The organism is Streptomyces sp. NPDC020742 (genome assembly GCF_040641675.1).
Taxonomy (GTDB): Bacteria; Actinomycetota; Actinomycetes; order Streptomycetales; family Streptomycetaceae; genus Streptomyces.
The window spans coordinates 566,359-622,884 of record NZ_JBFAEA010000002.1 but is presented as its reverse complement, the minus strand read 5'-3'; the positions used below and the strand labels follow the sequence as shown (position 1 = coordinate 622,884).

At 71.1% G+C, this 56,526-nt stretch carries 49 protein-coding genes and 4 pseudogenes (2 of these 53 cut by a window edge); 21 read left to right on the top strand and 32 right to left on the bottom strand.

Annotated features, from left to right (window positions below):
• Both AB0G84_RS06840 and AB0G84_RS06835 read left to right on the top strand, forming a co-directional pair.
• Positions 1-693 carry the 3' portion of an aspartate/glutamate racemase family protein gene (locus AB0G84_RS06840; RefSeq protein ID WP_361316873.1) on the top strand. The gene continues 6 nt to the left of window position 1, outside the view, so the window shows 693 of its 699 coding nt (coding positions 7-699); its start codon lies off the left edge, out of view; the stop codon is at positions 691-693.
• Positions 694-777: 84 nt separating this feature from the next.
• Positions 778-1,170 carry a hypothetical protein gene (locus AB0G84_RS06835; RefSeq protein ID WP_361316438.1) on the top strand — a complete coding sequence of 131 codons (393 nt, stop codon included), beginning with the start codon at positions 778-780 and terminating at the stop codon, positions 1,168-1,170.
• Between the two features lie 199 nt (positions 1,171-1,369).
• On the opposite strand, the gene AB0G84_RS06830 is transcribed toward AB0G84_RS06835, so the two are convergent.
• Entirely contained in the window at positions 1,370-1,600 is a 231-nt protein-coding gene (locus tag AB0G84_RS06830; protein WP_361316870.1) for a DUF6296 family protein, read from the bottom strand.
• A 592-nt stretch (positions 1,601-2,192) separates the two neighbouring features.
• On the opposite strand from AB0G84_RS06830, the gene AB0G84_RS06825 reads away from it, so the two are divergent.
• From AB0G84_RS06825 to AB0G84_RS06815, 3 genes are all read left to right on the top strand, one after another.
• On the top strand, positions 2,193-3,506 hold the full coding sequence (locus tag AB0G84_RS06825) for a serine hydrolase domain-containing protein (RefSeq protein ID WP_361316435.1): 1,314 nt from the start codon (positions 2,193-2,195) through the stop codon (positions 3,504-3,506).
• A 1,256-nt stretch (positions 3,507-4,762) separates the two neighbouring features.
• Positions 4,763-5,410, top strand: a complete 648-nt coding sequence (locus tag AB0G84_RS06820; protein ID WP_361316432.1) for a hypothetical protein — start codon at positions 4,763-4,765, stop codon at positions 5,408-5,410.
• A gap of 248 nt (positions 5,411-5,658) precedes the next feature.
• Positions 5,659-6,327: an alpha-ketoglutarate-dependent dioxygenase AlkB gene (locus AB0G84_RS06815; protein ID WP_361316867.1), complete on the top strand. Its 669-nt coding sequence runs from the start codon at positions 5,659-5,661 to the stop codon at positions 6,325-6,327.
• 19 nt (positions 6,328-6,346) lie between these two features.
• On the opposite strand, the gene AB0G84_RS06810 is transcribed toward AB0G84_RS06815, so the two are convergent.
• Entirely contained in the window at positions 6,347-6,943 is a 597-nt protein-coding gene (locus AB0G84_RS06810) for a hypothetical protein (RefSeq protein ID WP_361316430.1), read from the bottom strand.
• Positions 6,944-7,346: 403 nt separating this feature from the next.
• Between AB0G84_RS06810 and AB0G84_RS06805 the strand changes: the two genes are divergently transcribed.
• Positions 7,347-7,598: a DUF2277 domain-containing protein gene (locus AB0G84_RS06805; protein ID WP_361316427.1), complete on the top strand. Its 252-nt coding sequence runs from the start codon at positions 7,347-7,349 to the stop codon at positions 7,596-7,598.
• A 321-nt stretch (positions 7,599-7,919) separates the two neighbouring features.
• Complete coding sequence (locus AB0G84_RS06800; protein ID WP_361316864.1) at positions 7,920-8,390, top strand: GNAT family N-acetyltransferase; 471 nt, start codon at positions 7,920-7,922, stop codon at positions 8,388-8,390.
• Positions 8,391-8,538: 148 nt separating this feature from the next.
• On the opposite strand, the gene AB0G84_RS06795 is transcribed toward AB0G84_RS06800, so the two are convergent.
• From AB0G84_RS06795 to AB0G84_RS06775, 5 genes are all read right to left on the bottom strand, one after another.
• The gene (locus tag AB0G84_RS06795; RefSeq protein ID WP_361316424.1) at positions 8,539-8,928 is read right to left on the bottom strand and encodes a tautomerase family protein; all 390 of its coding nucleotides are present in this window, start codon (positions 8,926-8,928) and stop codon (positions 8,539-8,541) included.
• A gap of 184 nt (positions 8,929-9,112) precedes the next feature.
• Positions 9,113-9,967 (bottom strand): endonuclease/exonuclease/phosphatase family protein, encoded by an 855-nt coding sequence (locus tag AB0G84_RS06790; protein WP_361316421.1) that lies wholly within the window; start codon positions 9,965-9,967, stop codon positions 9,113-9,115.
• A gap of 272 nt (positions 9,968-10,239) precedes the next feature.
• The gene (locus AB0G84_RS06785) at positions 10,240-10,857 is read right to left on the bottom strand and encodes a flavin reductase family protein (protein ID WP_361316418.1); all 618 of its coding nucleotides are present in this window, start codon (positions 10,855-10,857) and stop codon (positions 10,240-10,242) included.
• A 452-nt stretch (positions 10,858-11,309) separates the two neighbouring features.
• A complete protein-coding gene (locus tag AB0G84_RS06780; RefSeq protein ID WP_361316415.1) occupies positions 11,310-12,761 on the bottom strand; it encodes an MFS transporter in 1,452 nt (483 codons plus the stop codon).
• A 270-nt stretch (positions 12,762-13,031) separates the two neighbouring features.
• Positions 13,032-13,430, bottom strand: coding sequence for a MerR family transcriptional regulator (locus AB0G84_RS06775; protein WP_361316412.1), 399 nt, complete (start codon positions 13,428-13,430; stop codon positions 13,032-13,034).
• A gap of 359 nt (positions 13,431-13,789) precedes the next feature.
• Here AB0G84_RS06775 and AB0G84_RS06770 point away from each other — a divergent pair, with 359 nt between their 5' ends.
• The 4 genes and pseudogenes from AB0G84_RS06770 to AB0G84_RS06755 all read left to right on the top strand — a co-directional run bounded on the left by AB0G84_RS06770 (position 13,790) and on the right by AB0G84_RS06755 (position 15,657).
• A complete protein-coding gene (locus AB0G84_RS06770) occupies positions 13,790-14,476 on the top strand; it encodes an HAD-IA family hydrolase (protein ID WP_361316409.1) in 687 nt (228 codons plus the stop codon).
• Between the two features lie 7 nt (positions 14,477-14,483).
• A pseudogene (locus tag AB0G84_RS06765) lies at positions 14,484-14,636 on the top strand (IS5/IS1182 family transposase); the annotation flags it as partial.
• Positions 14,629-14,724 (top strand): annotated as a pseudogene (locus AB0G84_RS06760) (IS5/IS1182 family transposase); the annotation flags it as partial. The pseudogenes AB0G84_RS06765 and AB0G84_RS06760, both read left to right, overlap by 8 nt.
• Before the next feature lie 168 nt (positions 14,725-14,892).
• The gene (locus AB0G84_RS06755) at positions 14,893-15,657 is read left to right on the top strand and encodes a class I SAM-dependent methyltransferase (protein ID WP_361316406.1); all 765 of its coding nucleotides are present in this window, start codon (positions 14,893-14,895) and stop codon (positions 15,655-15,657) included.
• A 341-nt stretch (positions 15,658-15,998) separates the two neighbouring features.
• Here the strand turns inward: AB0G84_RS06755 and AB0G84_RS06750 are convergent, their stop codons facing one another.
• Positions 15,999-17,075: a protein kinase family protein gene (locus AB0G84_RS06750; protein WP_361316861.1), complete on the bottom strand. Its 1,077-nt coding sequence runs from the start codon at positions 17,073-17,075 to the stop codon at positions 15,999-16,001.
• A gap of 277 nt (positions 17,076-17,352) precedes the next feature.
• Here AB0G84_RS06750 and AB0G84_RS06745 point away from each other — a divergent pair.
• Positions 17,353-17,604, top strand: a pseudogene (locus tag AB0G84_RS06745) (IS982 family transposase); the annotation flags it as partial.
• A gap of 150 nt (positions 17,605-17,754) precedes the next feature.
• Here the strand turns inward: AB0G84_RS06745 and AB0G84_RS06740 are convergent.
• Positions 17,755-18,003 carry a hypothetical protein gene (locus tag AB0G84_RS06740; RefSeq protein ID WP_361316404.1) on the bottom strand — a complete coding sequence of 83 codons (249 nt, stop codon included), beginning with the start codon at positions 18,001-18,003 and terminating at the stop codon, positions 17,755-17,757.
• Positions 18,000-18,266 carry a hypothetical protein gene (locus AB0G84_RS06735; protein ID WP_361316858.1) on the bottom strand — a complete coding sequence of 89 codons (267 nt, stop codon included), beginning with the start codon at positions 18,264-18,266 and terminating at the stop codon, positions 18,000-18,002. The genes AB0G84_RS06740 and AB0G84_RS06735 overlap by 4 nt, the downstream gene beginning before the upstream one ends.
• 146 nt (positions 18,267-18,412) lie before the next feature.
• Between AB0G84_RS06735 and AB0G84_RS06730 the strand changes: the two genes are divergently transcribed.
• Both AB0G84_RS06730 and AB0G84_RS06725 read left to right on the top strand, forming a co-directional pair.
• Positions 18,413-18,646 carry a hypothetical protein gene (locus AB0G84_RS06730; RefSeq protein ID WP_361316401.1) on the top strand — a complete coding sequence of 78 codons (234 nt, stop codon included), beginning with the start codon at positions 18,413-18,415 and terminating at the stop codon, positions 18,644-18,646.
• A gap of 944 nt (positions 18,647-19,590) precedes the next feature.
• Positions 19,591-20,394: a hypothetical protein gene (locus AB0G84_RS06725; RefSeq protein ID WP_361316398.1), complete on the top strand. Its 804-nt coding sequence runs from the start codon at positions 19,591-19,593 to the stop codon at positions 20,392-20,394.
• Between the two features lie 402 nt (positions 20,395-20,796).
• Here AB0G84_RS06725 and AB0G84_RS06720 read toward each other — a convergent pair whose 3' ends face one another.
• On the bottom strand, positions 20,797-21,585 hold the full coding sequence (locus AB0G84_RS06720) for an APH(3') family aminoglycoside O-phosphotransferase (protein ID WP_361316856.1): 789 nt from the start codon (positions 21,583-21,585) through the stop codon (positions 20,797-20,799).
• A gap of 90 nt (positions 21,586-21,675) precedes the next feature.
• Positions 21,676-22,182: a hypothetical protein gene (locus AB0G84_RS06715; RefSeq protein WP_361316395.1), complete on the bottom strand. Its 507-nt coding sequence runs from the start codon at positions 22,180-22,182 to the stop codon at positions 21,676-21,678.
• A 198-nt stretch (positions 22,183-22,380) separates the two neighbouring features.
• Between AB0G84_RS06715 and AB0G84_RS06710 the strand changes: the two genes are divergently transcribed.
• The gene (locus tag AB0G84_RS06710) at positions 22,381-23,748 is read left to right on the top strand and encodes an alkaline phosphatase (protein ID WP_361316853.1); all 1,368 of its coding nucleotides are present in this window, start codon (positions 22,381-22,383) and stop codon (positions 23,746-23,748) included.
• A gap of 80 nt (positions 23,749-23,828) precedes the next feature.
• Here AB0G84_RS06710 and AB0G84_RS06705 read toward each other — a convergent pair whose 3' ends face one another.
• Positions 23,829-27,650, bottom strand: a complete 3,822-nt coding sequence (locus AB0G84_RS06705; RefSeq protein WP_361316392.1) for a hypothetical protein — start codon at positions 27,648-27,650, stop codon at positions 23,829-23,831.
• A gap of 51 nt (positions 27,651-27,701) precedes the next feature.
• A complete protein-coding gene (locus tag AB0G84_RS06700) occupies positions 27,702-28,952 on the bottom strand; it encodes an aminotransferase class III-fold pyridoxal phosphate-dependent enzyme (RefSeq protein ID WP_361316390.1) in 1,251 nt (416 codons plus the stop codon).
• 113 nt (positions 28,953-29,065) lie between these two features.
• Between AB0G84_RS06700 and AB0G84_RS06695 the strand changes: the two genes are divergently transcribed.
• Entirely contained in the window at positions 29,066-31,123 is a 2,058-nt protein-coding gene (locus tag AB0G84_RS06695) for a hypothetical protein (RefSeq protein WP_361316387.1), read from the top strand.
• 29 nt (positions 31,124-31,152) lie between these two features.
• On the opposite strand, the gene AB0G84_RS06690 is transcribed toward AB0G84_RS06695, so the two are convergent.
• From AB0G84_RS06690 to aac(3), 13 genes are all read right to left on the bottom strand, one after another.
• On the bottom strand, positions 31,153-31,905 hold the full coding sequence (locus AB0G84_RS06690) for a PIG-L family deacetylase (RefSeq protein WP_361316385.1): 753 nt from the start codon (positions 31,903-31,905) through the stop codon (positions 31,153-31,155).
• Positions 31,906-31,909: 4 nt separating this feature from the next.
• Complete coding sequence (locus AB0G84_RS06685; protein ID WP_361316383.1) at positions 31,910-32,998, bottom strand: hypothetical protein; 1,089 nt, start codon at positions 32,996-32,998, stop codon at positions 31,910-31,912.
• The gene (locus AB0G84_RS06680) at positions 32,991-33,263 is read right to left on the bottom strand and encodes a DUF6137 domain-containing protein (RefSeq protein ID WP_361316380.1); all 273 of its coding nucleotides are present in this window, start codon (positions 33,261-33,263) and stop codon (positions 32,991-32,993) included. Before AB0G84_RS06680 ends, AB0G84_RS06685 begins: the two co-directional genes overlap by 8 nt.
• Positions 33,260-33,955: a histidine phosphatase family protein gene (locus tag AB0G84_RS06675; protein WP_361316377.1), complete on the bottom strand. Its 696-nt coding sequence runs from the start codon at positions 33,953-33,955 to the stop codon at positions 33,260-33,262. Before AB0G84_RS06675 ends, AB0G84_RS06680 begins: the two co-directional genes overlap by 4 nt.
• A complete protein-coding gene (locus AB0G84_RS06670) occupies positions 33,952-34,848 on the bottom strand; it encodes a radical SAM protein (RefSeq protein WP_361316375.1) in 897 nt (298 codons plus the stop codon). Before AB0G84_RS06670 ends, AB0G84_RS06675 begins: the two co-directional genes overlap by 4 nt.
• Before the next feature lie 24 nt (positions 34,849-34,872).
• On the bottom strand, positions 34,873-36,513 hold the full coding sequence (locus tag AB0G84_RS06665; protein ID WP_361316372.1) for a GMC family oxidoreductase: 1,641 nt from the start codon (positions 36,511-36,513) through the stop codon (positions 34,873-34,875).
• 19 nt (positions 36,514-36,532) lie between these two features.
• Positions 36,533-38,443 carry an ABC transporter ATP-binding protein gene (locus AB0G84_RS06660; protein ID WP_361316369.1) on the bottom strand — a complete coding sequence of 637 codons (1,911 nt, stop codon included), beginning with the start codon at positions 38,441-38,443 and terminating at the stop codon, positions 36,533-36,535.
• Positions 38,443-40,257 (bottom strand): ABC transporter ATP-binding protein, encoded by a 1,815-nt coding sequence (locus AB0G84_RS06655; protein ID WP_361316367.1) that lies wholly within the window; start codon positions 40,255-40,257, stop codon positions 38,443-38,445. The genes AB0G84_RS06660 and AB0G84_RS06655 overlap by 1 nt, the downstream gene beginning before the upstream one ends.
• Positions 40,254-41,507: a glycosyltransferase family 4 protein gene (locus AB0G84_RS06650; RefSeq protein WP_361316364.1), complete on the bottom strand. Its 1,254-nt coding sequence runs from the start codon at positions 41,505-41,507 to the stop codon at positions 40,254-40,256. Before AB0G84_RS06650 ends, AB0G84_RS06655 begins: the two co-directional genes overlap by 4 nt.
• Positions 41,508-41,572: 65 nt before the next feature.
• Positions 41,573-42,712 (bottom strand): 2-deoxy-scyllo-inosose synthase, encoded by a 1,140-nt coding sequence (locus AB0G84_RS06645; protein WP_361316361.1) that lies wholly within the window; start codon positions 42,710-42,712, stop codon positions 41,573-41,575.
• Between the two features lie 89 nt (positions 42,713-42,801).
• Positions 42,802-44,076, bottom strand: a complete 1,275-nt coding sequence (locus AB0G84_RS06640) for a DegT/DnrJ/EryC1/StrS family aminotransferase (protein ID WP_361316358.1) — start codon at positions 44,074-44,076, stop codon at positions 42,802-42,804.
• A 48-nt stretch (positions 44,077-44,124) separates the two neighbouring features.
• Positions 44,125-45,132: an alcohol dehydrogenase catalytic domain-containing protein gene (locus AB0G84_RS06635; protein WP_361316355.1), complete on the bottom strand. Its 1,008-nt coding sequence runs from the start codon at positions 45,130-45,132 to the stop codon at positions 44,125-44,127.
• Between the two features lie 482 nt (positions 45,133-45,614).
• Positions 45,615-46,493, bottom strand: a complete 879-nt coding sequence (aac(3), locus tag AB0G84_RS06630; RefSeq protein WP_361316353.1) for an aminoglycoside 3-N-acetyltransferase — start codon at positions 46,491-46,493, stop codon at positions 45,615-45,617.
• A 241-nt stretch (positions 46,494-46,734) separates the two neighbouring features.
• Here aac(3) and AB0G84_RS06625 point away from each other — a divergent pair, with 241 nt between their 5' ends.
• From AB0G84_RS06625 to AB0G84_RS06615, 3 genes are all read left to right on the top strand, one after another.
• A complete protein-coding gene (locus AB0G84_RS06625) occupies positions 46,735-47,127 on the top strand; it encodes a hypothetical protein (RefSeq protein WP_361316350.1) in 393 nt (130 codons plus the stop codon).
• Positions 47,128-47,422: 295 nt separating this feature from the next.
• Positions 47,423-47,779 (top strand): hypothetical protein, encoded by a 357-nt coding sequence (locus AB0G84_RS06620; protein ID WP_361316348.1) that lies wholly within the window; start codon positions 47,423-47,425, stop codon positions 47,777-47,779.
• Positions 47,772-48,980: an MAB_1171c family putative transporter gene (locus tag AB0G84_RS06615; protein ID WP_361316345.1), complete on the top strand. Its 1,209-nt coding sequence runs from the start codon at positions 47,772-47,774 to the stop codon at positions 48,978-48,980. The genes AB0G84_RS06620 and AB0G84_RS06615 overlap by 8 nt, the downstream gene beginning before the upstream one ends.
• 147 nt (positions 48,981-49,127) lie before the next feature.
• Here AB0G84_RS06615 and AB0G84_RS06610 read toward each other — a convergent pair whose 3' ends face one another.
• Positions 49,128-49,472 carry a MarR family transcriptional regulator gene (locus AB0G84_RS06610; protein ID WP_361316343.1) on the bottom strand — a complete coding sequence of 115 codons (345 nt, stop codon included), beginning with the start codon at positions 49,470-49,472 and terminating at the stop codon, positions 49,128-49,130.
• Between the two features lie 153 nt (positions 49,473-49,625).
• Between AB0G84_RS06610 and AB0G84_RS06605 the strand changes: the two genes are divergently transcribed.
• Positions 49,626-49,925, top strand: a complete 300-nt coding sequence (locus tag AB0G84_RS06605) for a hypothetical protein (protein ID WP_361316340.1) — start codon at positions 49,626-49,628, stop codon at positions 49,923-49,925.
• Positions 49,926-49,938: 13 nt separating this feature from the next.
• A pseudogene (locus tag AB0G84_RS06600) lies at positions 49,939-50,477 on the top strand (GNAT family N-acetyltransferase).
• Between the two features lie 372 nt (positions 50,478-50,849).
• Here the strand turns inward: AB0G84_RS06600 and AB0G84_RS06595 are convergent.
• The 4 genes from AB0G84_RS06595 to AB0G84_RS06580 form a co-directional block, all read right to left on the bottom strand.
• Entirely contained in the window at positions 50,850-50,975 is a 126-nt protein-coding gene (locus AB0G84_RS06595; protein ID WP_361316338.1) for a hypothetical protein, read from the bottom strand.
• Positions 50,976-51,033: 58 nt separating this feature from the next.
• The gene (locus tag AB0G84_RS06590; RefSeq protein WP_361316335.1) at positions 51,034-51,525 is read right to left on the bottom strand and encodes an ATP-binding protein; all 492 of its coding nucleotides are present in this window, start codon (positions 51,523-51,525) and stop codon (positions 51,034-51,036) included.
• A 285-nt stretch (positions 51,526-51,810) separates the two neighbouring features.
• Positions 51,811-52,467: a maleylpyruvate isomerase N-terminal domain-containing protein gene (locus AB0G84_RS06585; RefSeq protein ID WP_361316333.1), complete on the bottom strand. Its 657-nt coding sequence runs from the start codon at positions 52,465-52,467 to the stop codon at positions 51,811-51,813.
• A gap of 929 nt (positions 52,468-53,396) precedes the next feature.
• On the bottom strand, positions 53,397-56,526 hold the 3' portion of the coding sequence (locus tag AB0G84_RS06580; protein ID WP_361316331.1) for a pyruvate carboxylase. The gene runs 245 nt beyond the window's last position; 3,130 of the gene's 3,375 nt are visible here — the last part of the coding sequence; the start codon falls outside the window, past its right edge; the stop codon is at positions 53,397-53,399.

The following is a 56,526-nucleotide window of genomic DNA, read 5'->3' as shown; positions in this document are numbered from 1 at the left end:
ACGATCGGGCTGCTCGGCGGCATGAGCTGGGAGTCCACGGCGGAGTACTACCGCCTCCTCAACGAGCTGACGCGTGACCGACTGGGCGGGCTGCACTCAGCGCGGTGCGTGCTGTACTCCGTGGACTTCGCGGAGATCGAACGCCTTCAGGTGGAAGGTCGCTGGGAGGAAGCCGGCAAGGTACTCGCCGAGGCGGCCGGAGCGCTGGAGTCCGCCGGCGCGGACCTGCTGCTGCTCTGCACCAACACCATGCACAAGGTGGCCGACCAGGTCGCCGCCGCGGTGTCCGTCCCTCTTCTCCACCTGGCGGACACGACGGCGGAGGCGGTACGCGCCAAGGGACTGCGCCGCATCGGACTGCTGGGCACCGCGTTCACCATGGAACAGGACTTCTACCGCGGCCGCCTCGCCGGCCATGGGCTGGACGTGTTGGTCCCGGATGCGGCCGGGCGGAGCACCGTCCACCAGGTGATCTACGAGGAGCTGTGCCTCGGCGTCGTCCGTGAGGAGTCCCGCGCCGCGTACCGGGCCGTCATCGACGAGCTGGTGGCGGCCGGCGCCGAGGGCATCGTGTTGGGCTGCACCGAGATCGAGCTGCTCATCGGCCCCGAGCACAGCCCCGTCCCCCTCTTCCCGACCACCCGACTGCACGCCGAAGCCGCGGTCAACCACGCGCTGTCCCCGTCCGGTTGACCACGGAGTGACCGTCAACTTGCCGCTCTCCACGGATTTTTGGGTCATGTGGGGGTTTGAACTGACGGCAGGTACGCTGACGTGGTGTCCCGTAGCGAGTTGGAACGACTGGCCTTGATCCGGATTGCGGTCACCGGAGAAACCCTCGAACGTGCCATGGCCGTGCTCACGGGACATCCGGCCGACCCCGAACCGCAGTCACCCTCGGCAACCGGGCCCGCCCCCGCCCCGGGGTCCGCCCCTTCCGACCAGGCCGCACCCGACGCCCCGGGGACGGCGGGCGTGGCGGACACGGCGGGCGGGCCGGGGGCCGCGGACACCTCAGGGAACGCCGGCCGAAGGACCGCCGACCGTACGGGCGCCGGAGCCGAGAACCGCGACGAGAACGAGTCCACTGCCGCTGGCGACCCCGAACACCGCTCCGCTCCCGACACCAGCGGACGCGGCCGACACCGCCGCCACCTCCGCGGCCTCTGACACCGCTCCCCCGCTCCCGCTCCCTCGGGCCCCCACCTTTACACGCTCACGCCGCACGGCCACCAGGCCTGCCCACCACCCGTTGGCAACCCAGCGCATCCAGACGACCGCACACCGTCAGCGCAGCACGGCAGCCCCCTGCGCCGGACGAGTCCGCAGCGCAGCCGGCACCAGCGGTCGACTCACGGGGTGAGTCGGCTCATGGGGTGAGGGGTCGCGCCAGCATCGGCGTGCGGAGCATCTGGTGTCCTCCACTCGCCAGCATGCGGACCTCACCCCGGTCGCTGATCTCGGCGCGCACGATCCCCGACTCATCCTCGTAGACCGGAAAACCGCCGGCTCCCGCCCGCTCGGTACGTCGGACGATCACCACGTCGTCTTCCACGGCAGGGGCTTGAAATACCAGCTCATAGCATTCCGGGTAATCCATCGAGGCCTCCCGATACGGCTCGGCAGGTGCCACGGGCGACGCTCCCCCGCCGCCGCTGCACCTCGGCTCTTCCATCGTCGCCCACCGCCGCCCACCGCGCCTTGTGAGGCCGCGGCCGGCTCCGCACCTCCCCCTCACGGGCCTGCGCGAGCCGCCCGTCCGGAGTGCCGCACGGACCGGCGCCGCGGACCAGCCGTACGAGCAGCGGCGCGGACCGGCCGTACGGAGCAGCGGCGCGGACCGGCCGTGGGAGGCAGTCGTACGAGGCAGTCGTACGAGGCAGCCGTTCGGACCGCCCGCACCCGAAGGAACCGGGTCCGGATAAACGGGCTCCCGTTCCGCCGCCGGCCCGGTCGCGCCAGAAGCCGCCCGACACCTCCACGTACGACACCACCCGCGCGCCCCGCCGCACTCGCCTCGCCAGGCCGCACCCGGCCACTCCGACACCCCCGCCTCGCCAAACCTGACAAATGTCATGCGGACCCATGATCACAATCGTTCCCAGGTCTGACGGCCGGCCGGCGGGACGCCAGAAGAATCAAAGAAGCACACGTTCCCCACCGGCCGCAGGCCGTGAACTCGCGGAGATCCCATGCCCGTTACCCCGTCCCACCATGGCCGCATACGGCTGGCCGGCACCGCCGCCATGGCCTTACTCGCGCTGACGTCCCCCGCCGCAGCCTGGGCCGCCACCCCGGCGGCACCGTCCGCCTTGCCCCTTGGAGCCACCGCCGCACGCACCGACGAAACGGCGCCGAGCCAGGCAGGGCTCGATCCGGCCGGGCACCGCAGAACCGGCCTCGACCGTGCCGCGCTGGACCGGACACTCAAGGCCTTTCATGACGCGGGCATGTACGGCGCCTACTCCGCCGCCCGGGACGGCGCCGAGGAATGGCGGGGCGCGGCAGGCGTCGCCGATGTCGGCACCCAGCGCCCCACCACACCGCAGATGCAGCACCGCATCGGCAGCATCACCAAGACCTTCACGGCGGTCGCCGTTCTACAAGAGGTCGCCAAGGGCCATATCGCGCTGGACGCCCCCATCGGGCGCTACCTCCCCGACCTCGTCCCCGGAGAGCGCGGCCGGGCCATCACGGTCCGGATGCTGCTCAACCACACCAGTGGCATCGGCGACTACAACCCGGCCATCTTCAGCACGCCCGACAGCCTGGAAACCAACCGCTTCCGCGACTTCGACCCCCGCGAACTGGCCCGTCTGGGGCTGAAGGCCAAGCCGTTGGGCACACCGGGACAGGCGCACCACTACTCCAACACCAACTATGTGATCGCCGGCCTGCTGCTGCACAAGGTCACCGGCACCTCGCCCGACGCGTACATCACCGAGCACGTCATCAGGAAGGCCGGACTGCGGCACACCTACTTCCCGCGGTCGCCGTACATCACCGGGCCGCACGCCAAGATGTACGAGGCCGCGTTCGGCGGGTTCCGTCCCCCGCACGAATTCAGCGTCTACAACATGTCCTATACCTCGACGGCCGGTTCGCTGATATCGACGATGCCCGATCTGAACCGCTTCTACCGGGAGTTGCTGGGCGGCCGACTGCTGGCCCCGACCCAACTGCGCGAGATGAAGACGACCGTGCCGACCGAAGACGGCACGATCCGCTACGGACTGGGCCTGTTCCAGCGGACCTTGCCGTGCGGGGAAACGGTCTGGGGGCACAACGGGATCGTGCTCGGCGCAATGACCTGGTCGCTGTCGTCCGAGGACGGACGGCGCCAGATCTCCCTCGGTTTCAACTTGACGCGCTATCAGACACTGGACGGGAACAACCGGCCCCAGCCCAGCCCGATCGACACCGCAATGGATGCCCACCTCAACCAGGCCATGTGCGGAACGCAGCACGGCCCACGCACGGACTCCGTGAGCGCTCGCGCCCACTGAGGCCTGGTGCCCCGCTCCCGTGCGCTGTCATGGGAGCGGGGCGGATCCGAGTAGCGCCAGCAGCTCGGATGATTACGGGCACCACCGTACGGGCCACCACTGACAACGGCGGGCCGGCGCCCCTGCCCGCCTGCTCTGTTCCACGCCCCCGCCGCCCGGACGGAGGGCGCTCCCGGACCGCCCTTCACCCGATCGAGGGAACCCCTGGGGACTCGCCCAGCACCCCGGATCGATGAGCGGTACGCGGTTACCGAGGCCTTCCCCAAGCGGCACGGCACCGCAGCATGCGCGGAGCGTGTGGGAATGGACACATGCAGGCAGCAGAGGGCGTCCGTAGGGCCGACGGTCCTTGCTGGTCAGCGAGTTGGGGCGGCGCGGGAGCGGCGCTTCGGACGCGGTCCACGAGCTCAGGCCGAGTGGGCGCGGAGAAGCAATGTCAGTGTCTGCCCCTAGCATGGCTCATATGTCCGCGACTCCTTCTCCCCGTCCAGGCGCACACTCTTCCGTCTCCGAAGCCAACGAATCGATTCGCCGATTCGTGGGCGCCCGGCGCGGTTTGGCGTGGACGGCGCAGGACATGGCGGAGTACGCGGCGCTGCTGGAGGTTTGGGTGCTCGCCGTACGCGACGACGTCACAGAGGTCGTCGAGGCAGCCTGAGCCGGAACCACCAACTGGACGCGCGAGTACGGCAGTTCGCCCACCCCCGTGCGCCGCAGCACCCCGGTCCCTCACAGTCGCCCCGGCCCCTCACCGTCGCCCCAGTGACGACCGCAGCGTCGACCGCAGTCCTGCCTGGCCCAGCCGTCGGTGTCCCGGGGGCGGGTAACTCCCCAGCGCCGATGCCGCACCGCACCGCACCGCTGCTTCACGGGAGAAGAGGCATCGGGGGCATCACAGCCAACCTCACGTCTGATTTCCGCCAGACTCCCTGCCTGCGCCGGGGCACACTCGACGCATCGCGAACGCGACGTACCGCAAACACGGCGTACCGCGAGCACGACGTCGGTCAGTACGACGGGGCGCGGTCCGGGCGCATCGCACACAGGGTGCGGCACACCCCACCGCGCCCGGCCCCGGCGGCACACCGACCGACGCCCGTAGACCCAACGTCCGCGACCCGACGCCTGTAGACCCGACGTCCGCAACCCGACGTCCGCGGGCCCGGCGTCCTCCGACCCCACATCGGCAGACCCGACGCGTGCACGGCACGACCCAGCAGCCCCTCCCGCTCCGCACGGAAGCAGCAACGGTCCTCATGAAGTCACTTCCGCCCTCGCCCCTCCTCGCACCCGACCAGTCCTCCGCATACGGCGCCAGCCTCTCCTCCCCCGCCCCGCACACCGAGGCCGAACTCGCCACCCTGCTCGCACTGCTCAACACGCCCCGGTCCCGTATCACCACGGTGATGGTCGGGCACAGCCGCGACACCGTCTCGCGGTCGACCGCGGCGGCCTTCGTGGAGGCCTGGCACGGCACGACAGGGCGGGCCGGGCGAACGGAGCAGGCGGGGCGGACCGACCGGATGATCCTGGCTTGTGTCGACTGGCCGGAGGACGCCGCGTCCTGGCTGCGGGCGGCCCGCCGGTTCACCGCCGGAGCTCCGGACGCCTGGGTGGTGGCCGCGGCTCCGCGCGGTTGGGCCCAGATGAGCCGCCGGCTCAGGCACAGCACCGACTGGGACCCGGCCCGCACCTATGGCTTCGCCTCGCTCGGCGACTCCCGGATTCCGGCCCTGGCGGGCCCGGAGACGCTCCAGGGCATGCGCGGCGCCACGGCCGACGGCCGGATCTGGACGATCGACCGCGGCTGGCTCACCCAGCGGCTTCCGTCCCCGCCCACCGAGGCCTCCGGCGCGCCCGTGGCACGCTGGGAGGAGGCAGCACGACCAGGCAGGAGCAGATGAACACGCCACTTCCCGGCTTCGAGGACTCCGGGGCCCTCGGACCTGCGGGAGCCCCGGGAAGTCCGGGAAGTCCGGGGAACCCGGGAAATCCAGGGAACCGAGGAAACGCGGAGAATCCGGGGAATGCAGCGGACGGCGGCCCGCCCGCCGTCCGGGCGACCGGCCCGGATCGCCCCGCCACCGGGGGCGCCGCCCCTGCCCGTACGGCCGCCGCCGGCTCGTCCTTCACCGCCGACCCAGACCGCACCATCGGCACCGCCGTCACCGCGGACGGGGCGGGCCGCCGGGAGCTTGCCCCCGGGGCCGTGCACGTCCCCGGATGGCTGACCATGGCGCAGCAGCAGGAACTGGTCGCCGCCTGCCGCGGCTGGGCGCGGGGCCCCGCTCCGATCCGGCACACCAAGCTCCCCCGCGGTGGTGTGATGTCCGTCCAGACGGTGTGCATCGGCTGGCACTGGCAACCGTACGCCTACACCCGCACCGCCGACGATGTGAACGGCGCCCGGGTCGCCCCCTTCCCGCACTGGATGGTGGAGTTGGGCCGCCGAGCGCTGGTCGATGCCTACCAGGACGAGACCGCCGGCGACGGCTACACCCCGGACACCGCATTGATCAACTTCTACGACGGCCAGGCGAAGCTCGGGATGCACCAGGACAAGGAGGAGCGCTCCGGCGCGCCGGTGGTGTCCCTCAGCATCGGCGACACCTGCGTCTTCCGGTTCGGCAACCCCGAGACGCGCAGCAAGCCGTACACCGACGTCGAGCTGGTATCGGGCGATCTGTTCGTGTTCGGCGGAGCGTCGCGCTTCGCGTACCACGGGGTGCCGAAGGTGTACCCGGGGACCGGCGATCCGGCAGCCGGCCTGGCCGGCGGCCGCCTCAACATCACCATGCGGGTGACCGGCCTCAACGGCTGAGGAACGGCCGGCTGGACGATCAAGGCGTGGCCGTAGGCCGCCGGGCCTCGAGGACCACCGCCGTGCCGGCCACCGACCGGTCCTCGTGCATGGTGATCACTTGGCCGGGCCGGAGGTGCCACCACGGCGAGGAACCGGAGGAGTCGAACGGAGCGAGCCGCACGGTGGCCCGCCCGCCGGGCGCGAGGAACGGTATGCCCTCCACCCAGAGCCCGGCGATATGGAGGGCGGGCTCGCCGTCCAGGGTGCGCCGTCCGATGTTCCACATCGGCCGCAGAACGCCGGCACCCGGGAGGGGCGTTCGCTGCCGGGATTCGCCGGCCGATCGGAGGGTGAGGTCGGCCCGGACGAGGCCGCGACGGGCCTCGTCACAGCGCCAGCGACACCACGCCGCGCTCTTCTCCAATCGCAACTGCGCGGCGGCCGTCGCCAGGCCCTCCCAGAAGCTGAGCGGTAGTGGCCCGACGTCGCCGATCTCCTCCAGCAGCCCGAGAGCCACCTCCCACTCGTCCTGCGCGAGGTACTCCCAGACCTCCCGGACGGTGAGGTCGTTCTCGGTCGCCATCTCTTCGGGGACCAGCAGCGAAGCTGCTTCCAGCAGCTTGAGGACGTCCATACCGTGATTGTGGACGGCGGGCTCCGGGCCGTGGACTCCGGTATGCGGTCCGAAGTACCCGTGACGACGGTGCCGAGCCACCGCCGCACTCACGCCTGCACCGCGCCCGTGCCCCTGCCCCTGCCCCTGCCCCTGCCCCTGCCCCTGCCGTACGCGGACCCGTTGGCTCGCATCCTTCGGCTCGTACCCTTCGGCTCGCAGCCGTCGACGCTGGCACGCTTGCCACACCGGGCCGTGGGCGGGTCCGACCACCAGCCCAGGCCGGGGCGGTGGCGAGGCACTCGGCACGGGCCCCGCTGCCAGCTTTAGGCACCGCCTCTGCCGGGCCGGGGCCCACCGCCCCGCCACCGGGCCGTCTGCCGACCGGGCAGCCGGTGTCAGACCTCGGAGGCACACTGGACTTATGTGCCGCAGCATCAAGACGCTCCGTCCGCCCACCACCCCCGAGGTGACCGACGAGGACATCCGGGCCGCCGCCCTGCAGTACGTCCGCAAGGTCTCCGGATTCCGCGCGCCCGCCGCGCACAACCGCGAGGTGTTCGACCAGGCCGTGGACACCGTCGCGGCCGCGACCCGGCACCTCCTGGACAACCTCCAGGTCCGCGGCTCCTCCGCGCATCGGACCACCCAGCTCCAGCCTCAGTCCCCACCCTGAACCGGGAGCACACCAGCCCAGCACCCAGCGCCCAGCGCCCAGCACCGCCTGCGTCTCAGCCGGCCCCATTACCCCACACCGCACACCCCTACCCCGCACCCGAGCGACTCCCCGGGCGCGTGCTGCCGCGCCCCTCACCAAGTCCCCAAGGCACCAATACACCAATACACCAACGCACCAACGCACCAAGGCGGAGTCCATGCACGAACAGCCCCTCCCCACCGGGACCGCGGCCCCCTGGTCAATGACAAGGAGAGCCGCTACCCGCTTCCTCTGCGGGCCGCGCACAAGAAGACCGGCGCCTGTCCCGTGAGCGCACCCCTGATCGTCAGACCTGCCCGGGAGCAGGACCTGCCTGGCCTGCTCGACCTGGCGGGCCAAGTCGAGCACTGGTTCGGCCCTATGGTCGAGGACCCCGGCTTCCTGAGCACCGTGGGCAAGCACATCCGGCGGTCCAGTGCGCTCGTCGCCGTCGCCGTCCCGTCCGGATCTGAACTGCTCGGTGGCCTGCTGTTCGGCGCGAAGGCACCGACGTACCGCGTTCACTGGCTGGTCGTCTCGGAGCGGGAACGTGGCAAGGGCGTCGGCCGTGCGCTGATGACGGACGCCGCAGAGCGGTTTGTGCGGGGCCCGGGGACGCTCGAGGTAGTCACCTTCGGAGCCGACCACCCGGGCGCCGCGACCAGCGGCGCACGCGTCTTCTACGAGCGTCTGGGCTTCACCCCGGCCGAGGCCAGCGCACCAGGCCCGGAAGGCGGTTCACGGCAGGTCTATCGCCGCACCATCGCCTGACGCGGCGCCTCACTCGCCCTCCGCACCCTTCCGCCCTCGTACCGACTCCACCCGTCACCCATCGAGGGCGGGAACTCACCCACGGGGCCGACTTCCCTTCTGAATCAACTCCTCCACCGCACAGCGCCATTGGCGGACGCTACGGACGCTACTGCTGACGGCGGTGTTCGAGTTGTGTGATGCCGTTGTAGCCGTAGCTTTCCGGATGCATCTCGTACAGCGCCACACCGGAGACCGACGGCAACAACCCCACTGTTTCCTGCAGGAGTTCATACGTCTGGGCGATGAAGCGAGCCTTTTCCTCGGCACTGTTGGTGCCGAGGGTGATGGTGACTTCCACCTGAGCACCGGTGGCCCCGCCGACTGGCTCCCCTCCGACGTAGTAGCGGTCGGCCGGCACGAGGTTCAGATGGACGCTGGTCCGCTCCAACGGCTTCTTCAGGACGGTGACCGCCAGGTCGGTCAAACCCTTGGCAAGATCCTGCTGGGTGGCGTCGTCGAGCTGAGGGTCACTGATCGTCGCGCGAATGAATGGCATGCCTCAACACTGGTTCAGATGGCCGCGGTGATCCACCGAATTTCGTGCCGCACGGGTCCACCGCCGCGAAATCGCGTGGTGACGGCACAGCCCGGGGTGGCCGCAGGCCCGGCAGCGGAGGACAGCCACAGCCGTCTACCGGCACGGTGAACCTCCCCTGCTCCACCGGAGAAACCCTTGGTCGTCACCACTCCACCCAGGCCTGCACCGGAAGGTGATCGCTGGGGAACTGACCGTGCGCGGAGTAGGTGTTGATCGCCGCGCGCCGCGTACGCACCGTAGGCGAGGTGAGGATCCAGTCGATCCGCTCACCGTCCCGCACGAGGGGCCGATATCCGTGAAAGGTGGCGTACTGCGTACTACGCGCCTCCGCTGTGTCCCAGCTGTCGACCAGCGCCCCGCCGTCCAGCATCGTGTCGTACACCGGGTTCTGGTGAGCTGCGGCATTGAAATCCCCAGTGACGATACGGGGCAGAGCGGCACCCAGTCCGTGCAGCCTTTCCGTGATCAGACCGGCGGAACGCTCCCGCGCGTACTGGTGGGCATGATCGAGGTGCGTATTGAGCGCATAGAACTCACCCGCACCGCGCAGATCCCGGAAACGCACCCAGGTCACCATCCGAACAACGGTGTTTCCCCAGGTCGCCGACCCGATCACATAGGGAGTGTCGGATAGCCAGAAATGGTCGTACTCCACCGGGACGAGTCGCCGCACATCATAGAAAATTGCGGCGAATTCATCTTTGCTGCCACCGCCTCGCCCGGTACCCAGCCAGTCGTAATCCGGTCCGAGATCCTCGGTGATATCGCGGAGCTGCCCGTACAGGCCCTCCTGGGTACCGAGCAACTGCGGTTTCTCGTGGCGCAGCAGGCTGCGCATCACGGGCCGGCGCTCGGCCCAGGAGTGCGGCCGCAGATCCGAGGCGTACCGCAGATTGAAGGTCATCACCCGCAGTACCCGGCCGCCGACCGCGACCTCCGCGGCTTCCGCCGCGTACGCCGACGGCTCCCCCGGCCCGGCCGTCAGCGGCCCGACCACCGTCGAAGCCGCGGCCGCACGTAACGCAGACCTCCGGCTGAACCGCACAGCCCCCGTAGCGCGACCCGTCACAGCGACTCCCGTCCCTCAGCCCAGCGGCCGGCCGTCCTCGCCACCACCTTGGCACCGGCAACACACCACCGACGGCAACGTCAACGGCACTGACACTGACGCCGACGCCGACACCGACACCGACACCGACAGGGTCGCGGATGCCGCTGTGAACCGGAAGAGCCCCTCGAAGGAACCCGTTCGACTGCGGCTTCCTCCTCCTACTGCACGCCGGCCGGCCCCTGCCAGTCCGCATGCCTAATACGGGCGATCTCCTGGACCGGGCCGAGCATGCCCCATTCCTCCTTGCCTAGCCTCGACAGGGGCTTCAGCTCGGAGATCTCGGGGTGCCCATCGACCAGCACGTCCTGCGATACGGCCGCATGCACCACCCGGCCGAACACCACCGTGGAATCCCCGACGCCGAGCGTGGTGTGCACCTCGCACTCCAGCGCCACCGGCGAGGCCGCCACCCGCAGCGGCTTCACCCGAAGGCTCGGCTCGGACTCGATCCCGGCCGCCTCGAATTCGCTCACACCGTGCGGAAAGTCGGTACCGGTGTCATTGATCTGCGCGAAGAGCCGCTCCGGCGCAAAATTCACCACAAACTGCCCGGTCGCCTCGACATTGCGCAGGGTGTCCTTGCGCCCGACGGAGGTGAACTGCACCACCGGCGGCGCCACACTGGCGATCGAGAAGAAGGAGTGCGGGGCGAGATTGTGTGTGCCGTCCGCCGAGACCGTGGACACCCAGGCGATCGGCCGCGGAACCACCGTCGCGGTCAGCAGCCGGTAGAACTCGTTGCGGGACATCACGGCAGGATCAAAGTCAGTGCGCATGCTGATCAGTATCCAGGAGTCGGCCGGGGATCCTCTAGCGGATCCACAGCACCACCAAACCCCTGAGTTCGGCGGAAGTGCCCGGTATCGGTACCACCGATCACCAGGAGCCGACACCGTGCCAGCAGCAGCCCCCACCGTCTGGGAGGACTTCGAGGTCCCCACCCGCCTCCCTCGTGCGGACGCCAGCAGCCTCGGCCCGGCAAGTTCGGGCGCTGGCCGACGACGAGCCCCTGGCACCCGGCCGGCTGATCGGCTATGCCCTCCACGTCCCTCGGGCCACTGGATGAAGTCCGCCGTCGGTGGCGCCTCGCCACCGAAACCGAGCCCGAGGCGAGCCGCGCCGATGGCCAACAGGGCGGCAGTCCGCCGGCCGCCCGTATCGAGGCGGCCCGATCACGCAGCCGTCCTCACTTCGCAGACACCAGTTCAGGTACGTCCGGCCTGCACTGTCACGGCCTCTCCTGGGAAGCTGATGGTGCGGTGTCCACCTTGGGAAACGTGGTGAGCAGAACGGTCAGCCCGCCCAGGAGCCCGATGGCGCCCGCCACCCAATATGCCGCGTGGAAACCTGACAGCTGATCGGCTGGATTGGTGGCACCGCCGCTGACTCCGGTCGAAACGGCAACCAAGATGGCCAACCCGACGCTGTTGCCGATCTGCTGTGCGGTCACATTGACCGCACCAGCGACTCCGTGCTGGTGGAGCGGCAGGCCCTCCAGCGTGGCGGCTGTCATCGCGCCGAAACCCAAACCCTGGCCGGTGCTCATGACCACGATGCCGGGGAGCATGTGCACCCAGTACGAGCCGTCCTCTGGTGTGCCCACCCACAGAGTGACGCCGGTTCCGATGAGAAGCAGGCTGGCAGCCATCAGGGGCTTGTAAGCCGCCGGCGACATCAGACGTCCGGCGATCTGCGAGCTGACGATCACGACTACGCCCACGGGCAGGACGGCCAGTGCAGACTCGAACGGCGAGTAACCGAGTATCCCTTGCGCGTACAGGGGCGAGAAGAACAGCAGCCCACCGGCACCGGTGTAGAAGACCGCACCGGTGAGGGAAGCGGCCCATACCGGGCGGCTGCGGAAGATACGCATCGGAAGCAGCGGCTCCGTGCGCCCCTTCTCCCACACGACGAAGCCCGCCAGCCCGATCACGGCCAACACCAGGGAGATCAGGACCTGTGCGGCCCCCCAGCCGACTTCACTGCCCTGGCTCACGCCGTACACGACCAGGCCTATTCCCAGGGTGACGAGGATCGCGCCCGGGATATCCAGGGGGCGTGGCTGGCGCCGGCCCGCAGGAAGCAGCGCCCGGACCCCTGCCACGATCAGAACTCCGGCGAGGACACTGACGGCGAACACCGAGCGCCAGCCGAGGAAGTCGGTGAGAGCCCCGCCAACAACCAGCCCGGCGCTGAAGCTGGACCCGCCGGTCGCCGCATAGACCGCCAGCGCCCGGTTCCGCTGCGGTCCTTCAGGAAAGATCTGGCTGAGCAGAGCAAGCGACGCCGGGCCGGACAGTGCTGCACCGATCCCCTGCAGTGCACGAGCCGCGATCAGCACCCCAACGGTCGGAGCGAGCGCGGCGCCCAGCGAGGCCGCGGCGAAGAGCGCGACGCCCACTGCGAAGATCTTCCTGCGGCCCAGGACGTCCGCGATCCTGCCCCCGAACAGGAGGAACCCGGCAAAGGCAATGGCATAGGCCGTCATCGTCCACTGCAGCGTGGCACTGTCAACGCCGTACTCATCACCGATGGAGGGTAAGGCGGCATTGATGACCGCAACTCCACTGGTGTCCAGCGCCAGCGCTCCGGCAAGGAGAACGAGCGCCCACCGGCGTCGACCTGCGGGCACGCCGGTATCCGGCGCTCCCGTTCCTGCTTCCGTGTCAAGAAGTGTCACTTCGTACCCCAATGGTTGTGGAGGGCTGTCGGATTCATGGGTGCTCAGGGGTGTGACGCGAACTCGATCGACCCTCATGCCGTGTCGTCGGGCGAGGCGGGCCGGGGAGGGAGCCATCGGGAAGTTGACCCCACGTAGTTGTCCATATGGCCTCGACCTTGAGGGCGAACACGGCGTGACTCGTTGTCACTTGGATGCTCCCGACGGATTCGGGACCGGCCGCTGATCGGCGCGGCACCGTAGTTCCGGCCCGCGTTTCGGTGGCGGCCGTCAGCCCGTGCCCGCCACGGGGCGGCGGGTGACGGTCTCGTCGATGTGCTTCGCGAGCCGGCCGCGCAGCTCCTGGAGCGCGGCGATCCGGTCGTCCAGCGCGGCGAGCCGGTCGGTGGCCCGCCGCAACTCCTCAGCGCAGTAAGGGCTTTCGCACAGCGGCGCGTCCAGGCAACCGTTGACCAGCGCGGGGCGGACTTCATCCAGGGTGAGGCCGGCGTCGAGGGCGTCCTTGATGTTCGCGGCCCGTACGGCGTCCAGCTCGCCGTACACGCGGTAGCCGTTCTCGGCGCGGAGGGGCGCCAGGAGGCCCTGCTGCTCGTAGTACCGCAGGGACCGGGCGCTGACGCCGGTCACGTTCGCCAGCTCTCCGATCCGCATCTCGATCTCCTTCATCATGGTTCGGACAGTAGAACCCTGACACGGGCGTCAAGGTCAAGCGTTCGAGGCGACACCACCGACGTTTGCGTACGCCATGGCCTCGGCACTCCCCTTCGAGTCATTCGATGGCGAATACCCACCGGTTGAGTTCCGGGCGGGGGTCGAGTTCGGCCCACGCTCGGCGGTTGGCTTCGCCGACGCGCCGGCCAGCCCGCCACCGCGTCCCGTCGATCAGCTGCCGACGCGACCACACAGGCGGCCTGCCGGGCTTTCTCCCCCGAGGCAGCGGCGACTCCAGCCGAGCCCAATGACGGCACGTTGCCCCCTAAGGCTTGTCCCGCAAACTGCCTGCTCAGGCCCGATGACATGATCGAGGCATGATCAGTGAACTCGGTCGGCCTGGTGCGATGAGGTATGTCCTGTTTGATGTCGATGGCACGTTGATCGATGCCGTGGACAATCAGCGCCTGGTCTGGCGCACGTGGGCGGGGCGATACGGACTTGACCCTGATGAGGTCTACCGAGTGGCGCTGCGGACGAGACCCATGGAGACGTTCGCGCAGGTTGCCCCGGACCTGGACCCCCGGGAGTGCCTGGCCGCACTGCACGAGCTGGAGGACGAGGACGTCCGTTCCGGTGCTTATACGGCCTTTGATGGCGCCTCGGAACTGCTGAATGCCCTGCAGCCCGGGGCCTGGGCACTGGTGACCTCGAATTACGAGCACCGGGTACGTGGACGTTTCGCACGGACGGGCCTGCCGGTCCCGGACCTTGTGGTGGATGCGGCTGCGGTGGCGGAAGGCAAGCCGTCTCCGGTGCCGTATCAGCAGGCCGCCGCGCGACTTGGTGCCCAACCTGAGGACTGCCTGGTCATCGAGGACGCCCCCTCCGGGGTGCAGTCCGGGCTTCGTGCCGGGATGACGGTGTGGGGCGTCAACACCCCCGCGGCAGTCGATGGCGTGCATCGTCATTTCGGCAGCCTGCGTGAAGCAGTCGGCGACATCCTTGCCTTCGCGTCCGGGTCCCGCTCTCACCGGCTGGAGGGATCAGCCACAGTGGAATGATCTTGCTGTGGCTGGTGTGATTACGGCGTCGGAACCGTCCTGGATAGTTCCGTTCACCAGGCTGAGCCCTCGTCAGTTCACGAAACTGGTGACGATGCTGCGTCACTCGGGGGTCGATGCCGGCCCTCGGGGCAGGCCGTGGAGCCGGCCGCTGGAAGATCCTCCGTGACTGCCGCCTCAAGGGCGACGGGGTCCACCACGCCATGCTTGGCATCGCCCGCCTGCACAACCTCAACCTCGCTGGATGAACGAGCGGGCCCTCAGCAGTCGACCCCGTTTAAGGGCTCGCGCAGATAGGCGTGCCCTCATGGGCAGCGGTTCGGCCGCTACCGTACGTTGTTCCCGTCACCGGCTTGCCAGGGGCCACAACGGAAAACTGTGTGCGTTCGGGTGGGCCGGGGCGTAATGATGTGGGTGTGTCACGTCCTTTTGAAGAGCTTGTCGCCGAAGCTGAGTCGGTTTCCGTGGAGGGTTGGGATTTCTCCTGGCTGGATGGCCGAGCGACCGAGCAACGCCCGTCGTGGGGCTATCAGCAGGCGATGAGTCGGCGGCTGGCGGTGGTGTCGGCGGCGCTAGATATTCAGACCGGTGGTGGTGAGGTCCTGGCCGGGGCGGAGAAACTGCCTCCCGCGATGGCCGCGACGGAGTCCTGGCCGCCGAACGTGGCCAAGGCGACCAGGCTGCTGCACCCGCGCGGGGTGGTGGTCGTCGCCGACCCGGACGAGCCGCCGCTGCCGTTCGCCGATGAGGCATTCGACCTGGTGACCAGCCGGCATCCCGCGACGGTGTGGTGGTCGGAGATCGCGCGAGTGCTGCGACCGGGTGGGACGTACTTCGCCCAGCACATCGGGCCCGCCAGCGTGTGGGAGCTGGTGGAGTACTTCCTGGGGCCGCAGCCCGAGGCGCGCCGGAAGCGGCACCCTGACGACGAGAGCGCGGCGGCGAAGGCCGTCGGCCTGGAGATCATCAACGTGCGCACGGAACGGCTGGGGATGGAGTTCTTCGACGTCGGCGCCGTGATCTACTTCCTCCGCAAGGTGATCTGGACGGTGCCCGGTTTCACCGTCGAGCAGTACCGCAGCCGCCTGCGCGAGCTGCACGAGAAGATCGAGGCCGAGGGCCCGTTCATCGCCCGCTCGTCCAGGACCCTCATCGAGGCGCGCAAGCCTGAGCACGCGTAAGAGCTCGCGGAGACAGGCGTGCCCTCATGGGCGTCGGTTCGGCCGGTTGTCCCAGCGAAGGCGTTCTGCCAGGCATGGGTGCGCTCGACGTGCCACCTCCGGCTCGCCTGGCGTCGACGGCCACGACGCCCTCGCCGCGCTGACCGCCTCGGCGACCGTCTGGCCGGCAAGGTCCTCATCGACTACACCGTCCCCTAGACGAGTAGTTCCGTTGTCCGAGCTGTTGCGCGGGTTTGATGTCGCATGCGCGCGTGGTCAGGCCAGCGTTGTGCCCTGGGGTGCTGCTGGAGGCCGACGTAGGGTGACTGATCCATGTCGAGTGCTGGCCTCCAGGCGTCCGTTCAGCAAATGGAGGAGCTGTACATCTCGCCAAGCTGGCGGATCTCCTCCAGCGGGTAGGGGGTCTGCCTGCTTTGGCGCTGGAACTTGCGGTGGAAGTCGGACATCACTGCGGCGATCGGCGCGTGCCGGGCGAGGATCGCCGCGGCCTCCTCTGGGATTCCTGTGGGGCGCTTGCCCTCTGCGTAGGCGCGCACCAGCGCGTAGCGGCCCTCCCGGTCCTCCCTCTGGTATCCGTACAGAGCGGTGACCAGCCAGTTCACCAGATACGTGGCGGTGTAACAGCGGTCGTAGGTCTGGTGCTGGTCGAAGAAGTCGGCCTCGTCCTGCGACAGCTCGAAGCCGGAGGAAAGGGCGAGGCCGTAGTCCGCGAAGTAGAGGCGCTGGCCGTCGGTCAGGATGTTCTCGAAGTGCGCGTCGAAGTGCAGGAGCCCGCGGCTGTTCATGAAGGAGGTGCCGGCTGCCAGTTCCCTCTCCACCATGGCGCAGGCTCGGTTAGCGGTTTGGTCTTCTGCTTCGACCTGGGTGCCCAGCCACTGGTGCAGGTTCTGCGGGATGTACTCCAGGAACAGCGCGACGCTGGCTGAGGACTGCTGGAGGGCCTGGATCCGGCGGCGCACCTGCGATCCGCCGCCCCAGTAGGCAACGGCCCGTTCGATGTCGGCCAGTTCTTCGGGCAGGGGCGTCGAGTCCGGCAGCACCCGCCAGTGGTACATCAGGGGGAAGCCCTCGTGTTCCGCCGCGAGCACCCAGTTCGTCGTCATGGTGTGCACGGCGAGCTCTCTCCAGGCCCCGAATCCCGGCCCGCCGATGGTGCCGATGCCGTACTGGCAGAAGACGGGCAGATCGAACAGATTCTCCGTGGACCGGACGTGCTCAGGTTGCCTCTCGGGATCGGTGAGGGGCACCCGCTTCACGAAGACCGGGGTGCCAGCGACCTCCATGAGGGCCGACTTCCCGCCGATGCCGGATCCGATCGGCACGGCCGTGTCCACGAGCTCGCGCAGAGCGCGATCACTGCACAAGGCCAGGGATGTGGAGACGGTGCTATGGGCGGTCAGACGCGCACCGTGCGACATGACAGGGCGCTGCACTGCGGCCTCCACCTGGGTGCCGACCTCGATTCTGCAATGGCTACGCAGTCCCGCCGAGCGCAACGACGCGTGGCTCTGCAGTTTGGCCTCCGGAGCGGGCAGAGGGCGTCCAAGATCCGTGTGTGACGAGGGACCTGAGCACCCTCCTGACCGCACTCTACGTGAAGATCGACGACGAAATGGGAGGAACCCGGTGCCTCGGTAGACCGCCGCTGCTCAGTGACTCCGAACTCGTCTGTCTTGCTGGGGCCCAGGCATCGAGCTGCTGCGGCCGTCGCTCAAGCGGGAGAAGAAGCGTTACGGAGAGCCGATGCTCAAGAAGGTCCGCCAGCTGATCGAGTCGGTCAACGACACCCTCAAAGGGCAGCTTGACCTGGAGCGACACGGCGGACGGACCTTCGAGGGCGTGGCCGTCCGAGTGACCCAGCGTGTGCTCGCGATGGCCGTCGGCATCTGGCACAACAATCTGATCGGCGCAGCAGTCCCCCGCTCACCGATCGCCTATGACGACTGATCACATCGGAACTACTCGTCTCGCTCCCCCCGGACCGAGCACCCCTAGCCCACCCCATGGGGCGCCCGGCCCGGCGCCGTTGACGCCGATCACCGACCCGAGGCCCGAACCGTCACGACCGCAACCACTCCTGGAACAGTCGGAGTTGGCTCAATGGCGTACGCAGCGCTCCGTCGCGATCCACCCCCGGACGGTCTTCGCCGGCAGGTGGGAGTCGTGGGCTATGACGAGCGGTGGGACACCTGCGCGGGAGGCGGCGAGCGCGGCATGGCGCAGGGTGTCCACCCTGGCGGCGAGGCCGGCGCGCAGGGCGTCGGCGGAGGCTGCCGTCAGGCCGGGTGCTTCTTCGGCGAGGTGGCGGGCGGCGAGCCGCTCCGGCAGCAGGTCTCGGTCGTTCATGCCACGGCCTCCCGTTCGGCTTCCAGAGGTGCGGCGTCCAGGTGCCAGTGCAGGTCGCGGATCCCAGGTTCCAGGGACAGGCGGGCGATGAGCTGTTCCAGGGCGTGGGCGGGGCTGCCGTTGACGGCGACGACGGTCTGCAGGCCGGTGGTGGCGTCGGCTTCGCTCCGGACCCGCAGGCCGGTGAGGGTGAGGCCGCTGCCCGTGAGGGCCTGGAGGAGGAGGGCGCAGACGTGGGTCTCTTCGCTGCGGTCGCAGACCAGGTGGACGGTGGCGCGTACGCCTTCGTTGTCGGGGTGGCGCTGGGGGACCTTGGCTGACCGGTCCCGCCCGCGGCACGGTCGACCTGCCGCTGCACGTGGCCTCGTCGGGCCGCCTCTCCTACGGACTGGAGCAGCCGCGCTCCCGGATGAGCCTGTACCGCACGGGCCTGGCCGAAGGGCAGCGTCAGGACCTGATCGACTCCCTGCACCGGGATCTGCTCATCGCGCAGTGGCCCGTACTGCGCAGGCGGATCACAGACGAAGCCGAGGTCAGTCAGCCCCTCGGTGTGACACACCGATCGGAAGCGCCCCCTGCGGCCAATCCCTTCGGCGGCGGGAACATTGTCACCTCGCTGCATGGAACCGAAGTGCACTGCTGAGCGTTACTCATTACGCACCATGTGTAACGCCGAGCGGAGGCTGCAGCCCCCTCAACGAATGGTGCAGGTACAACGAGGCTCGGCCTGGACCGGTCGAGAGGTTCAAGGGGGATCTGAAATGGGGCGCCGAAGCCGGAATTTGACCCGTGATACGGCGATCGTCGCCGTGATGATCGCGGCGGTGGGGTGCACTCACGCCGCGCCCAGCGGCACTGGCGAGGCACCCGCCTACAGACAACGGGATACCCCTTCCAGCGCCCTCACCCCCACCGAACCAGGTTTGGCGAAACCCGTCCCGTCAGGCCGTGGATCGGTGGAACCTGCCCCGTCGGGCCGTGGAACAGTAGAGCCGCCGGTCCCCGGTAGCACTGGGCCGGGCGGTCAGGGTGATCCCTCAGGAGGCAGCAGCCCCTCGTACGGAGGCGACCCCATCAATCCGGTTACGCCTCCCCCCGTCGATCACAGCGCGCCCCCAGCAGACGGCGGCGGTCTGGATCCCTCGGGCGGTACCGATGGCGGTAACGGCCATGACCCCGGTGGCTCGGAGCCCGGCAACGATGAAGAGCCGACCGGCGAAACATGCCCTCCCCCTGAAGATTCCCTGTCCCCCTCGCCGGGCCCGGCAGGATCGGCAACGCCATCATCATCCCCTGACACAGGTCCTCCACCGCACGAAACCTGCCCTCACCCCTCCAGTACCTGAGCAACGGACGGACGAAGGACGCAGGGTATTGACCGGTAGCAGGAACCAGAGAGTGCCCAGGACAGGGCGGGTTGGGCCGCAACTGCGAGCCAACGATCCCGCACGGCGGCCTTCGGCAACCCGCGTGGCGCAGACCCGAGGCCGTCGCACAGGCCGCACCGTCCCGCGGCCACGAAGCCGCGTCCGAGTGAGGCCAGCGCAACAGGGCACCGGGGCTCTTACGGCAACCGGGCTGCTCGGCGTGGTGACGGCGCAAGCGACCTTCCTGGTAGCGGTCATGTACTACCTGGGGGCGGTCTATATGACGTCCTACTACCGCTACTTCCGCCTGGATGCATTTAGCTTGGGTTTCAGCTTCGCCGAGCTGTCGATCCAGAGTCTGAGCATCGTGACAGTGCCGGTAGCGACCTTCTTGACGGTGGCTGTGCTGGTCGCACGTCACCTCGCCACCAGAGGAGCGATACCTGTTCAAGGGCGCGCTGCGGTCGTGATGGAGAGGTGGGCCCGAAGTGTGGCCCGAGCGCACTTGTGGTTCGTCTTGGCGGGCTTGGTTCTCCTGCCTTGGTGGTCGCTCATCCAGCCCTATGGATGGGCTGCTCCCTTGCTGTTGGGGTTCGGCATATTCCTGGGCCAGACCCCTTGGTCGGGTGCAGCTCCTGCTTCTGCCGGGTTGTGGAGCAAAGCGGTGCCCGTTTTCTCAGCTGGTCTGCTGGTGATGTGGGCGTTCAGCCTCGCTACCGGCCAAATGGGCGAACAAGAGGCAGGACAGGCGGCCGACAACCTCGTGCGCCGCACCTCCGTGGTGGTCCTGAGCACCGACCGCCTCAGCCTGGCCGGACCGGGGGTGAAGGTGGAGGACCTGGGTGCCAAAGCGCACTATCGGTACCGCTACACCGGGCTCCGCCGGCTCATCGAACGCAATGGGCGCTACTACCTGCTGCCCCTCGGGTGGAGTCATTCGGTCGGAACCACTTACGTCATCCATGAAGGCAACGGCGTTCGAATCGATCTCATGCCCGGAATGCAAGGCACTCGGGGCTGGTGAGCTCAGTGCCCCCGTCCCTCCGGCAAGGCTACGCGCGCCAGGTTGTAGCCGTATCGGTCCGCCGACCGCGACCGGCTCATACCGGGCCTTCGCCGGCACGCACTGCGTGTGGTGGAGCTACGGAGCTGGCGTGAAGTTGACCGTCGCAGAAGTCCGGCTGGAGTACCAGTCAGCCCCTCCCGCCCAGCGGGGGAACCTCACCGACGAGACGGGAGCGGCCCGGGGCGGTGTAGAACCGTCCCGGGCCGCCGCCTCTGCGAACGCGGTCGCATCGGTCCCGCCCGACCTGACGGTGAATGAGGCCGGTTCGCCGGTCCCGCACGGGGACGGCAAGGGGCGTCTTCGCGGGTTACGGACGTCGCGCGCACCTCATGGGCCGTCGGCCGGGCCCACGCTCCGGTATCAGAAGAATTCGTCCAGGAGCTGGTAGAAGGCGGTTTTCGCCGGATCGACCCGCTCCGCGCCGTACCGCTCGACGAAACGCCGTACGCAGTGCGGACCGAACCACGGGTCCTCCTCGCGCGAGAGTTCGCGCATCGCGAGGGCCAGGTCGGCGTGCCGGTCGGCGCGGCCGAGCCGGCCCACGTCGATCACCCCGGTCAGCCTGCGCGTCTCCGGGTCGAGCAGCACGTTGTTGGGGCACAGGTCCCCGTGGCAGACGACCAGGTCCTCCCGGGGCGGGCGGGCGCGTTCGAGTTCGGCGCGAAGTCGCCATTCCGACCAGCCTGCCCGCTCCTCCTCCAGGTCCTCCAGGTCGACCAGGCCCGCCTCCAGGTGGTGCAGCGCCTGCGGGATCATCACGTCCAGGCTCGCGTCGAACGGACAGTCCGCGACGGGCAGTTCGTGCAGCTGCCGGGCGACGTCGGCCATCACCTCGGCCACCTCGGCGCGCTGCGCGGTGGGCCACTCCTCGGCGGCGGAGACGCCCGGTACCGCCTCGGTGACCAGCCAGGAGACGGTGTCACCGGAGCCCAGGCCGACGACGCGCGGGACTGGCAGGCCCTGCGCCGTCAGCCATTCCAGGCGGTCGGCCTCCGCCTTGAGGTCGAGGCCGGTGTCCGGCTGGACGGGGACGAGTTTGGCGTACAGCTCGCCGGGGCCCGTGAGGTGGTGGACGAAGGCGCCGGAGTCGCCTTCGGTGACCGGCGTCCAGGTATGGCGGGGGTAAAGCTTTCGTACTTCTTCGTTCATGTCGCTCATGGGAGATATCCTGGCCGATGCCCTAGCCCCGCCGTACGCGTCATGCAGCACAGGGGCGGGAATGAGCCGTTCCCGCTGCGGTCATGACGAGGTGGCGGACGGTTTTCCCGTGCCGTCACCGCCGCCGTCACCGCCGTCGCCTTCCGAGGGTTCGAGGTTCTGCACCTTGCGTGCCTCCTCGACGATGGTCAGCACCGCGTCCAGGGTGGCCGGTGACAGCCCCTCGGCGCGCAGCGCCAGGTTGCGGACCCGGGAGTCGCGGAGCGCGACGGCCAGCCGGAGCTGGGAGTTGACCCGTTCGGCCACGTCCTCGCTGAGGAAGTACTCGGGCGGCACACCGAAGTACTCGGCGAGCACGTCGAGTTGCTCTAGGGTCACGTTCCGCTTCTTGCCGGTGGCCAGCTCCCAGAGGTACGTACCGGAGATGGCCCCACCCGTGGTCTCGCGGATTTCCTTGGCGAGCCGGGCGTATCCCGGGCGTTTGCGTTCGTCGGGGTACAGAGCGGCGATCAGCTCGTTGAGGCGCCGCCCGAACGCCCGCAGCAGCGGGCGGCCCTCCTGATCGGTTGCCGATGTGTGGTCACTCATGCGCCCATCCCGCCTGCGGTGGATCGGCGGGCGTCGTTGCCCGCAAGGGCGGACGACTCTATCGCGTTCACGTGCACCCTTGTTCGCTGTTGACGCATGGCCGATCAGTTGGCGTACGCTCACTATCCATTCTATCCGCTAAAGCTGATGACGCCATCGGGACCGCTCGCGGTTCCGCGGGTTCGGAGGTCCAGCACGATGAGAGCAACGGCAACGATCCCCCGTCTTTTACGCCGCCGGCCGGCCTGGGCAGCCGGCGCACTGACCGTCGCCGTGGCGGCCGGCGCCGTCGTGTCCACGACGGCCGACGCCGACGCCGGCCACCGCCCCAGGGCGGCGAAGAACGTCATCCTGCTGGTCGGCGACGGCATGGGCGACTCGGAGATCACCCTGGCCCGCGACTACACGGTCGGCGCGGGCGGGCGGCTGCACATGGACGGCTTCCCGCAGACCGGTACGTACACCACCTACTCGGTCGACGAGCACGGACGGCCGAACTACGTCACCGACTCCGCCGCGAGCGCCACCGCCTGGGCCACCGGCCACAAGACCGTCAACTACCGCATATCCAAGACCCCCGACACCGACCGTCCGATGCCCACCATCCTCGAACTGGCCCGCCGGAAGGGCCTGGCCACCGGGTCGGTCAGCACCGCGGAACTCACCGACGCCACCCCCGCCGCGATGGCCGCACACGTCGGCGACCGGGACTGCGGGGGACCGGCCGACATGGAGGCGTGTCCCCACGACACGATCGGGCGGGGCGGCCTCGGGTCGATCGCCGAACAGTCCGTACGGCTGCGGCCGGACGTTCTGCTCGGCGGCGGCCGGCAGCGCTTCGAGCAGAAGATCACCGAGGGTCCGTACGCGGGACTCACCGTGGCCCAGCAGGCGGAGAAGCTGGGGTACCGCATCGTGACCGACGCCCGCGGCCTGCGCGCGGCCAACCCCGGGCGGCCGGTACTCGGCCTGTTCGCGCCGGAGGACGTGCCCGTGGAGTGGACGGGGCGGCCTGCGGCCCGCGGCGGCACCGAGGCGCAGCGCTGCGTCACCGCCAACCCCCGCCGCCCGGCCGGTACCCCCACGCTGGAGGCACAGACCCGCAAGGCCATCGAACTGCTGGAGGCCAAGGCGCGGGCCGGCCGGGACGGCAAGGGCTTCTTCCTCCAGGTCGAGGGCGCCTCGATCGACAAGCAGAACCATGAGGCGGACCCGTGCGGCCAGATCGGTGAGACCGCCGCGTTCGACCGTGCCGTCAAGGTGGCCCGTGACTACGCCGAGCGCCACCCCGACACCCTCGTGATCACCACCGCCGACCACGGGCACAGCAGCCAGATAGTGCCGGTGGACGCGGAACCGATGGGCCTGTCGGCCACGCTCGTCACCGACGAGGGCGGCCGGCTCAAGGTCAGCTACGCGACGACGACCACGCCCGAGGACGGGCAGGAACACACCGGCACCCAGGTCCGTATCGCGGCCCAGGGGCCGTTCGCCGAGCGGGTGTCGGGCGTCACCGACCAGACGCAGCTGTTCACGACTATTACGGGCGCGCTCGGCCTGCGCTGAGCTCCCTTCCGCGGCCACGCTCCGGCACGGGCCGCCCCCGCCTTCCCGGGGAGCGGCCCGTGCCATGCGGGCGTCGCCCATTACGGGGCAGGGACGGCGTGGGCCGGACCGCCGAGGAACACCGGGTGCGTCTCGTCGATCTTCGACCGGACGTCACAGCGCAGCCGTCCGCCCACCGCCGCCACGGCCCGCGACAGCGCCGCCTCCGCGTCGGCGTCGTACCCGTACGGCACCACCTCCAGATCCGCCACCAGCGGACCGAGGAGCCCCGCCGTCTCCAGTGGAGCGGCGTGGCGGTGGGCCAGGTACTGCTTGCGGCGGCGGTACGCCTTGGGGGCGCGCAGCGCCGCCCGGGCGAGGTCCGCCGCGTCGGCCGCGGTGACCACCAGGTGCGGGGCGTGGCGCAGCACCAGCGCGGTCAGCGGACCGTCCGGTCGCTGCTGGCGCAGTGCGGCCCGCAGCGGTTCCCGCAGGTCGGCGCGCGGCAGTGCGGCGGTGGCCAGGATGTTCGCCCAGCCGGCCGTGGGACGGGCGGCGAGCGCGTCGAGGGCCGCCCGGGGGTGGTGCGCGGCCAGGAACAGGGCCGTCTGCTGGATCCGGTGGAACACCGTCGTCCAGGCGGCCGGGGCGCTCTCCTCCCGCAACTCCCCTACCAGCACGTCCAGTTGCTCGACCGCTGCGCCGGGGTCAGCATCGGCCAGGCGCAGCACCGTCTCCCGGGTCCAGGTGTCGGTGCACAGCATGCTTATCGAGAGGGCCAGGGGCAGCGTCTCCAGGGTCTCGTACTGTGCGGAGTCGTCGTACTGCTTGCGGTAGTCCACCAGGGAGGCGAAGACCGCGCCCCAGCGCGGGGAGGCGAAGGCCTCTTCCAGGTGGGCGACTTCCTTGACGGGCACGTACGAGAAGTCGTACGAGCCGTCGAACAGCGTCCGCAGCAGTCCCAGGACGAGCCGCATCCGGGGCAGGTCGAAGCGCTCCGCCCGCCCGGCCGGCCGGGCCTCGATGCGCAGCGTCCACGTTCCGGCCGCCAGCAGGCGCTCGGAGCGCAGGGCGACGTCCGGGAACCAGTCGCCGAACCGGGCGAGCAGCACCTCGAAGGCGGCGAGCCGGCCGGTCTCCTCCTCGGTGACGTCCGGCTGCTCGCTCCACTCGGCCTCGATCCGGCCGGGCGTGAACAGCAGGCTCGCCTTGTGCAGCGACAGCGGGACGTCCAGTTCGAAAGAGTCCCGGGTCAGCCGCAGCAGTTTGTTGCCGCCCCGGCAGAACCGGTCCGCGACCGTGTGGAGCCCGGCCACGCCGCTGGGCGCCCGCTCGGCCGGGTAGCGTCGCGTCGTCGCCAGCAGCCACTGGTGGAGGGCGTTGTGGAGCCGGTGCGGGTTGGCCGGGGGCGGGGGCGGCGTGGCGGCGTCGGCGGCGCCCTCCAGCAGCCGCCGCCACGAGGCGCTCTCCTCGATGGTGTGGTCCTCGGCGGGCGGCCCGGCCTGCCACTGTCCGATCCACTTCCGGAACACCTCGACGGCCCGTGCCTCGCGGTCCGTCAGGCCGAACGCCTCGGCCAGCTCCAGCCAGCCGAGCATGACGCCCAGATAGCCCTGGTGGAGCACCGGTCCCGGGCGGTCCACCAGCTTCAGGAGCAGGTCCTTGAGCGCCGCGTCATAGGTTTCGATCAGATCGCAGCGGACCAGGTCCAGCAGGACCCGGCCGTCGTCCTCCAGCAGCGGGCCGCGGGCGTACGCGCGGTAGGCGGCGGCCAGTTCACGGGCGCGCTGCGGCGCGGCGGCGGGGTCTGCGGCGGACAGCGCCACCCGGCAGCGTTCCAACTCCAGATGGCGTGCGGCGAAGTCCGGGTCCGCCGAGGCGGCTGCCACCAGGCGGGCGGTCTCGCCGGGCGGCAGCGCCGAACGCCGGGCCAGCCGGCACAACTCCCCCGCCGTCACCGGGTCCTCCAGCGGCAGGGCGTCCAGCAGGCGGACGAGGATGGCGTCGCGCTCGCGGTCCGCGTGGACGTCGAGTGCGTCCATGGCGTCGGTCAGGGACTCCACCGCCAGCAGCAGGTCCAGGGCCGCGTCCGCCCCGCCCTCGGAGTCCGCCAGGGCGAGGACCGGCGGCAGCAGGCGGAGTAGGACGGTGTCGGAGATCCCGCCGCGGCCGTCGATCTGGGCCAGGATGACACCGAGCCGTACGTCCGGCCGGCCGATGGCTGCCCCCAGGCGCCCGGAGCCCAGCAGGCGGGCGCAGCGCGGCAGGACGGTAGCGACGTGGCCGGGCGCCCGGGCGGCCACGAGACCGCGTGCGTACCCGGCTGCCTCGTCCGGTACGGCGGACACCACCCGCGCCGGCTCGGCGCCCAGGGCGAGCGCGGCCCCGGCCGCCCGGGCCACGAACGCGGGGGACGCCACCGAGTCGCCGTCGCGCAGGTGGCACCCAGGGTCGGGCAGGAAGCTGCGCGTGACCAGGCGCTCGCGTGCCATGGGGGAAAGGTGGGCCGCCGTCCGCAGCTCCTCGTACCCCGGCATGACCGCCGGTTCCGGCCGCCGTCCGTCCGCCAGTTCCGCCGCCGCTCGCGCGCAGGACCGCTCGTCGAACAGCAGCCGGCAGCCGGACGGTACGGCAGCGACCCGGCGCGGCACGGTACGCGCCCGGGGCGGGCGGCCGGCGCCGAAGTAGCAGCGTTCCGCCCAGGGGTCGGCCAGTACGTAGGACGCCGACTCCGGCACGTCCTCCGCCCGGCAGCGCAGCACGGCCACACCGTACTGGCGGAACATCACGGCGGCGTGCTCGGCCGGGCTGCCGCGCTCGACCAGGACGTGCCCGGTGGCGGCCCGCTGCCGGGCGTCCAGCCGCAGGTACTGCGCCCACGCGTCGTCCAGCCGGGCGGCGGCGAGGAAGGCGGTGGCGGCCACCCGGCGCGGCGGAACCAGCAGGTCCACCGGGCGTCCGGGGTGACTGTCCTCCCAGGTCGCGCGGTCCTCGTCGGTCAGTACCTCCACGGTCGGCGCGGGGTCGAACGCGAGGGCGGGGCGGACCTGGACCAGGTGCGCGGCCCGCACCCGTACGGCCCGCAGCACCTCACCGCGCCACAGCGGCGTCGCGCCGTCGCCGGACAGCCACACGACGCTGTTGTCGGTGCCGTCCAGGCGCTGGGCGGAGGCGAAGCCGAAGCCGAGGGAGAGCTGCCCGACGACACCACCGCCCTCTTCCCCGTGCTCGGTGAGGCTGGTGATGGACACGGTGCCCGCGTCGGTCTCCAGGACCCATTCGCAGTCCAGGCGCCGCATGCCGAAGTGGTCGTGCAGGGCGGCCAGCAGGCCGGCGATGCGGTCCGTCCCCGTGGGGCCCAGCAGCGGGGTCTCCTGCGGGGCGGGCGGCGGCCCGGAGGCGGAGGCGTCGACGAGGGGCTGTACGAAGGCCGGGATCGGCTCGGGACGGAAGTCCGGGTCGGCCAGGCGCTGCTGGGCCACGGCGTGCTCGCCGTAACCGCTGAACACCACGGCCGCGACGATGCCGGGCAGGTCCGCGGGCCCGGCGCACACCAGACTGTCGTAACCGCCCGCGTTGATGTTGTCCTCCTGGTCCTCCGCGCCCGAACTGCGCACGATCCAGGGGGCGGGGCCACAGGTACGGGCGATTTCGTCGGGCAGCCCGGGCCATCGGCGGCGCAGGAATTCCGCGTAGCCGGTGACGAGTTCCGCCGCGGTGTCCGGTGGGGGCGGCCCGTCGGTTTCTCCGCTGGCGCTGCGGACGTTGTCCAGGAATTCCCGGGCGGTCCCGTCCGGCAGCGGGAAAACGGGCAGCGCGATGGAGGTGAACCGGGGGTGGGTGGAAAGTTCCAGGAGCCGGGCGCATTTCGCGCCGTACGCGCTTTCCGGGTCTGCTGACGTATGGTTCGACGGCCTGTCCATGGGAATAGCTCGTGCCCTTTCGTGTCGGGGGGTGCGGGTGGCGCGTGGCGGTCAGTCGTCCAGGAGCCGGTCGACCCACTCCCGGGTCTGCCGCGCATCGCGCTCGGCCTCGCGCAGCCCGTCCATGACGCTCCAGGCGGCCAGGTAGCGGGCCTCCTCACCGACCGGGCCGGCTCCGGCGAACGGCGCGAGCCGGTCGCAGACGCGGGTGAAACGCGCCTGCGCGTCCTCCAGGACGTCCGGCCCGAAGGCCGCCGAGACGGCCTGGTTGTCCCCCCGGTAGAACAGCAGCCCCTCCTCCTCCGCCGCCTTGTAGAGGGCCTTCTTGACCTCGCGGGTGGCGGGGACGAACTGGAAGAAGGTGCCGTCGCCCGCCACCTCCACCGGCAGCGAGGCCGCGGTGAGCGCGGCGCGCGCGTGCTCCACGAAGCGGTCGCCCGTCTCCCGCACGGTGCGCTGCGGCAGGCCGGTGGCCACCCTGGCGAGGGTCCGCTCGGCCGCGGCCAGCACCGTGGGCTCGAAGAAGGAGGTGTACGAGATCTCGCGCAGCGGCTTGAGTAGGGTCCGCGAGCCGCCGACCGCGGCCGTCGGGAAGCCGTTGGCGATGCCCTTGGCGGCCACCCACACGTCCGCATCCAGCAGTTTCGCGGTGGACAGGCCGGGACCGTAGCGCAGTCCCACCTTCACCTCGTCCACGATCAGCGGGACCGCCGCCTCGGCGAGCAGACCGCGCGCCCGTTCGTACCAGCGCGGCGACAGGTGCATGTGGTCGGGGGAGATGATCACGGCGGCCACCCGTTCGCGGTCGCGCAGCAGGTCGGCCAGGGCGTCGAGGTCGAAGAAGAAGTCGACGACGCCGTCCGCGTTGGGCTCGAACGGGGCCTTCGCCGGGTACCACATCGGGTCGTAGCCGTGGTAGCCGGCGCTCAGGACGAGAGCGGCGCCCACCGCCTCCCGTACCGCGAGCACCGCCGCGCGCACGGCCGAGGTGCCGGTGCGGAAGAGGCCGACGACCTCCCCGCCGCACAGCTCCAGCAGCCGGGAGACGACCGTGTCCAGCAGCGGGCTCCAGCCGGTGGCGGTGCCGAGCGACCCGGTGGCCGCGCGGGTGACGGCCTCGGCGATCTTCGGGTCACCATGGCCCAGCAGGACCGACCCACGGGTGTTGTCGAAGTCGATCCAGCGCTTTCCCGCGTCGTCGGTCACATAGGCGCCCGCGGCGGAGACGAATACGCGGGGATTGCCCTCCGCATTCCGCGGACAGGTGGGGATTTCGGCCAGGGTCGCAAAATTTTGAGTCATCGTCAGCCTTTTTCTCGATGAACCGTTGAACGTGGATAGACGACGCGTCCACAGTCATTTCCTGCCGGTCGTTCCAGAGATCGGACGGGAATTCGGACGGCGGGAGGAAATATATGGAAACGGCGAACGTACGGACGGCAGAGGTGATTTCCAGGAAAACGCCGGAAGCACGCGGGGGACGGCCGGACGGTGCGGGAACGCCGCCGACCGCCGGGACGCCGTCCGGGCCTCCCCCGCTGCGCCGCGCCGCCGTGGCGGCGGTCCGGGACGGCGGCGCCGAGGCCCGGTACGCGTGCGCCTGCTCCATCGAGCAGCTTCTCGCCGACACCGCCGCGTGCCCCACCGCGCCCGCGTCCGCGCACGTCCTGCTGGACGAGGTCCGACGGGCGTGTGCGGACCTCGCGCGGGCCCTCGCCGCCGAGCCCGGGAAGCGGCCCGCGGCGCCGGTGCCCGGCCCGGAGTTCCTGGAACGCGCCATGGCGCGGACCGCCGCGTACACCGCCGGACTGTGGCAGGCCGGCGCGGCGCGCGGTGACGCGGCGGCCGAGACGCTGTTGCGGCACGCCACCGACTGGAAGACGCCGGAGTGCTACGCGTACGACCTCGCCGACATCGGCCTGGTCCACGGACAGGCCGCTGCGTGGCTGGCGGCCACCGGGGAACGCGCCCCGGTGTTCGTGGTGGGCGTGCGTACCGGCGGCTCCTACCTCGCGCCGCTGTGGGCGGCGGCCGTGGCGGACGCCGGGCGCACGGCCACCGCCTGGACCACGCTGCGCCCGCTGCGCACGGCGGGCCGGATCACCCTCGCCCCGGCCGAGACCGGCCGGCTGCCCGCCGCCCTGCCGCCGGGCACGGTCGTCGTCGCCGTCGACGACCAGCCGGACACCGGCGACACCGCGCGGGCGGTCCGCGACGCGCTGGCCCGGTGCTACCCCGAGGCGCGCGACGTCGTGTTCGCCTCGCCCGGCCGTACGTACGCCGTGGACGGGACCGGCATACGAGCGCTGACCCGGGCCTCCGCCGTACGTGCCGACGGCGGGCGGCTGTGGCAACTGCCCGCCGACGCGGAGCGGTTGACGGCCCGCGCCCGGGCCGGCGGCGCGGTGCCCGCCGGCGCCACCGTCTACCGGGTGACGCCGTTCCACGGCCCGTTCCACGAGGCGTACGGGCGATGCGCCACGGACACCGAGGCGGACGGGGCCGGTACGCGGACCAGCACCAAGGCGGACGCCGCCGATACGCGGGCGACCACCAAGGCCGACGGAGCCGATGCGCAGGCGGCCACCCCGGGCGCCGTACCCGCCCCCTCGGCGACCGGAGTCGTCCGCATCAGCCCCCGCAACGCTCCCTTCTCCCTGGTCGCGGACGGGCCTGCCGCGCCGGGCACCCGCCCCCGCGCCTACCACTTCCGCTTCATCGGCACCGGCCCGCACGGCGCGCAGGGCGCCGAAGCCGTCGAAGCGCTGGGGGCCTTTCTGCCGCCCGTCCGCCATTACCTCGACGGCTATCTGGTGACCGGGCACGAGGAGGGCCTGCGCCCGCTGGGGCCCGAGCTGCCGCGGATGTCCGCCCCGCACCGTCGCCAGGTTCTCGAAGCCGTGGTCCGCTACTGGCGGGCGCTGGACGGCCTCGGCGGGCTGGGACCGGTGGACCCCGCCGTCACCTACGCGCCGCGCGAACGGCTGGCCGCCGCCCTGGAGCGGCTGCGGGGCCGGCTGGCGTGCCCGCTCCCAGTGGACGGCGGCTGGCTCGACCGCCATCTGCCGCGCCGCGCGCCCCTCGGCGGCACCCGCGCCCGAATCTTCCGTACCTCGCTGCCGTACTCGCACCAGGGCTGGCACTGGCAGGTCGGTGCTCCCCCGGCGCCGGACGGGCCGCCCGTCGTCCGCCGGTTCGGGCTCGACTGGATCTGGGGCGGAGCCGGCGCCCTGGAGGCGGAGCTCTCTTCCTTCGTCGTCGAGAACCGCCTGGACGCAACGGACCTGGCCACGCTGCGGACGGCCGTCGCCGACGACCGTGCCTTCGACGCCGCCCTGGACCTGGCGGGCGACGCCCTGTGGTGGAACGTCAAGAGCTGGCTGCGGCGCTGCCCCGCGCCCACGCCGGACACCGCCCGCAGGATCGCGGGCGACCTCGGCGAACTGGCCCGGTACGTGAGCGGGCTGCGCTGACCGGGCCGTCGCGCGGGGCAGGCGGCGGTTCATCCGGCCGTGGACGGCGACGGCGCCCACACCCGCTCCATGTGGGTGCCGTCCCCGGGGCCGGCCGCCTCGCGGGCGTATCCGGTCACCTCGCGGACGCACTCGTCGTCGGTCTGGCTGCCGTAGACGTACATGCCGCGCACCTTGTCCTGCAGGACGTGCGCGATGTCCGTGCCGGCGTACAAAGACAGACCCTCCTCCCCCAGCGCCTTCTCCGTGGCGGTACGCGGATGGTGCGCGGCATAGGGCAGGTCCTCGTAGTACAGCCGCCGTACGCCGTCGTCGGCCGACCCCCGTACGGCCTCATGCACCAGCCGGTGGTCCACGTGCCCGCCCACAGCCGCCGGGGCGAGCACCAGGGTGGGGCGCAGTTCGGCCACCGCCCGTGCCACGGCCTCGGCGACCCGGTCGCGCAGCGGGTCGGCGGCCGGGTCCGCCGTCAGCTCCGTGTCGTCGTCGTAGCCGCGCAGGCTCGCGTCGTCGAAGCCGAGCGGCACGTAGCGTGCCAGGCTCCGGGCCCGGCAGTAGCGCCGCTCCTCCTCCGCGCGGCGGGCGCTGATCACGCCGGGGCCGGCCGCCCGCAGCCGCTTGGGCAGCGCCCACGCGGAACGGGTGAAGACGGTCAGCAGCAGCCCCGGCGCGGAACCCGCGCACGCGGCCAGCACACCGCCGCAGGAGTAGGCCACGTCGTCGGGGTGGGGCGAGACCCACAGGGTCGTGTTCCGGCGCAGTTCCTCGATCAGGTCGGGCACGGCTCTACACCCCCATCGCCGGTGCGCGGCGCGGTGCGGCGATCAGCGACGCGTACCGGTAGGCGACCTCGCGCCAGCCGGTCCACGGGCGCTGCGCCGGACGGACCGACCCGCCCCGGGCGACGACCGCGTCCATCAGTTCGGCCACCGTTGCCGCCCGGAGCGAGGCAAAGCCGGCCAGGGCCCCGCAGTCGTCGAGCGTGGCGACCGGCAGGCCGAGCTGAAGCGCTTCCGCCGCCGCGAAGTTGAAGGTCTCGTGGAAGACGGAGGGCAGCACGAACAGCCGAGCCCCCGCGTACACCCGCTTCCACTCGGTGCGGATGTCGTAGGAGTCCACCACCTCGACCGCGCCGGACGCCGCGTACGGCGCGACGAGTTCGCGCGCGGCCCGCCCCTCCTTCGACCAGGTCGCGAAGATCACGCGTACCGGCACCCCGGCGCCGGTCAGCCGTTCCAGGCACACCCGCGCCTGGTCCACGGAGGTCTTGCCGAGCTGGAGCACCACCGGGCCGAAGGGGTCGCGCAGGTCCTCCGGCGGCAGGTGGTCGACGGCCCACGGGATGTACGTACGGGAGCCGAAGCAGCGGGTCCAGGGCAGGTCACGCAGGAACACCTCCCGCGTCGGGCCGTCGGGGAACGCGTCGGCCGCCGTGCAGCCCCCGCCGGACGGGACCGTCGCACCGGGCGCGTGCATCGGGCACGGTGCCGGGGTGGACAGGTCGGGCGACAGGCGGCTCAAGTCGTGCCAGATCCGCACCACGCGCCGCCGCAACTCCGGGACGTCCGGCCCCTCCCCTGCCGCTGCGCCCTCTCCCCCGGCGAACAGCGGGCTCTCCACGAGGGGGAAGACGGCGTCCACCCGTTCGCGGACCACCCGTCCGGCCAGCGCGTCGAGGTCGGCGCCCTGCGCGGAGGGGTAGAACTCCGCCTCCACGCCGAGCTTCCGCACTCCCTCGACCAGGTGCCACAGGGCGGTTTCCACCCCGCCCCAGGTGTCGCAGGTGAATCCCTCGTCATAGATTTCGAACAGGGCGCGACGCGGGCCGGGCGGGTCCAGCGGCGCGTCCAGCGGGGTGGCCATCGGCTCAGACATGAAGCGCCTCCGCGGGCAGCCGGCCGAGCCGGTCGCAGAGGTCGTCCACGACCAGCCGCCGGTTGCCGCCCGCCAGCAGGTCCAGCGAGCAGTCGAAGTACGACTCCAGCCGGTTGACGATGTTGGCGTAGTCGCGGTCGCCCACGTTGAGGTAGCCGCGGGCCACGATCGTGTCGGGGTCCTCGCCGGTCTCGTCGCTGAGGCACTTGACCACCAGCAGCCGGACGCGGTCCCCGGCCGCGCCGGCCGACGGCGCGCCCGTCACGCCGTGCGCGCCAGATGGCTCTTCGAATTGGCCACGACCAGGGAACTGCATGGTTCCTCCGTTTCGTCCAGTATTCGGTCCACGATGAAGACGCCGGTGTTGCTGACCTTGAAGCGGGCCGAGCGCAGCACCCCGTCGCCCAGGTTCAGCAGCTCCATCAGCAGCGCCTGGATCGTCTCGGCGTGCGAGACGAGCACGAAGCCCGTCGCCGCGGAGCCGGCCGGGCACTCGCGCAGGAACTCCCGGGCGCGGGCGCGCTGCGCCGCCCAGCTCTCCACACCGGCGAACTCCCGCTCCGGGTGGCGCAGCCGCTCCTCCAGCAAGGCGTCCCACTCCCGTACCGCCAGGGGGCGCGGGAACCTGTGCGGCGCCCGTACCTCCGCCAGCCGGGCGTCACGGACCGCCGTCAGTCCCAACGCCCCGGCCAGCGCCTCGGCCGTGCGCACGGCCCGCCGCAGCGGACTGGTGTAGAGCCGGCAGCCCTGAGGACCGGCCGGGCCCGGCCAGGACGCGCGGTCCCGGGCCAGGTGCCCGGCCAGCGCCCGCGCCTGTTCCCGCCCGAGCGGCGTCAGGTCCGCGTCGGTGTCGTAGCCGTCCATGAGGTCGTCGTCCGCCAGGACGTTGACCTGGGCCTGGGCGTGCCGTACGAGCAGGAACCGCTGGGTTGCGGGCGTGTCCGCGGTGCCGGTCATACGAGGGGCAGCGGGATGCGGCCCTCGGGAACCTGCATCCGGGGCCGGGAGTTGTTGAACTCCTGGTTGGCGATGCAGGTGCCGCACGGCCAGTTGTCGAACTCCCGGATCTCACCGAAGTCGTGGTAGAGGTGCTTGGGCACCGAGTAGCAGTCGCACTTGACCATCTGGATGCGGTCGTCGGAGACCGAGTAGTTGTAGCCGTTGGTGATCTGGTCGCAGACCGCGTCGCGCTTGCCCGTCTCGTGGATGTGGTTCCAGCGCCTGAAGTACTCCGGCGGGGCGAGGAATTCCGCCGGGTGCAGGTCCTCGTAGCGCAGGTTGACCTGTAGCGGTTGTCCCTTGAAGGCGAGCAGCGGCATGAAGTGCAGCAGGCCCTTGTAGTCGCGCGCGGCCAGCAGGTCGATGAACGCGTTGACCTCGTCGATCGTCTGGTCGTGGTACACCGCCTGGAGTTCGGCGTCCAGCTCCACGGCGGTGTCAATGATGCGGTCCACCTGCTCCTGACTCAGGCCCCGCTTCTCGTTCATCCGAGCGGTGTGGCCGTCGACGGAGAAGACCCACATCAGGTTCTCCCGGCCCTCCAGGCAGCGCGGCAACCGGGTGCCGTTGCTCAGCACCTCGATGTGCCAGCCTTCGGCGGCGCGCTTCTGGAGGTGGTCCAGGATCTTCGGGTAGAGGCAGATCTCACCGTTGGACTCCACCCGGAACAGCACGTTGTCCTGCTCGTACTTGGCGAAGATCCGGTCCAGCGAGGCGTTGGTGGCCGGCTGGTCGACCTTGATCGCCTTGACCTCGCAGTAGGTGCAGCGCAGGTTGCAGGCGCCGTCGATGACGATGTTCCGGTAGGCGCGGACACGCTTGGTACGCGGCGGCCATTGCACGGTGGTCATGGTTGGGGTGTCCTCTCGTACGGTTCACACATGGGCGGCGTGCGGGGCCGCCAGCTGGGACGCGACGGCCTTGCTGGTGCGCAGGGCGTGGGCCTGGATGGTCAGGGTGGGGTTGAGGCCGCCGGGGTACGGCATGAAGCTGCCGTCGACGATGTAGACGTTGTCCGCCGAGTGCACCCGGCCCCAGCCGTCCACCACCGAACGGGCCGGATCGTCACCGGCCCGGCAGGTGCCGTGCAGGTGGGAGCTGCCCTGCGCGAATCCGGTGGCCTTGTGGCGGATGCCGTCCGCCCCGGCGGCGCGCAGCAGCCGCGCGCAGCGTCCGGTCATGTAGCGCAGCCGGTCCAGGTCGCGCGGGTCGGTGCGGTAGTCGATGACAAGGGCGGGCAGGCCGTCCTCGTCCACGTAACGGGAGAGTCCGACCCGGTTGTCCAGGCTGGGGTGGTCGGACAGGATCGTCTCGATGCGCAGCTCCAGCGCGTCGCGGACGAGCTTGGGCGCCCGGTCGCGCTTGGACTCGTAGATCAGGCCGCCCACGCCGGTGGGGCAGTCCGCGTCCAGGTAGTGGTCCAGGAACGCCACGGTGGAGAACGGGCCTTTGTGCACGTCCGGGTCCGCCAGGAGTTCCGGCGCGGCCTCCACGACCCCGCTGACGTACTCGCTCAGCTTGACGCACAGGCCCCGCCCCACCATGCCGGAGTGGTTGCCGACGCCGGAGGGCGAATACTGCGTGCGTGAGCGCAGCAGCAGGGCCGCCGTCTGGATCGCGTTGCACGCCAGGACGAAGGCGCGGGCCCGTACCTCGCGCGCCTGTCCGCTGAGGCGGTCCAGGCAGCGCAGCGCGGAGACCTCCCCGGTGCGGTCCTGCTCCAGGCGTACGGCGCGGACGCCGGTGCGCAGCGTGAAGTTGGGGTGGGCGGCCAGCGGAGCCAGGAAGACCGCGACGACGTCGCCCTTGGCGCCGGTGGGGCACGCATGGCTGACGCACAGCGAGACCCGGTCGCATCCGGCGCGGCCCTGGTACGGGTCGCGGTTGATGGCCAGCGGCGTGGGGAAGGGCCGGTAGCCCAGGGACTCTCCCGCCGCGTACAACACCCGTGCGGCGGCGGACGGTTCGTGGGCTGGGCCGCGGCTGTGCCGCGTGCCGCCGGTGCCCTCGGCCGGCGGGCCACCGCACACTCCCAGCCGCCGCTCCAGCACTTCGTAGTACGGCGCCAGCTCCGCGAGGGTGTACGGCCAGCGCACCTCGGTCGTACCGGTGTCGATGAGTTCGCCCGGGTCGAAGTCGAAGGGCTGGTAGCGGAACGAGGCACCGCCGTAGAAGACCGTGCCACCGCCGAGGTTGGACGTGGTCCACGGCCAGCCGCCGTCGGTCCAGCGGCCCTCGTCGTCGCGCGCGACCGCCTGCCGGCACAGGGTCTCGGCCTCGTCGAGGTCCACGTGCTCGGCGAGCCGGAAGCCCTCCTCGACCATCAGGACGTCGAGTCCCTGCCGGACCAGCCGGTCCGCGGCGACGGCGCCGCTCGCCCCGCTTCCGATGACGCAGACGTCCCACACGCGGTCCTCGGCCTCGTCGCCGAAGCCGTCGCGGTGCGCGGGTCCCAGGAGGTGCGGGTGGCGGGCGCCGGGATTCGTCAGTGGCGAGGGTCCCCGTAAGTGCTCCATGGCGTGTTGTGCCTTTCGTTCAGTGGTGCGCGGGGTGGTGGGGGCGCCCGCCGGTGGCGGACAGCCAGCCGCGGTACAGATGCGCGAAGGGGCCGTCGCCCGTGGCCAGTCCGGCGGGCGGACCGTCCTCCACGACCGCGCCGTTCTCCAGGACCACCACCCGGTCGGCGATGGCGGCCGTGGTCAGGCTGTGGGCGATGATCAGCGCGGTGCGGCCGGTGAGCACCCGGTGCAGGGCCACGTGCACGGCCCGCTCGGTGGGGGCGTCCATGCTGGAGGTGGCCTCGTCGAGGATGAGCACGCGGGGCGCGGCCAGCATCACCCGGGCCAGCGCGACGAGTTGGCGCTGCCCGGCCGACAGTCCCGCGCCGCGCTTGCGGACGTCGGTGTCGTACCCCTCGGCGAGGCCGCTGATGAAGTCGTGCGCGCCGACCGCCTCGGCCGCCGCGACGATCTCCGCGCGGGTGGCGTCCGGCCGGCCCAGGGCGATGTTGTCCGCCACGGAACCCGAGAAGAGGAAGGGTTCCTGGGTGACCATGCAGACGCCGGAGCGCAGTTCCGCGTCGGCCACCTCGCGCAGGTCGGCGCCGTCCAGGGTGATCCGACCGTCCGTCGGGTCGTACAGCCGCGCCAGCAGCTTGGCCAGCGTCGACTTGCCCGCGCCGGTCGTACCGACCAGGGCGACGGTCCGTCCGGGTTCGAGGTCCAGGTCCAGCCCGTCCAGGACGTGCGGGGAGGCGGCGGTGTAGCGGAAGCGCACCTTCTCGAAGCGGACGCGGCCGGGCGCGGGCACGGCCGGCAGCGGCTGGGGCCGGGCGGGTTCGGGCAGTGTGTCGGGCGTGTGGAAGAGGACGCCGATCCGTTCCAGGCCGGCCGACGCCGCGGAGAAGGCGTTGGCGAACGAGGCGAGTTCGCCGATCGGGTCGTACAGCCGGTGCACGTAGAGCAGGAACGCGGTCAGCGCGCCCGCCTCCAGCTGGCCGGACGCGATGCGGATCGCGCCGAGGGCCAGCAGCAGGGCCAGCGAGAGGTTGCCGATCAGCTTGACGCCGCCGCTGAAGAAGGCGCTGACCCGCCCGGAGGCGGCGCGCGCCGTGGCGTAGCCGGTGTCCACCTCCCGCAGGCGCGCGCTGTTCTCGCCCTCCTTGCGGAACGCCTGCACGGCGCGGATGCCGTTGTACGTCTCGCCGGTGTGCTGCACGATCCGCTCGGTGGCGCCCCGGGTGCGCCGGTAGGCGCGGCGCGAGCGGTCCCGGAACCAGCGGGTGAGCAGGTACAGCGGAAGGAACAGCGCGAGGACGACGGCGGCCATCGGCAGGTCGAGCCAGAGCATCACGGCCACGGTCCCGACCATCGAGAACAGAGCGGAGAACAGGCCGTCCAGGCCCATCTCCAGCACTTCCTCGACCGACTCCACATCGCTGGAGAGCCGGGCGACGACGCTGCCAGAGGGCGCGGACTCGTGGTAGGACAGCGGCAGCCGCACGGCATGCGCGAAGGTGCGGCAGCGCAGCCGGAACAGCAGGGTCTGGGCGATGTTCCCGGAGTAGCGCAGGAAGCCGTACTTCAGGGTGGCGGTCGCCGTGCCGGCGGTCAGCGCCAGGGCCGCGTAGGCGGTCAGCGGCCCCCAGCGGCCGTCCGCCGCCGCGGGTACGCCCCGGTCGATGGCGGCGGCGATCAGCAGCGGGGTGACCAGCGCGCAGACGTTCTCCAGCAGTGCCAGGGCGACGGCGCGGGTCAACCGGCGCCGCTCGGGCCCGAGCAGGGCGCGCAGCAGCTGGTTGCGCCGGGTGCGCAGCTGCCGGTCGTCCGGCCTGCCGTCGGCCTCGTCCGCCGCGCGGTCCACGTCTGGCCCGGGGGCGGCCGTGGGTCCGGAGACGGCCGTGCTTCCGGGTGCGGCCGTGTCGTTTCGCTGCCGGTCCTCGGGCATCAGGCTCGTACCTTCCGTGCGGGGTCCCGGTGCGGCGGGCCCGGCGGCCCGTCCGGCACCAGGTCGTTGACCGGGGAGCGCAGCAGGTGGCGGTAGTGCTGGTTGGTGGCCATCAGTTCGTCGTGGGTGCCGGTGGCGGCCACCCGGCCGTCGGCGAGGAGCGCGACCTGGTCCGCCGCGCGCAAGGTGGCCGGACGGTGGGCGACCACGACGGTGGTGACCTCGGCCATCACGGTGCGCAGCGCGGCCTCCACCTCCCGCTCGGTGTGTACGTCGAGGGCGGACAGCGCGTTGTCCAGGACGAGGACGGCGGGGCGGGGCAGCACGGCGCGGGCGAGGGCCAGCCGCTGCCGCTGCCCGCCGGACAGCCCCACCCCCTCCTCGCCGACCCGAGTGGAGAGTTGCTCGGGCAGGGCCGCGACGAAGTCGGCGGCGTAGGCCAGGCGCAGCGCCTCCCAGATCCGGGCGTCGTCGTGCTCCTCGGGGGGCAGGCCGAGGGCGACGTTGTCCCGTACGGTCCCCGAGAACAGCACCGGGTCGTCGAACGCGCAGGTCACCACCGAGCGCAGCGCGTCCAGGGAGAGGTCGCGCAGATCGGTGCTGTCCAGGGTGATCCGGCCGTGGGTGGGCTCGTCCAGGCGGGACAGCAGCGAAACGAGGGTGGACTTGCCGGAGCCGGTCGCGCCGACGAGGGCGAGGGTGGTGCCGGGGCGCACCGTGAGGTCGATGCCGCGCAGTACGGCGTCGGACGCGCCCGGCAGCCGGTAGTGCACGTCCTCGACGCGCAGTTCGCCGCGTACCGGATCGGGCAGCGGGCGGGGGGCGGCCGGTTCGCGTACGGCGAGCGGGGCGTCCCGCAGCTGCCAGTACCGGTCGGCGGCGGACGCCGCGGTGCTGGCGTCGGCGATCAGCCAGCCCAGGGTGTCGGCCGGCCAGCGCATGTAGGTGGCCACGGTGATCGCCGCCATCAGGGTGCCCAGGGTCAGGCTGCCGGTGGCGGTGCCGTAGCCGCCGCATCCCATCAGGGCCACGATGCCCAGCTCGGGCAGGGCGGTGATCAGCCACCACAGCGCGGCGGTCAGCGAGATCTTGCGCAGCTCGGTGCCGCGCAGCGCGCGGGCCTGCGCGGTGAAGCGGCGTACGGTCTCCGGACCACGGCCGAACGCCTTCAGCACGCGGATGCCCAGGACCGACTCCTCCACGGTGGTGGTGAGGTCACCGCTCTGGTCCTGGGCGGAGCGGGCCGCCACGTGAAAGCGCTTCTCGAAGACGATGGTGGCGACCACCATCGGCAGATACGTGACCAGCACGATCAGCGCGAGGAAGGGCGACAGGTAGGCCAGCACGGCCAGCCCCGCCAGCAGCGCCGCCGTGTTGACCAGCAGGTACACCGCGGAGAACGCGAAGAAGCGGCCCAGCTCGGCGATGTCGGAGACCGTCCGGGACAGTAGCTGCCCCGAACTCCAGCGGGTGTGGAACGAGGAGGGCAGCCGCTGGACGTGGCGGAACAGGTCCGCGCGCAGCGTCGTCTCCAGGCGTGTCGACGGCCGTACGACCAGCAGCCGGCGGGCGCCCAGCAGTACGGCCTCCACGATGCCCAGCAGCGTGAAGCCGGCGACGGTCCACGGCAGTGCCGCCATGTCCTTGTGGGCGACGGGGCCGTCCACCAGCCGCTGGAGGACCAGCGGCATGGACAGTCCGGCGAGCATCGAGCCGAGGGCGGCGGCGCAGGCCCCGGCCATGAGCCAGCGGTGCGGCCGGAGATAGCGGGCGCAGCGCCACAGCGACCCGGTGCGGGCGGGCGGGGCGCTCATCGCGCGCTTCCCGCGGCGCGCAGTGCGTGGGCGTAGTGCTCCAGCGCCCGGTCAGTGGCCGACCCGCTGCCGTAGGCGGCGCGCAGCCGCTCACGGGCGCCGGTCACGCGTCCGCGGGGACCGTCGGGATCGTCGACGGCGCCGCATACGGCTTCGGTGAGCGCGGCCACGTCCCCGCGCGGCACCAGGAGTTCGGGGGTGACCGTGCCCACGGTCTCCCGCAGTCCGCCCACCGCGTAGCCGGCAACGGGCGTGCCGCACATCATGGCCTCGATGGCGCTGCCGCCCAGTTCCTCGTGGGCGGACGGCATGACCAGCACGTCCAGGGCTGTCATCACTGCCGGGATGTCGGCGTGCGGCAGGAACCCGGTGAAGCGGAACTGGTCGGTCAGCCCCGCGTCGGCGACGGCCTTGCCCATCCGCTCGCGCTGCGGTCCGTCACCGACCACCAGGAACACGGCGGGCGCGGCCCCGGGCAGGGTCTGCCGGCGGCGGGCCAGGGCGACGAAGTCCCGCCAGCCCTTCTCGTGCGCCACCCGCCCCACGTAACCGATCATGGCGGACCCGTCCGGGATCTCCAGCGAGTACCGCAGTCGGGCCACCTCCGCGGCGGGCCGGGGCGCCAGGTCGCCGACGGAGTCGGGGATGATGTCGATGCGCGCGGGGTCCATCGCCAGGGCCCGCGCGACGACACCGGCGGTACGGGAGGTCAGGGCCGAGACCCGGGCCGCGTGCCGCACCGCGTAGCGTTCGACGACGCGGACCAGCCTGTGCTGGAGCTGGTCGACCCGGGACATCGGCTCGTACACCGACAGCCGTGAGCAGTGCAGCGTCAGGCAGTACGGCACGCCCATGACGCGCGCCGCCAGCGGTCCGGCCAGCAGCGCCCACAGCTGCCCGTCGGCGTGCACATGGATCAGGTCGGGGCGCCAGCGCCGGCGCAGCCGTAAGCAGGCGGCCAGCGCACCGGCCAGCCACGCCTGGTTGAGGCCGACGAGGCCGGTGAGCTGCGACCGGATCCGGGGCAGGGGCGCGCGGGTCACGCGCACCACCAGCCCCGGCCGGTCCCGGCGCCGCTTGGGCAGGCCGGGGAAACCGACGGTCAGCACCTGCTGTTCGACGCCGCGGGCCGCCAGCTCGCGCGACAGCCGCAGGATCTGCACCTGCATCCCGCCGACGGCGTCGTACTCGGCGGGCCAGCTCTCGACCTGGTCGTGGTGGAAGAACGGGGTCAGCCGCAGCACACGCACTACAACTCCACACGAGAGGAAACGGACGGCGGGCGGAAGGGGACGGGGGCGTGGCTCGCCGTCGGTCAAGCGGGGGCGGGCGAGAGGCAGCCGGTGGCGTCCGCCTGCCGCGCGGGCGCCGCCAGCGTGTCGACGGCCTGGCCCAGCAGTTCCAGCGGCACGGGCACCAGGGGGAGTTGGCCGGTGCGCAGCACCTGGCCGGGGGCGGACAGCAGCACCATCGGAGTGGTGGCGGGCGGGCAGGGCAGATGGCCGCGCTTGTTGTCGTAGGTGAGCCAATTCTTCACGTCCGCCGGGTCCACCAGCGCCGGTACGGTCACCTCCAGGCCCGCCTTGGCGACCAGTTCGTGGTGCAGACCGACCAGGTCGGCGGAGGCGTGCCCCAGCCGACGGGACACCTCGGCCGCCACGATCATGCCGATGGCCACTCCCGCGCCGTGGGCGACCTCGCCCCGGGCGGCGTGCTCGATGGCGTGCCCGGTGGTGTGGCCGTACTCCAGCACCATCCCGTCCCGGCGTTCGTGCTTGTCCGCGCCGGTGACCTGGGCCTTGGCGGCCACGCTCTCCTCGATGATCCACCGCATCGCGGGGTCCTCGTAGTGCGCGTCGGGCCGCAGTTCGGCGGAGAGCCGCTCGATCATCGACGGGCGGATGGCGAGCGCGTTCTTGACCACCTCGCCCATGCCCGACCGTAGTTCCCGTACGGGCAGGGTGCGCAGCATCGCCGTGTCGGCGAGCACCTCGGCGGGCTGGTAGAAGGTGCCGACGAGGTTCTTGCCGTAACTCGCATTGACCGCCTGCTTCAGCGAGAGCACCGAGTCCAGCATCGCCACCACGGTGGTGGGCACGTGCACCAGCGTGATGCCGCGGAAGAGCAGGGAGGCCAGCAGCCCGGCGATGTTGCCGGTGATGCCGCCGCCCAGCGCCACCACGACGCTGCGCCGGTCGGCGCCCTCGGCGAGGGCCTGCTCGGCCAGGGCGTCGACGGTGCCGATGCGCTTGTGGACCTCGCCCGCCGGGTGGGTCAGGAGCACGGCGGGGCCGGCCTCCTTCTCCAGCCGGGCGGCCAGGTCGCGTCCGTAGAGCGGGGCCACGGTCGTGTCGCACACCACGAGGTAGCGGCTGGCCGTGCGTTCGCCGAGGCGTGCGACGATCTCCTCGACGCACTCGGTCCCGAGCCGGTAGGGAAAGCTCGTGTCTTCCATGGTGATGGCCGTGACGTGCATGGTCTCCCCGATTTCGTGGGCGGGTCGCGGGACGGTTGCTCCGGCGGGCCGTGTCCGGCCCGCCGCCTTCAGCCGGTCAGTTGGGCGCCGTGGCGCACGACCTTGACGAAGGCCGCCGCGATGTCCTGCATGTCGCCCTCGTCACCGAGCAGGGCGGCGTGGTGGACGGTGACGGTGCGCCGCGCCGCCTCCTCGCACACAGGCAGGTCGAAGCGCTTGGGGTCGATGCGGCTCTCGTGCTGGATGCCCAGCGCGAAGCGGCCGCGGCTCCTGGGGTCGTACAGGCGGTTGCGGGTGATCGGCGCGTAGCACGGGGCGATGGAGAACCCCAGCTCGGCGGTGAGCGCGTCGGTGACGGTGGCCAGGTCGACATGGGTCAGCTCACCCTCGGGCAGCCGGGCGGCGTAGGTGTAGTACGTGCGGGTGCTGGTGCCCTCGGACGTCGTCTGCGGCCGGTAGCCGGCGTCGGCCAGCAGCTTGTCCAGGAGCGCGGCGTTGCGCCGCCGCCGCTCGTTCTGCTCGTCGAGCACGCCGAGCTGTTCGACGAGCAGGGCGGCCTGGAACTCCGACACACAGCGGTTGGAGCCCATCAGCTCGCCGGTCTCCACGAGCTCCATCCGCCCGTCGCCGACCGGGTGCCCGGCCAGGCAGCGTCCGTCGGCGCGCAGATGCTCCACGCGGCGGGCGAAGTCCGCGTCCCGGGTGATGACGGCGCCGCCCTCACCGCTGGTCAGCACCTTGCTGTGCTGCATGCTGAACGTGCCGGCGGTGGCCAGCGCGCCGACCTTGACGCCGTGGTACTCCGCGCCGTGCGCCTGCGCGCAGTCCTCGATGAGCGGCAGCCCGTGGCGTTCGGCCAGGGCGCGCAGCGCGTCCATGTCGGCGACCGCCGAGTACAGGTGGACGACGACGATCGCCTTGGTGCGCTCGGTCAGGGCGCTCTCCACCGCGGCGGGGTCCAGGCACAGCGTGTCGGGGTCCACGTCGCAGAAGACCGGTACGGCGTTGACGCCGAGCACGGTCGAGCCGGACGCCACCCAGGACAGCCCGGGGACGATGACCTCGTCACCGGCCCCGATGCCGCACGCCTCCAAGGCGAGCATGAGGCTCGCGGTGCCGCTGGCGGCGGGTACGCAGTGCTCGACCCCGTTGTACGCGGCGAAGGCCCGCGCGAAGCACCGCTCCTGGGACTCGGTGTCCCGGTAGGGGCCGCTGATCGACCAGCGGCCGGAGGTGAGCACCCCCTCCAGGGCCCGGACCGCTCCGGGGGCGGGCTGCGGCCACAGGGGCCAGGGACGGGTACGTACCGGGCTGCCGCCTTGCACGGCCAGGGAACGGGTCATCTGTTCGTCCTTCCTGAGCACGGAGCTGGGGTGAGGGAGAACGGCCGGTCAGGCGCGGAGGTTGAAGTACGAGCGGGTGTTGCCGTCGGCGCGGCGCAGCGCCACGTCCAGCGCCTGCGCGTGGTCGGCCAGGCCGAACTCGTGGCTCAGCAGCGCGTCGACGTCGACCGCGCCCACGGCCAGCAGCTCGATGGCCTCGCCGAACCGGTCCCCCGGCCCCATCGACGCCTGGAGCGAAAGGACCTTGACCACGATGTGGTGGGGCGCCATCGTCGCGGCTTCTTCGATGCGGTAGCCGATCAGCCCGATACGTCCGCCAGAGCGGACAGCTTCCACGGCCTCCTGGACCGCCAGCGGGTATCCGGACGCCTCCAGGACGACGTCGGGCGTCGCCTCGGGGTGCTTCTCGACGAAGCCGACCAGCTCACCGGGGTCGCCGCCGACGGTGTGCGGCACGCCCAGCGCGTGGGCCGCCTGGCGGCGTTCGGGCACCGGCTCGGCGAGAACGGTGACCTCGCCGCCACGCAGCCGGACGGCCTGGGCGAGCAGCAGTCCGATGCCGCCGGCGCCGGTGATCGCCACCTTCTCGCCGGAGGCGATGGCGAGCCGGTCGACGGCGTTCAGCGCGACCGCCAGCGGTTCCACCTGGCAGGCCTCGCGCAGCGACAGCCCCTCGGGCAGCCGGTGCAGGTTGGCCGTCGGGATGGTCATGTACTCGGCGCAGGCGCCGTCCCGGGTGAAGCCGAGTTCCTGCAGGTCAGCGCAGAGGGTGGGCTTCCCGGCCGTGCAGTGCCGGCAGCTTCCGCAGGCGACGGTGAGGTCGCCGACCACGTTGCGGCCGACCAGCTCACGGGCGTCGCCGCCGGCCTCGACCACGGTTCCGCTCCACTCGTGCCCCGGCACCACGGGGTAGGTGAAGCCGTGCCAGACACCCTTGTAAAAGGAGAGGTCACTGCCGCAGATCGAGTTGTAGGCGAGGTGTACGAGCGCCTCGCCAGGCGCGGGCTCCGGCACGTCGCGCTCGGTGAGCACGGCCTGCAGGGGAGCTTTGAACATCAAGGCTTTCATCGTGCAGACCTCCGTGTCCACGGGACCGAACGGGTGTCGAGCGTCACGAGCAGCGTCCGCTTCAGCGAATGAAGTGCCCGGGGAGCGTACGCCAGCACGTGGGGCACTTGTCAACTAAAGCGGGCCCGGAGGTGGATGATGCACGCGGAGGACGGACCGGTACGGACGGGAGACGTCACGCGGCCCGCTGCCGTCGACGCGGTGACGGCAGCGGGCCGGCGTGTGGCGGGTCCGCTGTGACTTCTTGGTTTCGGGGGGCTCTTGGAGCTGGGTTCTCTTGGTGTCCGGTTCCTCTTGGTGTTCAGGGTCCCTTGATGTTCGGGGTCCCTTGACCTTTGGGACCCCTTGGCCTCTGATTCCCCTCGGTCCCTGGATCCCCTTGGCTCACGGACGAGAAATCACGTGCCGGCGGGGGCGGTTGGCCAGGCGCCCTCGTACCCGAGGTCGGCCACCGCACCGGATCCGGCCACTCACTCGCCGGACCCGCCGGGCGCCACCGCCTTCCCGCCCAGCTTCTCCTCCATCCAAGCGACACCGAACCGCACCACGTCCGCGGCCTCGAACAGATGGCTCTCGGCCGCGCCGACCGTGCCTCGGTGGCCGATTCCCGCTGCCAGCATCTCCCGGGCGATGACCTCGAACGGCCACACACCCTCCGGCACGACGCCCGAGTAGTCGAAGGCACCGTCCTCGGAGTCAATGTCGGTGAAGCACCGCCAGACCCGTTCGCCGTCGACGAGGACCGGCTGTTCGTACGTCACGAACCGCTTGCCAGGGGCGTCGGCCAGGGCCTCGGCGTGGTGCAGGAGGGTGAGGGAGTCCAGCGGCGCGCCCAGCAGGAGGACGCGGCCGCCCAGGGTGGCCAGCCGCGCCAGCGGACTGTCCGGGCCGTGCGGCTGGTCCCAGGGGTGCTCGTCCATCAGGGTGCGGGCGTCGGCCCCGAGGGCCGCGAAGCTCGCGTCGGGGTGGCGGCTGCGTACCGTGTCCGGGAGGCGGAGCAGGGCCTGCGGGAGCCGGCCGTTGTTGTGGTCCGCCTCGCTGGTGGCGGGGTCGTAGCCGGGGTGTTCCGCGCGCAGCGCGTCCTGCCAGGCCGGGGGCCACTCGGTGAAGTCGTAGGGCAGGGCATCGTTCCAGCCGCAGGTCACCATGAGGGTGCCCCGGTCGCCGACCACGTCGCACAGCGCTCCGATGACCGTCTGCGGGCCGCCCGCCACGTAGCCGATCGCGGACAGTTCGGTGTGGAACATCACGACATCGCCCGCGCGCAGGCCGAGGGCGGTCAGGTCGCGGGCGAGCCGGCTGCGGGTCACCGGGCCGCCGGAGCGTTCGAGCAGCAGACGTTCATCCATGGCCGGGAACCTATCCGCAGCGGGTACGCCGCCGGGACCGGGCCGTTCGGCTCCCCCGCGGGCCCCGTCGGGCCCCGGGACGGCGGGCGGGACCGTGGGCAGGTGGTGGAGGCATATTCGGTCAGCGAATTGGCTCGAAATACGCCAATCTGCGGCGTCTGGTTCCGCGACACCGTACGGTGACAGACGTTTCGCTTCAGCGGGGGACCAACTCCCCGGCGGAGAACCAGAAGGGCGACGCATGAACGACAGCGAGGTGGCGCATTCGGGGGCCCGCCACCGGTCATCACGGGAACCCGTCCAGGCGATCACTCCGCTGCCGGACGGGGCACCGGCCGGCTCCTCGCAGGCGGGCGTCGCCCCGGAGGCGTCCGCCACTCCCCAAGCAGATCGGTACGGCGCCCTCTTCCACCTCCGCGGACACCGCGGCCTCTGCTGTTCCCGCGTTTCCCGGGCCTCTGCGCCGGACCGCGCGCCGCGCCGGAACGAGCCGTTCATCCGCTCCCTGCTCCTGCCGCACCGTGGCACGCCCGGCTGCGTCACCCCCGCGGCCGGTACGGAAGTTCCGGCCGCGCAGCTGCGCACGGTCCACTGGGCCAGCTCTCCGGATGCGCTGCGAGGCCCGCCGCGCTGACGGCCCCCGGACCTTGCGCCGCACATCCCCGCCGGACCGCGACCGGGCCGGGCGGGACCGCATCGTGGTACCAACCGTCGGAGCACGGGGCAGCGCCGTACGCCGCCCCTCACAGAAGAGGTGGCAGTTCTCCCACATGCTGTACGGGTATTCCCAATTGCGTCGGTGGTGCCGGTCGAAACTGACCGACATCCCGTTGCCGACCCCCTTCTCCGTAGAAGAATTCTGCCGGAACCTCTCCGAACAGCGGCAACGTCCGCTTCTTTTGCACGCGTTACCCACGCACATCGCGAAAATGGAGGCGTGCGGACTGTGGCTGTCCACCGAGACGGACGACCACATATTCTTCGAGGCCCGTACGTCGCCCCTGCACCAGGAACACATCGTGCTCCACGAGATCGGGCATCTGCTTTTCGACCACCAGATGCTGGCGGACGGTAACCACGGCGGTATCGGTACGGTGCTGACCGACCTCAGTCCCCGCCTCGTCCAGCGCCTGCTCGCCCGTACCAACTACTCGACGCGCCAGGAGCAGGAAGCGGAGATGCTGGCCAGCCTGATCCGGACGCACGCCACGGTGCAGGGCCGGGCCCCGCAGCGGTGCGCCACCACGGAACGGGCCGAACGCGCACTGGGCATCACCCATGACTGACCACGGGCCGAACGGTTTCTTCGAGCAGGCCGAATGGCTCGGCATCGCGCTGATGTGGATCGTCACACTGCTGCGGGCGCCGGTCGCGGTCCGTACGCCGCAGCAGCGCCCCCTGTGGCTCGCGGTGGGCCTGGCCTCGGTCGCGATGACCCTTCAGCTGCCGGAGGTCGCACCCCTGGCGAAGGCGGCGCTGGGCGGCTCCTCGCACACCGTGTGCCTGTTCAAGGAGATCGTCGGGCTGCTGGCCGCCACCGCCGTGTTCCAGTTCATCTCGGCGATCGTCGGGCTGCGGCGGACGCGGCTCGCCATCCTCGGCACCGCGGCCCTGACGCTGACCGCGCTCGTCGCGCTGTGCGTCCTCTCGCCGCCGCACGTCCTGCACATGGTGCCCAGCACCCCCACCCAGGAGGAGACTCCGGACGCCGTTTACTGGGTCGTGCTGCTCTCCTATCATCTGGCGGCGAACATCGCCTGTGTCGCCGCGTGCTGGATGTGCGGGCGGCAGGTGAACAATGCGGTCACCCGGGCCGGGCTGCTGCTGCTCGGCACCGGCTTCTTGCTGTCCGCACTGCTCATGGCACTGTCCCTCGCCCATGTTTTCACCCGCAACGCCGCGATTCCGCACCTTTTCCCGGCGGTTTCCGGGGCAGAGGCGGCATTCATGGCGGCGGGCGCGGCTTTCCCCCTGCTGCGCGGACCGTTGCGCACCGTACGGAACATGGCCGTCATGTACCGCCTCCACCCCCTGTGGCGAACGCTCGTCCACGTCTCACCGGAAGTCACACTCACCGGTCCCCGCTCTCGCGCCGTGGACCTGCTGAGCGCGGTCCGGCACTCGGACCTCCGGCTGTACCGGCGCGCCATCGAGATCCGGGACGCCCTGCTCGCGTTGGAGGACTTCTCCCCCGCGGGCAGCCTCGACCGCGCCCGCGAACACGTGCGCGCCGCCCGGATCGCGGACGCCGCGGCTGAGGCGGCGGTGACGGCGTGCTGGGCCGGCACAGCACTGACGAACAAGCGCTCGGGCGCCGCAACGCCGGGCCGGCCCCCCGGGCTGCCCCAGAGCGGCGGCGGTGACATGGCCGAGGAACTGGGCTTCCTCCTGCAACTGTCCCGCTTCTTCCGCTCCCCCCTGGCCACCTCGTTCCGGAAAGCCGAGGAACAGCGGCACGGGGCCATGTCCGACAGCCGGGTGTCATGACGGCGCCCCCGACACCTCTCACCGGAGCCCCGGCACCTCCTGCCGGACGCCTCAATGCCTCCCGCAGACGGACGGTGACGGGCAAACGTCGCGCGCTCCGCGGTACGTGTCAGCCGACGAGAGCACGCCGGCGGTCGGCCGAGTCCATCATGTCCAGGGTGCCCCGTCCAGGAAGGTTCCTGTCTTGGCCAGCCGCTGCCCGGCGGGGCTGTCGTGGCCCAGTGCCTCCGGCGCCGCCAACGCGGCCCGGGCCGACGCGAGTGTCTGGCGCGAGCTGATCGTGATCAAGTGGCACATGACGTCGTCGTCGACCACGTAGATGTCGCGGCGCCGTCGCGGGTCGCGCTCGCGCCGGACATATCCCTGGTCGACAAGGAAGTTCACGGCCACGGGGACGGAGGCTGGGCTGACGTTCAGTCTGCGGGTCAGCTCGGCCGCGGTGCGCCTGCCGTCCTCGGACAGCAGCAGGTCGACGTGCGCGCGTGCCGTCATCCTCGGCATCCCCGACCTGACCGCCAGCTCGATGATCTCCTCCTACATGGCGCTGCCCGGCACGCCGGCCGTATCCGCGCAACGCGCAAGGCCCTCGGCCGGTCTCGGGGCGCGGTCGACACGCGGTGCAGAGCCGAGGTCATTCCTCTGTACGTGTCCCGCCCGCTCGCCGACCGGGCCCTGCGGATCATGGACGCGCTTCTGACCGAGGTCGAGAGCCGTGGCTACACGGTGGAGCCCCAGACCGACCTCCAGCGCGGTGAAGCCGTGCATACGCTGGCGATCGTGATCCGGGGCCCGACTTTCCCTCTCGTCCTGACGGAGCGGACGGCCAAGGTCCCGTACGAGCTGACCTGGCAGGAACTCCGCCGTAAGGAGCACAACCTTGGAGTGTGGGGTCCGGGCCATTGGCTTGATCGGTCCGCGAGCCTTGATCGTTGCCGAGCCTGCTGATTGGTTGGTCGGCATGGCTGAACTCGGACCCGTCGCCTGGCCGCCTGCCCGGTCAAGACTGAGCGGCTCGTGCTCCGAGAGCCCGAGGCGCGGGACCGTGCGGCGTTTATCGAGCTGCTGGCGTCGCCAGAGGTGCACACCTATCTCGGCGGCCCCCGGCCGCGTGACGTGCTTGAGCGCGAGATGCCCGGGGTGCCCGAGCGGTGGCCGGGGAGTTTCGTTGTTGATCTCGACGGGGCGATGATCGGCCAGATCCTGCTCAGGAGGGCAACGGAGCATCTTCGCCCGGCTGCTGCGGGGAAGATTGATCTCGGTTACCTGTTCCTGCCGCGGGCGTGGGGATTCGGGTATGCCGCCGAGGCGTGCGCGGCGGCACTCGATTGGTTCGACGGCGTCCTTCCCGGTGAGCCGGTGGTGCTCGCCACCCAGACGGCCAACGTCGGCTCGATGCGCCTCGCGGCAAAGCTGGGGTTCACCGAGGTAGAGCGGTTCCAAGCCTGGGACGCCGAGCAGTGGCTCGGCTTGCGGTCCCCGGTCGCGCCGTCCGCTTGAACTCGTGGACGAAGCCGCGTTGTGGGTCCGCCGACCGTCAGGTCGGCGGACCCAGTGATCGGTGACGGTCAGCCGAAGCTCATTGGAGGCGTCTGAGCGGGCCGATGACGGTGACGCGGTTGGTGATCATGGAGCGGGCGGCTTCCTGGTTGGCGAGCAGGCGACGATCGTGACGGGCTGGTCGCAGTGCGGGCAGTTCCGGACTGCCGTCGGTGCCAGTGGGTCGATGGGGCCGGGGGCTGCCGGCTGCGGGCCGGGCGGAAGGGCTCGGGGATGTTCGCCAAGACGTCGTGCTCGTTCTTCGTCGCGGGTCCGGTTGCGTTGCCTTTCCGACTCGCGACGGCATTCGGGCGAGCAGTAGACCTGGCGGAGTCAGGGGTTGGCGGTGAAGATGCCCTCGCAGACTGGGCAGGTGTGGGCGGCCAGGCCGGCGGGAGCGCGTCGGTGGGCGGCGCTCTTGCAGCGGGGAAAGCAGTAGATCTGTCTCGGGCTCGGCATGAACTCTCCCTCGCAGACTGGACAGTTGGCGGGTGCGGGGTTGGGCTGTTCGTTGGGGTCAGGAGACACCTGCGTTGACTCCCTTGCGCATGGCGTCGGCCTGGTTCTGGTGGCTGCGGAGCCGGTAGGAGGGTCCGTCGATGCCGGCGACGGCAGCCCGGTGCAGGAGCCGGTCGAGCATGGCGGCAGCGACGGTGGCGTCGCCGAAGGCTCCGGCCCAGTCGGCAATCCCGACGTTGGTCGTCAGGATCGTGCTGGACTTGAGATACCTCTGGTTGATCACCTGGAACAGGGCCGAGGCGCCGTCCTCGGGCAGCGGCAGATAGCCGAGCTCATCGATGATCAAAAGCTTTGGACCTGCAAAGAAGCGCATGCAGGTCTTCCAGCGGCCTTCGAGGGCGGCCTTGTGGCACTTGGCGGCGAGTTCCGTGGCGGCGGTGAAGTAGACACGGTGGCCAGCGTCGACGGCCGCTCGTCCGAGGGCGACCGACAGCATGGTCTTGCCCACTCCGGGCGGTCCGACGAACAGCACGCAAGTGGGGAGAGTCAAGAAGCGCCATCAACCCCGGGCACGGCGCTCGTGGGCGGAGCCGCGCTCGGCCAGAAGCGGGCGGATCTCGCTGATCGCCCGGCCGATGGTGGACGAGCCCACCTCGTAGATCACGGCCAGGGCTTGGTGGGGTCAGGCCAGTGCGCAGGTGGATCAGGGTGGCCAGTAGCCGGTCGGCGAAGGCCAGTTCGTACTTCGGCCCGGCCCCGGCCTACCGAGAACCCACCCGTGCGGCTCCCTCCACGTCACGGCCACGCCCCCGATCTTCAACTGTCAACAGCGTCGTTAGCCGAGGATGAGCGGGAGGTTTGCGGCGAGATCGCCCAGAGCAGCTTTCTCAGCGTCGGTCGGCGTGCGACGTCCGGTGCCGATCAGCAACGCGTCCTTGTCGGAGAACAAAGCGGGAAACGGGGTCCCGGCGATCTTCTCCAGCGACGTGCGAGCCGCGACGAGGGTCTCGGCGGGCGGCTCGGCGGCCGACGGCAGATGCGCGATCAGGTCGAGGTGGTGCAAGGTCCATTCCAGCACGTACGCGGACAGGTAGTCGCCGACGGTCAGCACCTTGTCCTGGGTGCTGACGCGGAGGGCGGGATCGGCGAGTTCGGCGGCTCGGCCCGCGGCGGAACCCACGTCGTCGAGGTGGAACTTGAGCCACCGCGGCTCGCCGTATGCGGCGGCCAGCCGGGGGATCAGCGCATCGAGGGGGTCTTCGCCGGTCGGTGGCTGGTCCAGGAGGCCCCAGTAGGTGACCGCGTCCGTGGTCGGTTCGGTTTCGGTGGGTGTGACCAGGGTGATCAGGACGTCCTGGGCGTCGATGACCAGGTGGCAGACCAGGTCTCGCACGAGCCAGCCGGTGCAGCCGGACGGCCGCTCGAAGTCCTCGTCCGGTAGTTCGGCGACCGCCGTGCGCAATGCTGTCCAAGAGTGTGAGAAGAGATCCACTACGGCACGGTAAGCCGGACTCGGAACGGCGGACAAGCGAATTCGGACGGTCGGCTCGTGCACCTAACCGATCTTCCGTGACGCCTTACGGTCTGCCCCGCGATCAATCGCGGGGCAGACCGTAAGCGTGGGGAAGGTATGCGTACCCCTTTACCCACCATCGAGGTTCCGGCGACCCCGATTCTCACGGCGGGTGGCCTCGCTCTGGCAGCTGGTTCGTCGGCCACCGCGGCACCCACCACAGTCCATTCCTGCTACGGCAGCGCCAAGAACTACGACACGGCGGTCACCTTCCAGGACGAGGGTTGGCCGATTAGGGGAACGGTCACCACCACCTCAAATTGCGCCGACATCAACGTCAAGCCCAGCAACGGCGTCTACGTACACACCTGCTGGGACAACGGCGACTGCCATCAATTCCGCTGGATCCCAGGGAGTACCTGGGGCGTAGCGGCCAGCGATGTCCTAAATGGCACGAGACAGGAAACACACGGCATGCACGACCTCCGCCCGCGCCACGGCACGTCACCACTCCCGCGGTGCCGCGGCTGCCCCGGACGATCGGTGAGCCGGATCGCCACCTCGCTGCAGGCTGGCGCCGAGCGCTGTCCTCCGCTGGCGCTGGCCGCTCGCCTGCCCTGCGGTCCCCATTGCCGTCTCTATGGCGGCCTCCCCCAGGGGCGGGTGCGCGTGGATGGTGTCGGCCAGGCCCGTCAGCGTCACGGCGAGCGCCGCCTCGGCTATCAGGTCGCTCGCGCCGTTACTCCCGGCTCGCCGGCTTCACCTCGGCCCGGTCGTCCGCTGTACCCGGATCACACAGAAGCCGGAGCACACCGCCCGCGAAGGGGCCCGCGCCCGCCACGGCCTCGCCAAGGCCGGCCGGTGCCGACCAGGGCGACGACACCGCTCATGCCGTAGCGGGAGGCGATTCACCCGATGTCGACGAGGAGATCGCCTCCCTCCACCTGCTGGATCTGGTTGATCGCCAGCCTGGCCACCCGCCCGGCCTTCGGGGCGGTGATCGCGGCTTCCATCTTCATCGCCTCGATGGTGGCCACGGTGGTGCCGGCAGCCACCTCGTCGCCCTCGGCCACCGCGAGCGTCACCACTCCGGCGAACGGCGCGGCGACATTGCCCGGCTTGGTCCTGTCGGCCTTCTCCGTCACCGGTACGTCGGCGGCCGCTGCGGCATCGCGTACCTGGATCGGCCGCAGCTGGCCGTTCAGGGTGGACACCACGGTGCGCATACCGCGTTCGTCGGCCTCTCCGACAGCTTCCAGCTCGATCAGGAGCCGTACCCCCGGCTCGAGATCGACCGCGTACTCCGTTCCGGAACGCAGTCCGTAGAAGAAGTCCTTGCTGTCCAGCACGCTGGTGTCGCCGTAGGCCTGACGGTGTGCCTCGAAGTCGCGGGCCGGCCCGGGGAACAGCAGCCGGTTGAGCGTTGCGCGCCGGTCCTGCTCCAGTCCGCTACGGTCGTCCGCGGTCAGTTCCTGCACGGGCCTGGGCTCGGCGCGGCCCTCCAGCGCCTTGGCGCGGAACGGCTCCGGCCACCCGCCGGGCGGGTTGCCCAACTCGCCGCGGAGGAAGCCGATGACGGAATCCGGGATGTCGAACTCGTTCGGCGTCGCCTCGAAGTCCTCCGGCTTCACCCCGGCGCCCACCAGGTGTAGGGCAAGGTCCCCGACCACCTTGGACGACGGGGTCACCTTCACCAGGCGGCCGAGGATCCGGTCGGCGGCGGCGTACATCGCCTCGATGTCCTCGAAGCGGTCGCCCAGGCCGAGCGCGACCGCCTGCGTGCGCAGGTTGGACAGCTGCCCGCCGGGGATCTCGTGGTGGTACACGCGGCCGGTCGGCGAGGCCAGGCCCGCCTCGAACGGCGCGTAGATCCTGCGGACGCTCTCCCAGTACGGCTCCAGGTCCCCGACCGCCTTCAGATCCAGCCCGGAGGGCCGTGCGGAGTGGTCGGTCGCGGCCACGATCGCCGACAGCGAAGGCTGCGAGGTGGTGCCGGCCATGGACGCGACCGCGCCGTCCACCGCGTCCGCGCCGGCTCGGATCGCGGCGAGGTAGGTGGCCAGCTGGCCGCCCGCGGTGTCATGGGTGTGGAGGTGTACCGGCAGATCGAACTCCCGGCGCAGGGCGGAGACGAGCGTCTCGGCGGCCGGCGCCCGGAGCAGCCCCGCCATGTCCTTGATGGCCAGGACGTGGGCGCCGGCTGCCACGATCTGCTCGGCCAGACGGAGGTAGTAGTCCAGGGTGTAGAGCCGCTCGGACGGATCGGACAAATCGGAGGTGTAGCACAGGGCGACCTCGGCCACGGCCGTTCCGGTCTCCCGTACGGCGTCGATGGCGGGCCGCATCTGGCCGACGTCGTTGAGCGCGTCGAAGATCCGGAAGATGTCGATACCGGTGGCGGCGGCCTCCTGGACGAAGGCGTCGGTCACCTCGGTCGGGTACGGCGTGTAGCCCACGGTGTTGCGGCCACGGAGCAGCATCTGGAGGCAGATGTTCGGCACGGCTTCACGGAGTGCGGCCAGGCGCTCCCAGGGGTCCTCGGCGAGGAAGCGGAGGGCGACGTCGTAGGTGGCGCCGCCCCAGCACTCCAGGGACAGCAGCTGCGGCACCGTCCGCGCCACCACCGGGGCGACGGCGAGCATGTCCTTGGTACGGACCCGGGTAGCGAGCAGTGACTGGTGGGCGTCCCGGAAGGTGGTGTCGGTGACTCCGATGGCCGGTGACTCGCGCAGCCACCGGGCGAACCCTTCCGGGCCGAGCTCGGCGAGCCGCTGCCGGGAGCCGGCGGGCGGTTCGGTGGCCGGCACGGGTGGCAGTTTGGTGATCGGATCGATCAGCTGGGGCCGTGCGCCGTGCGGCTTGTTCACCGTTACGTCCGCGAGGTAGGTGAGCAGCTTCGTGCCGCGGTCGGCGGAGTGGCGCGCGGTGAGCAGGTGCGGGCGCTCTTCGATGAAGGAGGTGGTGACCCGGCCGGCCCGGAAGTCCGGGTCGTCGAGCACGGCTTGCAGGAACGGGATGTTCGTGGCCACGCCGCGGATGCGGAACTCGGCCACCGCGCGCCGGGCCCGACCGATGGCGGTGCTGAAGTCCCGGCCGCGGCAGCTGAGCTTGACCAGCATCGAGTCGAAGTGCGCGCTGATCTCCGTACCGGCGTGTGTGGTGCCGCCGTCCAGGCGGATTCCCGAGCCGCCCGGCGACCGGTAGGCGCTGATCCGGCCGGTGTCCGGGCGGAAGCCGTTGGCGGGGTCCTCGGTCGTGATACGGCACTGCAGCGCGGCGCCGTGCAGGACGACCTTGTCCTGTGTGAGGCCGAGATCGGCGAGTGTCTCCCCCGCGGCGATACGCAGCTGCGCCTGCACGAGGTCGACGTCGGTGACCTCCTCGGTCACCGTGTGCTCGACCTGGATGCGCGGGTTCATCTCGATGAAGACGTGGTTCCCGTCGCGGTCGAGCAGGAACTCCACGGTGCCCGCGTTGCGGTAGCCGATCTCCCGGGCGAACCGCACCGCGTCGGCGCAGATCCGCTCGCGCAACGCCGGGTCGAGGTTCGGCGCGGGCGCGAGTTCGATCACCTTCTGGTGCCGGCGCTGGAGAGAGCAGTCGCGCTCGAAGAGGTGGATGACCTCGCCGTGCCCGTCGGCGAGGATCTGCACCTCGATGTGGCGGGGGTCGACGACGGCCTTCTCCAGGAAGACGGTGGGGTCGCCGAACGCGGACGCGGCCTCACGGGCCGCCGCCTCGATGGACTCGCGCAGCACGCCGGGGTCCTCGACGCGGCGCATACCGCGTCCTCCGCCGCCGGCGACCGCCTTGACGAACACGGGGAAACCGATGTCCTCGGCGGCACGGACCAGTTCGTCCACGTCGCTGGAGGGCTCCGAGGAGCCGAGCACCGGTACGCCGGCGGCGCGCGCGGCAGCCACTGCGCGCGCCTTGTTCCCGGTCAGTTCGAGCGTGCCAGCGCTCGGCCCGACGAACGTGATGCCCGCCTCCTCGCAGGCCCGCGCGAGGTCGGGGTTCTCGGACAGGAACCCGTAG

Excerpts from the sequence above, each read along its gene's own strand:
- AB0G84_RS06830 (WP_361316870.1), bottom strand. The coding sequence starts at position 1,600 with ATGGATTACCCGGAATGCTATGAGCTGGTATTTCAAGCCCCTGCCGTG.
- AB0G84_RS06825 (WP_361316435.1), top strand. The coding sequence starts at position 2,193 with ATGCCCGTTACCCCGTCCCACCATGGCCGCATACGGCTGGCCGGCACC.
- AB0G84_RS06820 (WP_361316432.1), top strand. The coding sequence starts at position 4,763 with ATGAAGTCACTTCCGCCCTCGCCCCTCCTCGCACCCGACCAGTCCTCC.
- AB0G84_RS06810 (WP_361316430.1), bottom strand. The coding sequence starts at position 6,943 with ATGGACGTCCTCAAGCTGCTGGAAGCAGCTTCGCTGCTGGTCCCCGAA.
- AB0G84_RS06805 (WP_361316427.1), top strand. The coding sequence starts at position 7,347 with ATGTGCCGCAGCATCAAGACGCTCCGTCCGCCCACCACCCCCGAGGTG.
- AB0G84_RS06795 (WP_361316424.1), bottom strand. The coding sequence starts at position 8,928 with ATGCCATTCATTCGCGCGACGATCAGTGACCCTCAGCTCGACGACGCC.
- AB0G84_RS06785 (WP_361316418.1), bottom strand. The coding sequence starts at position 10,857 with ATGCGCACTGACTTTGATCCTGCCGTGATGTCCCGCAACGAGTTCTAC.
- AB0G84_RS06775 (WP_361316412.1), bottom strand. The coding sequence starts at position 13,430 with ATGATGAAGGAGATCGAGATGCGGATCGGAGAGCTGGCGAACGTGACC.
- AB0G84_RS06770 (WP_361316409.1), top strand. The coding sequence starts at position 13,790 with ATGATCAGTGAACTCGGTCGGCCTGGTGCGATGAGGTATGTCCTGTTT.
- AB0G84_RS06750 (WP_361316861.1), bottom strand. The coding sequence starts at position 17,075 with ATGTCGCACGGTGCGCGTCTGACCGCCCATAGCACCGTCTCCACATCC.
- AB0G84_RS06740 (WP_361316404.1), bottom strand. The coding sequence starts at position 18,003 with ATGAACGACCGAGACCTGCTGCCGGAGCGGCTCGCCGCCCGCCACCTC.
- AB0G84_RS06730 (WP_361316401.1), top strand. The coding sequence starts at position 18,413 with ATGAGCCTGTACCGCACGGGCCTGGCCGAAGGGCAGCGTCAGGACCTG.
- AB0G84_RS06720 (WP_361316856.1), bottom strand. The coding sequence starts at position 21,585 with ATGAACGAAGAAGTACGAAAGCTTTACCCCCGCCATACCTGGACGCCG.
- AB0G84_RS06715 (WP_361316395.1), bottom strand. The coding sequence starts at position 22,182 with ATGAGTGACCACACATCGGCAACCGATCAGGAGGGCCGCCCGCTGCTG.
- AB0G84_RS06710 (WP_361316853.1), top strand. The coding sequence starts at position 22,381 with ATGAGAGCAACGGCAACGATCCCCCGTCTTTTACGCCGCCGGCCGGCC.
- AB0G84_RS06705 (WP_361316392.1), bottom strand. The coding sequence starts at position 27,650 with ATGGACAGGCCGTCGAACCATACGTCAGCAGACCCGGAAAGCGCGTAC.
- AB0G84_RS06700 (WP_361316390.1), bottom strand. The coding sequence starts at position 28,952 with ATGACTCAAAATTTTGCGACCCTGGCCGAAATCCCCACCTGTCCGCGG.
- AB0G84_RS06695 (WP_361316387.1), top strand. The coding sequence starts at position 29,066 with ATGGAAACGGCGAACGTACGGACGGCAGAGGTGATTTCCAGGAAAACG.
- AB0G84_RS06685 (WP_361316383.1), bottom strand. The coding sequence starts at position 32,998 with ATGTCTGAGCCGATGGCCACCCCGCTGGACGCGCCGCTGGACCCGCCC.
- AB0G84_RS06675 (WP_361316377.1), bottom strand. The coding sequence starts at position 33,955 with ATGACCGGCACCGCGGACACGCCCGCAACCCAGCGGTTCCTGCTCGTA.
- AB0G84_RS06670 (WP_361316375.1), bottom strand. The coding sequence starts at position 34,848 with ATGACCACCGTGCAATGGCCGCCGCGTACCAAGCGTGTCCGCGCCTAC.
- AB0G84_RS06665 (WP_361316372.1), bottom strand. The coding sequence starts at position 36,513 with ATGGAGCACTTACGGGGACCCTCGCCACTGACGAATCCCGGCGCCCGC.
- AB0G84_RS06660 (WP_361316369.1), bottom strand. The coding sequence starts at position 38,443 with ATGCCCGAGGACCGGCAGCGAAACGACACGGCCGCACCCGGAAGCACG.
- AB0G84_RS06655 (WP_361316367.1), bottom strand. The coding sequence starts at position 40,257 with ATGAGCGCCCCGCCCGCCCGCACCGGGTCGCTGTGGCGCTGCGCCCGC.
- AB0G84_RS06645 (WP_361316361.1), bottom strand. The coding sequence starts at position 42,712 with ATGGAAGACACGAGCTTTCCCTACCGGCTCGGGACCGAGTGCGTCGAG.
- AB0G84_RS06640 (WP_361316358.1), bottom strand. The coding sequence starts at position 44,076 with ATGACCCGTTCCCTGGCCGTGCAAGGCGGCAGCCCGGTACGTACCCGT.
- AB0G84_RS06635 (WP_361316355.1), bottom strand. The coding sequence starts at position 45,132 with ATGTTCAAAGCTCCCCTGCAGGCCGTGCTCACCGAGCGCGACGTGCCG.
- AB0G84_RS06625 (WP_361316350.1), top strand. The coding sequence starts at position 46,735 with ATGAACGACAGCGAGGTGGCGCATTCGGGGGCCCGCCACCGGTCATCA.
- AB0G84_RS06620 (WP_361316348.1), top strand. The coding sequence starts at position 47,423 with ATGGAGGCGTGCGGACTGTGGCTGTCCACCGAGACGGACGACCACATA.
- AB0G84_RS06615 (WP_361316345.1), top strand. The coding sequence starts at position 47,772 with ATGACTGACCACGGGCCGAACGGTTTCTTCGAGCAGGCCGAATGGCTC.
- AB0G84_RS06610 (WP_361316343.1), bottom strand. The coding sequence starts at position 49,472 with ATGACGGCACGCGCGCACGTCGACCTGCTGCTGTCCGAGGACGGCAGG.
- AB0G84_RS06595 (WP_361316338.1), bottom strand. The coding sequence starts at position 50,975 with ATGCCGAGCCCGAGACAGATCTACTGCTTTCCCCGCTGCAAGAGCGCC.